Origin of the sequence: Acidovorax sp. Root219 (assembly GCF_001428665.1) — a bacterium.
Classification (GTDB): domain Bacteria; phylum Pseudomonadota; class Gammaproteobacteria; order Burkholderiales; family Burkholderiaceae_C; genus Acidovorax.
This window is the reverse complement of record NZ_LMIJ01000019.1, coordinates 56882-112047: the sequence shown is the minus strand read 5'-3', so window position 1 is coordinate 112047 and position 55166 is coordinate 56882. Positions and strand designations below refer to the sequence as shown.

At 67.8% G+C, this 55166-nt stretch carries 52 protein-coding genes (2 of these 52 running past the window's edge); 29 read left to right on the top strand and 23 right to left on the bottom strand.

Translation table 11 applies throughout. The features are described from left to right. Window positions 1-830, top strand: partial view of a glyoxylate/hydroxypyruvate reductase A gene (locus ASE28_RS19960; protein WP_057268180.1) — the 3' portion only. It extends 97 nt beyond the left edge of the window; only the last 830 of its 927 coding nucleotides appear in the window; its start codon lies beyond the left edge, outside the window; it ends in the stop codon at window positions 828-830. 77 nt (window positions 831-907) lie between these two features. On the opposite strand, the gene ASE28_RS19955 is transcribed toward ASE28_RS19960, so the two are convergent. Then, entirely contained in the window at window positions 908-1567 is a 660-nt protein-coding gene (locus tag ASE28_RS19955; protein ID WP_235516175.1) for a GDSL-type esterase/lipase family protein, read from the bottom strand. Further along, on the bottom strand, window positions 1564-2469 hold the full coding sequence (locus tag ASE28_RS19950) for an AEC family transporter (protein WP_057268179.1): 906 nt from the start codon (window positions 2467-2469) through the stop codon (window positions 1564-1566). The genes ASE28_RS19955 and ASE28_RS19950 overlap by 4 nt, the downstream gene beginning before the upstream one ends. A gap of 127 nt (window positions 2470-2596) precedes the next feature. Between ASE28_RS19950 and ASE28_RS19945 the strand changes: the two genes are divergently transcribed. The 3 genes from ASE28_RS19945 to ASE28_RS19935 all read left to right on the top strand — a co-directional run bounded on the left by ASE28_RS19945 (window position 2597) and on the right by ASE28_RS19935 (window position 5580). Further along, on the top strand, window positions 2597-3559 hold the full coding sequence (locus tag ASE28_RS19945; protein WP_057202228.1) for a tripartite tricarboxylate transporter substrate binding protein BugE: 963 nt from the start codon (window positions 2597-2599) through the stop codon (window positions 3557-3559). A 66-nt stretch (window positions 3560-3625) separates the two neighbouring features. Next, complete coding sequence (xerD, locus tag ASE28_RS19940) at window positions 3626-4525, top strand: site-specific tyrosine recombinase XerD (RefSeq protein WP_057202230.1); 900 nt, start codon at window positions 3626-3628, stop codon at window positions 4523-4525. 47 nt (window positions 4526-4572) lie between these two features. Next, entirely contained in the window at window positions 4573-5580 is a 1008-nt protein-coding gene (locus tag ASE28_RS19935; protein ID WP_057268178.1) for a tripartite tricarboxylate transporter substrate binding protein, read from the top strand. A 66-nt stretch (window positions 5581-5646) separates the two neighbouring features. Here the strand turns inward: ASE28_RS19935 and ASE28_RS19930 are convergent, their stop codons facing one another. The 3 genes from ASE28_RS19930 to ASE28_RS19920 form a co-directional block, all read right to left on the bottom strand. Further along, window positions 5647-6927, bottom strand: coding sequence for an EAL and HDOD domain-containing protein (locus ASE28_RS19930; RefSeq protein ID WP_057202232.1), 1281 nt, complete (start codon window positions 6925-6927; stop codon window positions 5647-5649). Window positions 6928-7029: 102 nt separating this feature from the next. After that, on the bottom strand, window positions 7030-8301 hold the full coding sequence (locus ASE28_RS19925; protein WP_057268177.1) for an EAL and HDOD domain-containing protein: 1272 nt from the start codon (window positions 8299-8301) through the stop codon (window positions 7030-7032). An 82-nt stretch (window positions 8302-8383) separates the two neighbouring features. Then, window positions 8384-9187: a ferritin-like domain-containing protein gene (locus tag ASE28_RS19920; RefSeq protein WP_057268176.1), complete on the bottom strand. Its 804-nt coding sequence runs from the start codon at window positions 9185-9187 to the stop codon at window positions 8384-8386. Between the two features lie 103 nt (window positions 9188-9290). On the opposite strand from ASE28_RS19920, the gene ASE28_RS19915 reads away from it, so the two are divergent. From ASE28_RS19915 to ASE28_RS19905, 3 genes are all read left to right on the top strand, one after another. Then, window positions 9291-9815: a gamma carbonic anhydrase family protein gene (locus ASE28_RS19915; protein WP_057268175.1), complete on the top strand. Its 525-nt coding sequence runs from the start codon at window positions 9291-9293 to the stop codon at window positions 9813-9815. Between the two features lie 151 nt (window positions 9816-9966). Next, window positions 9967-10959, top strand: coding sequence for an Hsp33 family molecular chaperone HslO (locus ASE28_RS19910; protein WP_057268174.1), 993 nt, complete (start codon window positions 9967-9969; stop codon window positions 10957-10959). Between the two features lie 128 nt (window positions 10960-11087). Continuing rightward, window positions 11088-11558, top strand: a complete 471-nt coding sequence (locus ASE28_RS19905) for a CZB domain-containing protein (protein ID WP_235516174.1) — start codon at window positions 11088-11090, stop codon at window positions 11556-11558. Here the strand turns inward: ASE28_RS19905 and ASE28_RS19900 are convergent. The 6 genes from ASE28_RS19900 to ASE28_RS19875 all read right to left on the bottom strand — a co-directional run bounded on the left by ASE28_RS19900 (window position 11518) and on the right by ASE28_RS19875 (window position 16723). Beyond that, window positions 11518-11994, bottom strand: a complete 477-nt coding sequence (locus tag ASE28_RS19900) for a hypothetical protein (RefSeq protein ID WP_157422058.1) — start codon at window positions 11992-11994, stop codon at window positions 11518-11520. The two genes, ASE28_RS19905 and ASE28_RS19900, sit on opposite strands and share 41 nt — an antisense overlap. 34 nt (window positions 11995-12028) lie before the next feature. Further along, window positions 12029-12307 carry a septum formation initiator family protein gene (locus tag ASE28_RS19895; RefSeq protein ID WP_057202245.1) on the bottom strand — a complete coding sequence of 93 codons (279 nt, stop codon included), beginning with the start codon at window positions 12305-12307 and terminating at the stop codon, window positions 12029-12031. Window positions 12308-12410: 103 nt separating this feature from the next. Continuing rightward, the gene (gene eno / locus ASE28_RS19890) at window positions 12411-13697 is read right to left on the bottom strand and encodes a phosphopyruvate hydratase (RefSeq protein WP_057268171.1); all 1287 of its coding nucleotides are present in this window, start codon (window positions 13695-13697) and stop codon (window positions 12411-12413) included. A 167-nt stretch (window positions 13698-13864) separates the two neighbouring features. Beyond that, the gene (locus ASE28_RS19885) at window positions 13865-14155 is read right to left on the bottom strand and encodes a DUF1330 domain-containing protein (RefSeq protein ID WP_007859228.1); all 291 of its coding nucleotides are present in this window, start codon (window positions 14153-14155) and stop codon (window positions 13865-13867) included. A gap of 3 nt (window positions 14156-14158) precedes the next feature. Continuing rightward, window positions 14159-15016: a 3-deoxy-8-phosphooctulonate synthase gene (gene kdsA / locus ASE28_RS19880; RefSeq protein WP_057202249.1), complete on the bottom strand. Its 858-nt coding sequence runs from the start codon at window positions 15014-15016 to the stop codon at window positions 14159-14161. A 36-nt stretch (window positions 15017-15052) separates the two neighbouring features. After that, a complete protein-coding gene (locus ASE28_RS19875; RefSeq protein ID WP_057202251.1) occupies window positions 15053-16723 on the bottom strand; it encodes a CTP synthase in 1671 nt (556 codons plus the stop codon). Between the two features lie 112 nt (window positions 16724-16835). Here ASE28_RS19875 and coaBC point away from each other — a divergent pair, with 112 nt between their 5' ends. The 4 genes from coaBC to ASE28_RS19855 all read left to right on the top strand — a co-directional run bounded on the left by coaBC (window position 16836) and on the right by ASE28_RS19855 (window position 19756). Continuing rightward, complete coding sequence (gene coaBC / locus ASE28_RS19870; RefSeq protein WP_057268170.1) at window positions 16836-18059, top strand: bifunctional phosphopantothenoylcysteine decarboxylase/phosphopantothenate--cysteine ligase CoaBC; 1224 nt, start codon at window positions 16836-16838, stop codon at window positions 18057-18059. Window positions 18060-18099: 40 nt separating this feature from the next. Then, window positions 18100-18606 (top strand): hypothetical protein, encoded by a 507-nt coding sequence (locus ASE28_RS19865; protein WP_057268169.1) that lies wholly within the window; start codon window positions 18100-18102, stop codon window positions 18604-18606. Continuing rightward, on the top strand, window positions 18603-19049 hold the full coding sequence (gene dut, locus ASE28_RS19860; protein ID WP_057268168.1) for a dUTP diphosphatase: 447 nt from the start codon (window positions 18603-18605) through the stop codon (window positions 19047-19049). The genes ASE28_RS19865 and dut overlap by 4 nt, the downstream gene beginning before the upstream one ends. 209 nt (window positions 19050-19258) lie before the next feature. Beyond that, a complete protein-coding gene (locus tag ASE28_RS19855) occupies window positions 19259-19756 on the top strand; it encodes a glycine zipper 2TM domain-containing protein (protein ID WP_057268167.1) in 498 nt (165 codons plus the stop codon). Between the two features lie 62 nt (window positions 19757-19818). On the opposite strand, the gene ASE28_RS19850 is transcribed toward ASE28_RS19855, so the two are convergent. After that, the gene (locus ASE28_RS19850; RefSeq protein ID WP_057268166.1) at window positions 19819-20343 is read right to left on the bottom strand and encodes a peptidylprolyl isomerase; all 525 of its coding nucleotides are present in this window, start codon (window positions 20341-20343) and stop codon (window positions 19819-19821) included. Between the two features lie 53 nt (window positions 20344-20396). On the opposite strand from ASE28_RS19850, the gene ASE28_RS19845 reads away from it, so the two are divergent. From ASE28_RS19845 to ASE28_RS31585, 3 genes are all read left to right on the top strand, one after another. Further along, entirely contained in the window at window positions 20397-21536 is a 1140-nt protein-coding gene (locus ASE28_RS19845) for a cupin domain-containing protein (RefSeq protein ID WP_057268165.1), read from the top strand. Between the two features lie 2 nt (window positions 21537-21538). Further along, on the top strand, window positions 21539-22066 hold the full coding sequence (locus ASE28_RS19840) for a hypothetical protein (RefSeq protein WP_057268164.1): 528 nt from the start codon (window positions 21539-21541) through the stop codon (window positions 22064-22066). Window positions 22067-22282: 216 nt separating this feature from the next. After that, entirely contained in the window at window positions 22283-22522 is a 240-nt protein-coding gene (locus tag ASE28_RS31585; protein WP_082604143.1) for a hypothetical protein, read from the top strand. 93 nt (window positions 22523-22615) lie between these two features. Here ASE28_RS31585 and ASE28_RS19835 read toward each other — a convergent pair whose 3' ends face one another. The 6 genes from ASE28_RS19835 to ASE28_RS19815 form a co-directional block, all read right to left on the bottom strand. After that, window positions 22616-23452: an MBL fold metallo-hydrolase gene (locus ASE28_RS19835; RefSeq protein WP_057268163.1), complete on the bottom strand. Its 837-nt coding sequence runs from the start codon at window positions 23450-23452 to the stop codon at window positions 22616-22618. 76 nt (window positions 23453-23528) lie between these two features. Beyond that, on the bottom strand, window positions 23529-24626 hold the full coding sequence (gene bamC / locus ASE28_RS19830; RefSeq protein ID WP_057268162.1) for an outer membrane protein assembly factor BamC: 1098 nt from the start codon (window positions 24624-24626) through the stop codon (window positions 23529-23531). A gap of 42 nt (window positions 24627-24668) precedes the next feature. Further along, window positions 24669-25565: a 4-hydroxy-tetrahydrodipicolinate synthase gene (dapA, locus tag ASE28_RS19825; protein WP_057268161.1), complete on the bottom strand. Its 897-nt coding sequence runs from the start codon at window positions 25563-25565 to the stop codon at window positions 24669-24671. Between the two features lie 32 nt (window positions 25566-25597). Then, complete coding sequence (locus ASE28_RS19820) at window positions 25598-26152, bottom strand: bifunctional 2-polyprenyl-6-hydroxyphenol methylase/3-demethylubiquinol 3-O-methyltransferase UbiG (protein WP_057268160.1); 555 nt, start codon at window positions 26150-26152, stop codon at window positions 25598-25600. Between the two features lie 5 nt (window positions 26153-26157). Beyond that, window positions 26158-26325: a hypothetical protein gene (locus ASE28_RS32200; protein WP_157412468.1), complete on the bottom strand. Its 168-nt coding sequence runs from the start codon at window positions 26323-26325 to the stop codon at window positions 26158-26160. Between the two features lie 30 nt (window positions 26326-26355). Beyond that, a complete protein-coding gene (locus ASE28_RS19815; RefSeq protein ID WP_057268159.1) occupies window positions 26356-27573 on the bottom strand; it encodes an MFS transporter in 1218 nt (405 codons plus the stop codon). 117 nt (window positions 27574-27690) lie between these two features. On the opposite strand from ASE28_RS19815, the gene ASE28_RS19810 reads away from it, so the two are divergent. From ASE28_RS19810 to ASE28_RS19795, 4 genes are all read left to right on the top strand, one after another. Next, window positions 27691-29673 (top strand): DNA topoisomerase IV subunit B, encoded by a 1983-nt coding sequence (locus ASE28_RS19810; protein WP_057202279.1) that lies wholly within the window; start codon window positions 27691-27693, stop codon window positions 29671-29673. Continuing rightward, window positions 29651-30490, top strand: coding sequence for a lytic transglycosylase domain-containing protein (locus tag ASE28_RS19805; RefSeq protein ID WP_057268158.1), 840 nt, complete (start codon window positions 29651-29653; stop codon window positions 30488-30490). Before ASE28_RS19810 ends, ASE28_RS19805 begins: the two co-directional genes overlap by 23 nt. Continuing rightward, a complete protein-coding gene (gene parC / locus ASE28_RS19800; RefSeq protein WP_057268157.1) occupies window positions 30487-32841 on the top strand; it encodes a DNA topoisomerase IV subunit A in 2355 nt (784 codons plus the stop codon). The genes ASE28_RS19805 and parC overlap by 4 nt, the downstream gene beginning before the upstream one ends. Window positions 32842-33049: 208 nt before the next feature. Continuing rightward, window positions 33050-34801, top strand: coding sequence for a methyl-accepting chemotaxis protein (locus ASE28_RS19795; protein ID WP_057268200.1), 1752 nt, complete (start codon window positions 33050-33052; stop codon window positions 34799-34801). 40 nt (window positions 34802-34841) lie between these two features. Here the strand turns inward: ASE28_RS19795 and ASE28_RS19790 are convergent, their stop codons facing one another. Next, a complete protein-coding gene (locus ASE28_RS19790) occupies window positions 34842-35300 on the bottom strand; it encodes a RidA family protein (protein ID WP_057202291.1) in 459 nt (152 codons plus the stop codon). Window positions 35301-35447: 147 nt separating this feature from the next. Between ASE28_RS19790 and ASE28_RS19785 the strand changes: the two genes are divergently transcribed. The 3 genes from ASE28_RS19785 (at window position 35448) to ASE28_RS19775 (ending at window position 40524) form a co-directional block, all read left to right on the top strand. Beyond that, a complete protein-coding gene (locus ASE28_RS19785) occupies window positions 35448-38015 on the top strand; it encodes a DNA internalization-related competence protein ComEC/Rec2 (protein WP_082608168.1) in 2568 nt (855 codons plus the stop codon). 92 nt (window positions 38016-38107) lie between these two features. Beyond that, the gene (locus ASE28_RS19780; RefSeq protein WP_007854621.1) at window positions 38108-39565 is read left to right on the top strand and encodes a circularly permuted type 2 ATP-grasp protein; all 1458 of its coding nucleotides are present in this window, start codon (window positions 38108-38110) and stop codon (window positions 39563-39565) included. Continuing rightward, complete coding sequence (locus ASE28_RS19775; protein ID WP_057202295.1) at window positions 39565-40524, top strand: alpha-E domain-containing protein; 960 nt, start codon at window positions 39565-39567, stop codon at window positions 40522-40524. Before ASE28_RS19780 ends, ASE28_RS19775 begins: the two co-directional genes overlap by 1 nt. Window positions 40525-40566: 42 nt before the next feature. On the opposite strand, the gene ASE28_RS19770 is transcribed toward ASE28_RS19775, so the two are convergent. Next, complete coding sequence (locus ASE28_RS19770) at window positions 40567-41499, bottom strand: LysR family transcriptional regulator (RefSeq protein WP_057268156.1); 933 nt, start codon at window positions 41497-41499, stop codon at window positions 40567-40569. 82 nt (window positions 41500-41581) lie between these two features. Here ASE28_RS19770 and ASE28_RS19765 point away from each other — a divergent pair, with 82 nt between their 5' ends. Further along, entirely contained in the window at window positions 41582-42505 is a 924-nt protein-coding gene (locus ASE28_RS19765; RefSeq protein WP_057268155.1) for a carbon-nitrogen hydrolase family protein, read from the top strand. Here ASE28_RS19765 and ASE28_RS19760 read toward each other — a convergent pair. Next, window positions 42502-43833, bottom strand: a complete 1332-nt coding sequence (locus ASE28_RS19760) for a PLP-dependent aminotransferase family protein (protein WP_057268154.1) — start codon at window positions 43831-43833, stop codon at window positions 42502-42504. The genes ASE28_RS19765 and ASE28_RS19760 overlap by 4 nt on opposite strands. A gap of 89 nt (window positions 43834-43922) precedes the next feature. On the opposite strand from ASE28_RS19760, the gene ASE28_RS19755 reads away from it, so the two are divergent. Next, window positions 43923-44540, top strand: a complete 618-nt coding sequence (locus ASE28_RS19755) for a DJ-1/PfpI family protein (protein WP_057268153.1) — start codon at window positions 43923-43925, stop codon at window positions 44538-44540. A gap of 2 nt (window positions 44541-44542) precedes the next feature. Here ASE28_RS19755 and ASE28_RS19750 read toward each other — a convergent pair whose 3' ends face one another. After that, window positions 44543-44845 carry a VF530 family DNA-binding protein gene (locus ASE28_RS19750; protein WP_057268152.1) on the bottom strand — a complete coding sequence of 101 codons (303 nt, stop codon included), beginning with the start codon at window positions 44843-44845 and terminating at the stop codon, window positions 44543-44545. A 45-nt stretch (window positions 44846-44890) separates the two neighbouring features. After that, on the bottom strand, window positions 44891-45808 hold the full coding sequence (locus tag ASE28_RS19745; protein WP_057268151.1) for a LysR family transcriptional regulator: 918 nt from the start codon (window positions 45806-45808) through the stop codon (window positions 44891-44893). Window positions 45809-45981: 173 nt separating this feature from the next. Here ASE28_RS19745 and ASE28_RS19740 point away from each other — a divergent pair, with 173 nt between their 5' ends. The 6 genes from ASE28_RS19740 to ASE28_RS19715 all read left to right on the top strand — a co-directional run. After that, window positions 45982-46863: an alpha/beta hydrolase gene (locus ASE28_RS19740; protein WP_235516173.1), complete on the top strand. Its 882-nt coding sequence runs from the start codon at window positions 45982-45984 to the stop codon at window positions 46861-46863. 439 nt (window positions 46864-47302) lie between these two features. Beyond that, on the top strand, window positions 47303-48544 hold the full coding sequence (locus ASE28_RS19735; protein ID WP_157422057.1) for an efflux RND transporter periplasmic adaptor subunit: 1242 nt from the start codon (window positions 47303-47305) through the stop codon (window positions 48542-48544). A 52-nt stretch (window positions 48545-48596) separates the two neighbouring features. Next, the gene (locus tag ASE28_RS19730; RefSeq protein ID WP_057268149.1) at window positions 48597-51830 is read left to right on the top strand and encodes an efflux RND transporter permease subunit; all 3234 of its coding nucleotides are present in this window, start codon (window positions 48597-48599) and stop codon (window positions 51828-51830) included. A gap of 19 nt (window positions 51831-51849) precedes the next feature. After that, entirely contained in the window at window positions 51850-53331 is a 1482-nt protein-coding gene (locus ASE28_RS19725; protein WP_057268148.1) for an efflux transporter outer membrane subunit, read from the top strand. A 153-nt stretch (window positions 53332-53484) separates the two neighbouring features. Then, window positions 53485-54921, top strand: coding sequence for an NAD-dependent succinate-semialdehyde dehydrogenase (locus ASE28_RS19720; RefSeq protein ID WP_057202313.1), 1437 nt, complete (start codon window positions 53485-53487; stop codon window positions 54919-54921). 174 nt (window positions 54922-55095) lie between these two features. Next, on the top strand, window positions 55096-55166 hold the start of the coding sequence (locus ASE28_RS19715) for a MarR family winged helix-turn-helix transcriptional regulator (RefSeq protein WP_057202316.1). It continues 451 nt past the right edge of the window; 71 of the gene's 522 nt are visible here — the first part of the coding sequence; the start codon lies at window positions 55096-55098; the stop codon falls past the right edge of the window.

Here is a 55166-nt window from a genome sequence, read left to right as displayed (position 1 = left end):
CCGACCCGCGCGCCCTGCAGGCCGAAGTCGCCGTCTGCTGGCAGGCCCCGCCTGGCCTCTACGCGCAAATGCCCAACCTGAAGCTCGTGCACAGCATTGCCGCCGGCGTGGACAACGTCGTGGCAGGGCAGGACCTGCGCGGCCTGCCGGTGTGCCGCGTGGTCGACCCCATGCTGGCCGAAGGCATGCTGCAGTTCGTGCTCTGGGGCGTGCTGTACTTCCACCGCAAGCTCGATGCGGCGCTGGCCAGCCAGCGCATCCGCGAATGGAAGCGCCCGCTGCAGACGCCGGCATCCACCTGCCGCATCGGCCTCATGGGCCTGGGTGAGCTCGGTGGCCTGATCGCCGCGCGCCTGCCCGTCCTGGGCTACACCGTGAGTGGCTGGGCGCGCACACCGCGCAAGGTGCCGGGCATCACCGTGTTCAGCGGCGAGGAGCAGTACGACGCTTTCCTCGCGCAGACCGATGTGCTGGTGTGTCTGCTGCCGCTGACCGAGCAGACGCGCGGCATCCTGGGCCGCCGCACCTTTGACGCGCTGCCCCGCGGCGCTGCACTCATCCACTGCGGTCGGGGCGAGCACCTGGTGGAGGGCGAGTTGCTGGCGGCGCTGGAGAGCGGGCAACTGCGCGGTGCGGTGCTGGATGTCTTCGAGCAGGAACCCCTGCCGCAGGACCACCCTCTGTGGTCGGCGCCCGGCGTGGTGGTCACGCCCCACATGGCCACCATGGCCACCTACGACGTGGTCGTGGGCCAGGTGGCGCGCAATATTGCGCAACTGCGTGCGGGCGCTGCGCTGTTCAACCAGGTAGACACCGCACGCGGTTACTGACCGGCTGGCCCGGGCTCTTGCGGGCGTGCAAGTCCGCCCTGGATGCAGGATCTGCTGGAGCGCAGGCACGCTCCTGGCTATCTTGCGAGCAGGCCGGTTTCCCTCAACCTGTCCACCAGCCCCTGGGTGAACAGTTCGTACCCGGCCGCATTGGCGTGGATCTGGTCCGAGCGCAGCTTGGCGTCGGCCAGCACACCCGACCATCCCTTGCGGTGCAGGGGGATCTTCAGTTCACTGGCGATCTCCTCGTACATCGCATGGTCGCTCAGTTGGCCCAGGGTGGCCATGACCGTGAATTCGGGCACGGCTACCAGCAATACCTGCGCACCGGCGGCGCGGGCCTGCTCGCAGATCTTGTACACGTTGGCGCGCGTGGCGCTGGCGCTCTGACGGCGCAGGAAGTCGTTGCCCCCGATGCTGACGATCACCAGCGCGGGCTGGTGCTTTTGCAGAAGCTCCGGCAGCCTTTGCAGGGCCTGGGCCGAGGTGTCGCCCGAGATGCCACCGTTGATGACCTTCCACCCCGTCAGGCGCTGCAGCACGGCGGGGTAGGCCGTGTCGGCAGAAGCGCCCACGCCAGAGGTTAGCGAGTCACCCAGCGCGAGCACGGTGGCCCCGGACGGGACGGCCTGCCCACGGCTTGGTTTGCGTCCACAAGCGGCCAGCGGTGCGATGCCGGCCGCCAGCAGGCCGGCCGCCAGCACGCGTCTGCGTGCCAGGGCGTGGAGGGCATTCACCGCAGGACACCCAGCGCAAATGGCAGGCTCACCACCCCGAGCAGGGTGGACAGCGTCACCAGCCCGGCCACGTAAGGGCCGTTGTAGCCCATGCGCGCGGCCAGCACGTAGCAGGTGCTGGCCGTGGGCAGGGCCGAGAAGGCCAGCAGCACGGTGGTCTGTACCGGGTTGAGCGCGAACAGGTGCGCCAGGCCGAAGGCGATCACGGGCAGCACCAGGTGGCGGATGGCCAGCACCGAGATGCTCAGCGCCTTGCCGCGCGTGAGCAGCCCGAACTGCATGCCCGCACCCGCCGCCATCAGGCCCAGGGCCAGCGAGGCGGCGCTGATGCGCGTGACGGTGGGCTCGATCCAGGCGGGGATCTGGAACCCGAGCAGGTTGGCCACCAGGCCCGAGAGCGTGGCCACGATCAGCGGGTTGCGCGCCAGCTCGCGCACGAAGCCGTGCTCGCCCTGCCGTGCCATGGGCCACACGGCGGCCACGTTGAACAGCGGCACGCACACGCCGATCAGCACGGCGATCATGAGCAGGCCCTGTGCGCCGGCCAGCCGCTCGGCAATCGCCAGGCCGATGAAGGAGTTGAAGCGGAACGCGATCTGCGCACTGGCCGCGTGGTCGCGCAGGTCCAGGCGCTTGCCCAGCCAGGGCCAGTGCGGCATGCTGTAGGCCAGCGCAATGCCGGCGATGCCGGTGAGCATGCCGGCGGCGATCAGTCCGGATGCGGCGCCGATGTCCACCGGGCTCTTGACGATGGACTGGAAGAGCAGCACCGGGAACAGCAGGTAGTACACCAGGCTCTCGACCGGCTGCCAAACGGCGCGGTTCAATGCGGTGAAGCGGCACACCAGATAACCGCACAGGATCAAGGAGAAATCGGGGAGCAGGAGCTGGGCGTAATTCACACTCCGAGAATACCCGAGACGCCGCACCGTCCACGGGTAAGCACCTATGTGAAATCCATAAGGCGCGGTGGTTGCCATTGCGCATACCATCATCGCTGTCTGTTACCCCCTCATGAAGGAGAAATCAATGCATCGTCGTCAATGGCTCGCGCTGACGCTGGTGGCTGCCGCAGGATCTGCCGCCGCCCAGGGATACCCCAACAAGGTCATCAAGCTGCAGGTGCCCTTTGCCCCCGGTGGCACCACCGACATCATTGCGCGCGTGATCGCCGACCCGCTGGGCCGTGCCCTGGGCCAGAGCGTGATCGTGGAGAACAAGGCCGGTGGCGGCGGCATCGTGGGTGCCAGCGAAACCGCCCGCTCGGCGCCTGATGGCTACACCCTGGGCATCGCCACTGTGTCCACCACGGCGGCCAACCCGGCCATCAACCCCAAGACGCCGTACAACCCGATCACGGACTTCACGCCCATCACCAATATCGCGGCCACGCCCAACATCATTGCGGTGAACCCGAGCTTTCCGGCCAAGGACTACAAGGCCTTCGTGGCCGAGCTCAAGAAGTCGCCGGGCAAGTACTCGTACTCGTCGTCGGGCACGGGCGGCATCGGCCACCTGCAGATGGAGCTGTACAAGAGCCTGTCGAACACCTTCGTGACGCACATCCCCTACCGGGGTGCGGGCCCGGCGCTGAACGACACGGTGGCCGGCCAGGTCCCGATGATCTTCGACAACCTGCCCTCGGCCTTGCCCTTCATCAAGGACAACCGCCTGGTGCCCATCGTCGTCGCGGCGCCCCAGCGTGTCGCCGCCCTGCCAAACGTGCCCACGTTCAAGGAACTGGGGCTGGAGCCCGTGAACCGCATGGCCTACTACGGCATCGTCGGTCCCAAGGGCCTGCCCAAGGAAGTGGTCGACAAGGTCAACGCCGCCGTGCGCAAGGCGCTGGAAGATCCGGCCGTGAAGAAGCGCATCGAGGAGACCGGCTCCATCGTGATCGGCAACACGCCCGAGCAGTTTGCCGAGCAGATCAAGGCCGAATTCGCGGTCTACAAGGACGTGGTGGTCAAGCAGAAGCTGACGCTGGAATAAACCAGGCGCGCCCACGCTGTACCCAAGCCGCCCACGGGCGGCTTTTTTACGTGCTATGGTTTTGGCATGCTCACCGCCAGCCTGAACGCGATCGATACCTTTGTGGACGCCCTGTGGCTGGAGGACGGCCTCTCGCGCAACACCCTGGCCGCCTACCGGCGCGACCTCACGCTGTATGCGCAGTGGCTGGCCGAGCACCATCCCGGGCTGGCCCTGGACGGCACGGCCGAGCAGCACCTGCAGGGCTACTTCGCGGCACGGCATGAAGAGACCCGCGCCACCTCGGCCAACCGGCGCCTGACAGTGCTCAGGCGCTACTTCCACTGGGCGCTGCGCGAGCGGCGCATCAGCGCCGACCCCACCGTGCGCTTGCAGGCGGCGCGCCAGCCTCTGCGCGTGCCCAAGACCCTGTCGCAGGCGCAGGTGGAGGCCCTGCTCACCGCGCCCGATCTGGGCAACCCCCTGGGCCTGCGCGACCGCACCATGCTGGAGCTGATGTACGCCAGCGGCCTGCGCGTGACCGAGCTGGTCACGCTCAAGACCTTCCAGCTCGGGCTCAATGAAGGCGTGCTGCGCGTCATGGGCAAGGGCAGCAAGGAGCGCCTGGTGCCTTTTGGCGAAGAGGCGCGCCAGTGGCTCGACCGCTACCTGGCCGAGGCGCGCGGCGCCATCCTCGCGGGCCAGCAGACGGACGACCTGTTCGTGACCCATCGCGGTGCCGGCATGACGCGCGTGATGTTCTGGATCATCGTGAAGAAATGGGCGGCCGTGGCCGGCATCACCACGCCGCTGTCGCCGCACACGCTGCGCCATGCCTTTGCCACCCACCTGCTCAACCACGGTGCCGACCTGCGCGTGGTGCAGTTGCTGCTCGGGCATGCCGATATTTCCACCACCACCATCTACACCCATGTGGCGCGCGAGCGGCTCAAGGCGCTGCATGCGCAGCACCATCCGCGTGGCTGATCGGGCCACAATCCCCCGAGATATTGAATCCAAAAAAAGGACTGAACATGGAATCCGACAACCATAGCGTGAACTCCAGCCGGCGCGCTGCGCTGGGAGGGTTGGCCAGCAGTGCCGCGCTGCTGCTGGCGCCTGCCTTGGCGCACGCCCAGGCGCCGACCTGGCCCACGCGGCCGGTGCGCATCGTGGTGGCCTACCCGGCCGGGGGCGTGAGCGATGTGGTGGCGCGGCTGCTGGCCGACAAGCTGGCAGGCCCGCTGGGCCAGCCGGTGGTGATCGAGAACAAGGCCGGGGCCAGCGGCAGCATCGGCCTGGATGCCGTGGCCAAGGCGACGGACGGGCACACCCTGGGCTTTGCGGCCATCAGCCCTCTGGCGCTGAATCCACACCTGGGCGCATCGCCCTTCGATCCGGCCAAGGACATCGTGCCGGTGGCCACCGTGATGTACTCGCCCGTGCTGCTGCTGGGCACGCCGGCCAGCAGCGCGCGCGATTTTCGCGACCTGCTGGCGCAGGCCAAGGCCAAACCGGGCGCCATCCGCTGGGCCACCTCGGGCCAGGCGTCGCTGGGCCACATCATGCTGGAGCAGGTCATGCACACCAGCGGCGTGCAGATGACGCATATCCCCTACAAGGGCGGCGGCCAGCAGATGAACGACGCGCTCAGCGGGCAGTTCGAGATCCTGTCCACCAACGCCGGGCCGGCCGTGCTGCAGCACATCAAGAGCGGCAAGCTCAAGGCCCTGGCCGTGGGCGCGCCTGACCGGCTCGACACCCTGCCCGACGTGCCCACCCTGGCAGAGCTGGGCCAGGGCGCGGCCAACCTGTCCTCGCTGTTCGGGGTGTTCGCACCGGCGGGCATGCCCGCAGCCGTGGTGGCCCGGCTCAATGCCGAGATCAACAAGGTGCTGGCCCTGCCCGAGGTGCGCGCCAAGCTCGACGCCTCCGACAACGTGCCCCTGGGCGGCACGGCGGCCGACTTCGGCAAGCGCATTGCCGCAGAGTCCGAGGCCAACCTGCGCATCATCCGCGCGGCGGGCATCAAGGGGCAGTAAGCTCCCGAAGAATGCAAAAGGGGAGCCACTGGCTCCCCTTTGTCGCATGGTGCGGTCGGTGCGCGATCAGTCTGCGTTGAGGCTTTCGGCCCAGGTCAGGGCCTGCAGGTGGGCCCAGTTGACCTGGCGGTTCGACAGGTGCAGGGCTTCGGCCGTGCGGGCAAACACCACTTCGTCGCCGCTTTCGCAGGCCTTGGTGAGCTCCAGGAACGGGGCGAACACACCGGTGTTGTGCAGCAGCGCGTCGGTCACGGCCTGGGGCAGTGCCACGGATTCCAGGGCCTTCTCAATCGGCACGTTGAGCATGGTGTCCAGCAGCGAGAACACGCCCACCACGAAGGCGTTGTCGCACTCTTCGGGCGGCAGCAGTTCGGTGGCCAGCAGCTCCATCAGGCGGCCGCGCACCACGGCGGTCTGGCCCACGGCCGGCGGCGAGCCGTCGGCGCGCGAGGTAGTCATGAGCAGCGCCGCCCAGCGGAACAGCTTTTTCAGGCCGAGGATCATCACCGCGTGCCGGAACGAGGTGATCTCGCACGACAGGCCGAAGCCCGAGGAGTTGATGAAGCGCAGCAGGTTGAAGGACAGCGTGGGGTCCTTCTTGAGCAGGTCCTCGATCTCGGAGGTGCTGGCCTGTTTGCGCACCAGGTTGATCAGCTGGATGATGGTGGCCTGCGAAGGCCGGATGGTGGTGGCCTTGACCAGCGAGGGCTTGGCGAACCAGAAACCCTGGAACAGCTTCACGCCCAGGTCGAGCATCATCTTGAACTGCTCGGGCGTCTCCACCTTTTCAGCCACCAGCGTGGCCTTGGCGTAGTTGCCGGCAAACTTGACCAGCGGGCCTGCCAACTCGGGCTTGAAGGCCTGCATGTCCAGCTTGATGTAGGCCGCCAGCGGCATCCAGCTGGCATAGGCCCGGCGCAGGGCATGCTGGTTGAACGCCAGGCGAAAGCCACGGGCGCGCAGCGACTCGAGCACGGGAACGCGGCCGTCGATCTCTTCCTGGGTGGCACTGTCGGGCAGCGGGGGCACTTCGAGCACCACCTTTTCGGGGTGGATCAGCTCCAGATGGCCGCCCGCCAGGCTGTCGTGCGTGCAGTTGATGAAGACGGTCTTCTTGCCCACCAGGGCCTCGGTGCCTGCGTACGACAGGGCGTTGAACAGCAGGGCGGCATCGCTGGCGGCGGTGTGCGAGGCGGTGGCGGTGGAGCGGTCGAACAGCTCGTAGCCATACACGGCGCGGTGCTGGTCCACGATGGGCTGGCGCGCAATGATGGCCAGATTGCTGTCTTCGACGTTCTCCTGGGTCGGATCGACTTCGGAGGCGGCTTGTTCAGGGGTGGTCGACATGGGCGCTTGGATAGGGATAGACAGAGAGGGCTACTGGATCGGATTCTAGACCCGCTGCAGTAATCCTTCTGTATGCATCTTGCACGTCTCTCGACCGCAGGGTCAATCCTCGGTCAATTGGTCGGCCCAGGCCAGGGCCTGCAGGTGGGCCAGGTTGATCTGCTGGCTGGACAGGTGCAAGGTGCCGGCGGCGCGGTCGAAAACGGCGTCGTCGCTGGATTCGCAGGCCTCGGCCAGGTTCAGCAGGTCACCGAGGAAGCCCTCGCGGCGCAGCAGGGCCGCAGCGGATGCCTCGGGCACGTTGAGCAGGCCGATGGCCGATTCCATGGGGATGGAGAGCATCACGTCCAGCAGGGAGAAGATGCCCACGACGAAGGCCTGGTCGGCCTCGTCGGGGGGCAGGGTCTCCAGCGCCAGCAGTTCCATCAGGCGCCCGCGCACCACGGCGGTCTGGCCCACGGACGAGGGCGCGCCGCTGGTGCGCGAGGCCGTGAGCAGCAGGGCTGCCCAGCGGAAGAGCTTTTTCAGGCCCATCAGCATCACCGCCTGGCGGAAGGAGGTTATCTCGCGGTTCATGCCGAACCCGGCCGAATTGATCAGGCGCATGAGGTTGAAGGCCAGGCCCGCATCCTTCTTGAGCACCTCTTCGATCTCGTCGGTGCTGGCCTGTTGGCGCACCAGGTTGATCAGCTGGATGATGCTGCTTTGGGCCGGCGTGAGCAGTTTCGCCTCGACCAGTGCCGGGCGGGCGAACCAGTAGCCCTGGAACAGCTGCACGCCCTGGGTGGAGACCGTGTCGTACTGCTGGGCGGTTTCCACCTTCTCGGCGATCAGTTCGGCCTGGGAGTGGCGCCCGGCATAGCTGATCAGCACCGCCAGCTGGTCGACCGCCAGCACCGACAGGTCGAGCTTGATGTAGTCGGCCAGCGGCAGCCAGGGGGCATAGGTCGATTGCAGCACCGTATGGTTGAACGCCAGGTGAAAGCCGCGTTCGCGCAGGCCGCTGAGGATGGGCAGGCGCGCAGCCACCTCATCGGTTGCGGCGTGGCCCAGGGGAGGTATCTCCAGCACCACCTTGTCCGGGTCCAGCAGCTCCAGGTGGCCGCCCGAGAGGCTTTCGTGCGTGCAGTTCACGAAGATCAGCTTCTTGCCCACGAGCTCTTCGGTGCCCGCATGCGAGAGGGCATTGAAGATCAGGATCACATCGCTGGCCGCCGTGTGGGCCGCTTCGGTGCGCGAGCGGTTGAACAGCTCGTAGCCGACCACGATCTGCTGGCCATTGACGATGGCCTGGCGCGCGATCATTGCCACGGAAGACTGGCCCGGGGCAGGCCGGGCAGGGTAGGTGGTTCCATGGGCAGGGTGGGTGGACATGGATCGTGGATGCGTTGGCTGTGCATGAAGGGAGGGGGGACGCGAGGCATTGTAGGGAAGTTCGGGTGTCCGAGCAGCCTGCTCAGCCCTGCTGGAGCCACAGGAGCTCGGTGTCGGTGAACCCGGCGGCACGGCGGGCGGCATCGTTGAACGGCGGCTTCAGGCGCGGCGCTTCATATTGGCGCGCCAGCACGCCGTAGTGCGCCTCGGGCTCCAGCCCCTGGCGCGTGCACAGCCAGCGGTACCAGTGGTTGCCGATGGCGACATGGCCCACCTCGTCGCGCAGGATGATCTCGAGGATGTCCACGGCGGCCAGCGCATCGGGCGAGCCAACCTGGCGCAGCTTGCGCTGGATCTGCGGGGTGGCATCCAGGCCGCGCGCCTCCATCGTGCGCGGTACCAGAGCCATGCGCGCCAGGACATCGTCCTGCGTCTTCTCGCACATGGTCCACTGGCCCTGGTGGGCCGGGAAGTCGCCATAGTCATGGCCGTGCGTGCGCAGGTGTTCGCGCAGCAGGTTGAAGTGGGTGGCCTCCTCGGCCGCCACGCGCAGCCAGTCCAGGTAGTAGGCGCCTGGCATGCCATCGAAGCGCCAGACGGCGTCGAGCGCCAGGTTGATGGCGTTGAACTCGATGTGGGCGATGGCGTGCAGCAAAATGGCCCGGCCTTCGGGCGTGGCGGGGGAGCGGCGGGCCAACTCGGTGTGCCGCAGCAACACCGGGCGCTCCGGGCGACCGGGCAGTGCGCCAGGGTCCGCAGGGCCTTCAGGGGCTTTGTCTGCTATTGAAAGCTGAGCGGCCTGCGCGTGCAGGCTCAGCGACTGCGCCGCTTTTTGTTCGGGGTCTGTAAGGCACAAGACCTGCAGTGCACGTTGGCGTAGCTCCATCCTTACAATTCTAGGCCCTGCCATCTGCAACGCCGCAAACGCTTTGTAACCATTGGCAGGCCCCGATGCGGGCAATATTTTCTTTCTGTCTGGAGTCTGCGGTATGGCGATTTACGAACTCGATGGTGCGATTCCCCAGGTGGCCGCTTCGGCCTGGGTGGCCGACAGCGCCCAGGTCATGGGCAACGTGGTGCTGGGCGAGGACGCGAGCGTCTGGTTCGGCACCGTGGTGCGTGGCGACACGGAAAGCATCACCATCGGCGCCGGCTCCAACATCCAGGATGCCAGCGTGCTGCACGCCGACATCGGCAAGCCGCTGGTGGTGGGCGAGCGCGTGACGGTGGGCCACCAGGTCATGCTGCACGGCTGCACCATCGGCGACGAATCGCTGATCGGCATCGGGGCCATCGTGCTCAATGGCGCCAAGATCGGCAAGCACTGCCTGGTGGGCGCCGGTGCCCTGGTGACCGAGGGCAAGGAGTTTCCCGATGGCTCCATGATCATCGGCAGCCCCGCGAAGGCGGTCCGCGAACTGAGCCCCGAGCAGATCGAGGGCTTGCGCCAGAGCGCGCAACACTACATCGACAATGCGCGCCGCTTTCACAGCGGTCTGCACCGGATCGGCTGATGCGGATTGGCCTTCAACCGTATAACGTCGTTGAGGACCCTTGCCGTGCTACAGCACTGTCTGCGGCTCCCCGCCTGGTTATCCGATTGAATGCCAATCCGCATGGGAGCACCTCTCCACCGATCCTTGTATTTACCTGGAACCCTGCTTAGTGTCTGAACTTCACAAATTCCTCTTCGATGGCCTGCCTGTGCGCGGCATGCTCGTGCGCCTGACTGACGCCTGGACCGACATCCTGGCCCGGCGTGCCGGCAACTCGGCCACGGGCGCCTACGCCGCCCCGGTCACCGAACTGCTCGGTGAGATGGCGGCGGCGGGCGTGCTGATGCAGTCGAACATCAAGTTCAATGGCGCGCTGGTCCTGCAGGTGTTCGGCGACGGGCCGGTGAAGCTGGCCGTGGCCGAGGTGCAGTCCGACCTCTCCCTGCGCGCCACCGCCACCGTCACCGGCGAGGTGCCGGCCGACGCCCGCCTGAGCCAGATGGTGAACGTGGGCGGCGGCGGGCGCTGCGCCATCACGCTCGACCCCAAGAACCGCCACCCCGGCCAGCAGCCCTACCAGGGCGTGGTGCCGCTGCACGGCGACCACCACGAAAAGCTCGACCGCCTGTCGGACGTGCTGCAGCACTACATGCTGCAGTCCGAGCAGCTCGACACCGTGCTGGTGCTGGGCGCCAACGACAAGGTGGCGGCGGGTCTCTTGATCCAGCGCATGCCCATCAAGGGCGAGGGCAATCTGGCCTCCGGTCTGTCGCACCGCGAGAACGAAGACCAGATCGGCCACAACGAAGACTACAACCGCATCGCCCACCTGGCCGCCAGCCTGACCCGCGAGGAACTGCTGAGCCTGGACGTGGACACCATTCTGCGCCGCCTGTTCTGGGAGGAGAAGCTGGTGCGCTTCGAGCCCCAGCAGGGCGAGACGGGCCCGCGCTTTGCGTGCACCTGCAGCCGCGAACGCGTGAGCGCCATGCTGCGCAACCTGGGCGCAGAGGAGGCCGAGAGCATCCTGGCCGAGCGCGGCGAGATCGAGGTGGGCTGCGAGTTCTGCGGCCAGCAGTACCGCTTCGATGCGGTGGATGCGGCGCAGATCTTCGTGGAGCCGGCCATCATCCAGCCGCCAGCGCCCACGGGCATGCAATAGGGGCGGTGGCCGCCGCACCGGGCTGGCCATCTGACCATCGTTGACAATCGCGGCCGGCACGTGCAGCGCGGCGGGTCTACCATCAAGGCCTGTTACAAAGGGCTGTCATGGGGTTTCTGAGTCGCGTCATGGGCATGGGTTCCCGCCACAGGGGAGTGCCGCCACTGGCGCTTTACGAAAGCTCGCTCGCGCAGGACTCCCGGCGTGCCGACACGGTGCTGGCCGTGCTCGACCTGGACGCCGCCATCAACGCCCACGAGCGCTGGAAAGAGCGGCTGATGGACTACCTCGAAGGCCGCTCCTCCAAGGGGCTGGACCCGGCCATGGTGCGCCGCACCGACCAGGACGCCCTGGGCCGCTGGCTGCACGGTGTGGGTGCCGAACTGCTGGGCGACCGCCCGGCCTTCACCCTGCTGGTGGCGCGCCACGAGTATTTCCACGAACAGGCCGCCACCATTGTCGAGCTGGCGCAGCAGGGCGAATGGCCGCGCGTGGTGCAGGTGCTCAATGGCGGCTACCGCCACGGCTCCAGCCAGGTGGTGTTGCTGCTCAAGGAGCTCAAGCGCAGCCTGGCGCAGGAGGCCGGGTCAGCGCAGTGAACAGCCGGTGCTCACACACCGGATCGCTGCATTTTTCGCACCCATAGGCGCGCAGACGGGCCGCGCGGGATTCGTTGGCCTGCACGGCATCGCTTTCAGGCATGCCCAGCACGGCGCCTAGTGCGCGCAAGGCGCTGGCCAGACGGGCCGGCCCTGTTCCATACACCACCCGGTAGGCAACGCCCGCCGCATCGAGCGCCGCGCGCAGCTGCGCGTCGGCCGCCTGCTGGGCGGGCTGCTGGTCTGGCGGGCAGGGCAGGTCCAGGCCCATCAGCAGTGCCATGGAGGCGGTCTGGTCCAGGGCGGAGAAGTCCGCCAGCACGACCAGCGTAACGGGTGTGGAGGAGGGCGTGGCGGCCAGGTGCGCCGCCAGGGCGTCGGCCAGATCCTGTGCGCCGGTGCCGGGCGCGCCCAGCAGCACGATCTTCAAAGGCACGGAATCGGTCTGTGAAAGGGAGAGCCTACGCCGCTCAGCGCGGCGTGAACTGCACGTAGATTTCGTTGGGCCGCACCATGCCCAGCTCGCTGCGCGCCTTTTCCTCGACCATGTCCAGGCCCTCCTTGAGGTCATGCACCTCGGAGGTCAGGCGCTCGTTGGCCTGCTGCGCCTGTGCGTTGGCGGCCTTTTGCACGTCGATCTGGCGCTGCATCTCGTTCACGCGCGGCAGGCTGCCGCGCCCCAGCCACAGCTGGGCGTGCACGGCTGCCAGCAGGGCCAGCAGCACAACGGGAACAAGGCGGTTGACCATGGCGCTTCAGCTTACCAGCCACGCACCATGGCCACCGCGCCGCCCCGTGGGGGGCGGGCGGCGCGCAACAGGGCAGGCGGCCGGGCCGGCATGCGGGCAGGGGTCAGCGCAGGTTGTAGAACGCAGCGCGGCCGGGGTAGTGGGCGATGTCGCCCAGGTCTTCCTCGATGCGCAGCAGCTGGTTGTACTTGGCGATACGGTCCGAGCGCGACAGCGAGCCGGTCTTGATCTGGCCGGCGTTGGTGCCCACGGCGATGTCGGCGATGGTGCTGTCTTCGGTTTCGCCCGAGCGGTGCGAGATCACGGCGGTGTAGCCGGCGCGCTTGGCCATCTCGATAGCGGCGAAGGTCTCGGTCAGCGTGCCGATCTGGTTGATCTTGATCAGGATCGAGTTGGCGATCTTCTTGTCGATGCCTTCCTTGAGGATCTTGGTGTTGGTGACGAACAGGTCGTCGCCCACCAGCTGCACGTTCTTGCCCAGGCGATCGGTCAGGATCTTCCAGCCATCCCAGTCGCCTTCGTGCATGCCGTCTTCGATGCTGATGATGGGGTACTTGTCGCACCACGATGCCAGCATGTCGGTCCATTGTGTGGCCGTGAGCTTCAGGCCACCTTCGCCTTCGAGCACGTAGTGGCCGTCCTTGTAGAACTCGCTGGCCGCGCAATCGAGGCCCAGGGCGATCTGCTCGCCCGCCGTGTAGCCGGCGGCTTCGATGGCCTGCAGGATCAGCACGATGGCCGCTTCATGGTTTTCGACGCTGGGGGCAAAGCCGCCTTCGTCGCCCACGGCGGTGCTGATACCCTTGTCGTGCAGTATCTTCTTCAGTGCGTGGAACACCTCGGCGCCCCAGCGCAGGGCTTCGCGGAAGGTGGGTGCGCCGACGGGGATGATCATGAACTCCTGCAGGTCCAGGCTGTTGTTGGCGTGTGCGCCGCCATTGATCACGTTCATCATGGGCACGGGCAGCTGCATGCTGCCCATGCCGCCCAGGTAGCGGTACAGCGGCAGGCCGGATTCTTCGGCGGCTGCACGGGCCACGGCCATCGAGACCGCCAGCATGGCGTTGGCGCCCAGGCGGCCCTTGTTGTCGGTGCCATCCAGGTCGATCAGCGTCTTGTCCAGGAAGGCCTGCTCGGAGGCATCCAGGCCCAGTACGGCTTCGGAGATCTCGGTGTTGATGTGCTCGACCGCCTTGAGCACGCCCTTGCCGAGGTAGCGGCTCTTGTCGCCGTCGCGCAGCTCGATGGCTTCGCGGCTGCCGGTGGAGGCGCCCGAAGGCACGGCCGCACGGCCCATCACGCCCGACTCCAGCAGCACGTCGCATTCGACGGTGGGGTTGCCGCGGCTGTCCAGCACTTCGCGGCCTACGATGTCAACAATGGCACTCATGATCTTCCTTGAGGGTTTTTGAAATTCATCCGGACGGGCAGGGAGGAGGGGCAAACCACCTGCGGTGCCTGGCGCCGCCGCGCGTCGGTCGCGATTCTATGCTACCGATTTGATAGTGTTCGGGGCAGATGCGGTACGTACCGGGTACGTATTGCGGCCTGCGGTGGCTATACGCCTTCTACGCAGACCATGCGCATGATGGCGGCGCCTTCGCGCGCCGCCTTGGCTTTCTGGTATTCGGGCGTGTCATAGAAAGCGCGGGCCGCTTCGAAGCTCGGAAACTTGAGGATCACGGTGCGGCCGGGGTTCCAGTCGCCTTCCAGCACTTCGACCTTGCCACCGCGCACGCAGACTTCGGCGCCATGGGCCTGCATGGCGATGGTGCTCCACTTGCGGTACTCCTCGTACTGTGTGGGGTTGGTGACGGTGACCGATGCGATGACGTAACCACTGCTCATGTCTCAGGCTCCAAAGTTGTTTTCGAGAAAACCGTTCTTCTTGGTGATGCCGTCCAGCGCCACCAGCGTCTCCAGCAGCGCCTTCATGTGCTTGAGCGGCACGGCGTTGGGCCCGTCGGACAGGGCGTTGGCCGGGTCCGGGTGGGTTTCCATGAACAGGCCGGCAACGCCCACGGCCACGGCCGCGCGTGCCAGCACCGGCACCATCTCGCGCTGGCCGCCGCTGCTGGTGCCGTTGCCGCCGGGCAGCTGCACCGAATGCGTGGCGTCGAACACCACCGGGGCGTTGGTCTCGCGCATGATGGACAGGCTGCGCATGTCCGACACCAGGTTGTTGTAGCCAAAGCTCGCGCCTCGCTCGCAGGCCATGAAGCTGTCCTCGGGCAGGCCGGCGTCCTTGGCGGCAGCGCGGGCCTTGTCGATCACGTTCTTCATGTCGTGCGGCGCAAGGAACTGGCCCTTCTTGATGTTCACCGGCTTGCCCGACTGCGCCACGGCACGGATGAAGTCGGTCTGGCGGCACAGGAAGGCCGGCGTCTGCAGCACGTCGACCACCTTGGCTGCCTCGGTGATGTCGTCCTCGGTGTGCACGTCGGTGAGCACCGGCACGCCCAGGTCCTTGCGGATCTTGGCCAGGATTTCCAGGCCCTTGTCGCGGCCCGGGCCGCGAAAGCTGGTGCCCGAAGACCGGTTGGCCTTGTCGAAGCTGCTCTTGAAGATGAACGGAATGCCCAGGGCGCCCGTGATCTCCTTGAGCTGCCCGGCCACGTCCATCTGCAGTTGCTCGGACTCGATCACGCAGGGGCCCGCGATGAGGAAGAAGCGGTGTGTGAGGCCGACATCAAAGCCGCAGAGTTTCATGGCAGGGTCTCTTCTTTTCTGGATGGGTTGTGCCGATCAGGCCGCCACGGCGGGCTGCTGCAGGCTCTTTTGGTGCTCCACCGCCGCCTTGATGAAGGCATTGAACAGCGGGTGGCCGTTCCAGGGGGTGGACTTGAACTCGGGGTGGAACTGCACGCCGATGAACCAGGGGTGCACGCTCTTGGGCAGCTCGACGATCTCGGTGAGCTGCTCGCGCTGCGTCAGTGCCGAGATCACCAGGCCCGCCTTGCGCAACTGGTCCAGGTAGTTCACGTTGGCTTCGTAGCGGTGGCGGTGGCGCTCGGTCACGATGTTGCCGTAGATCTCGTGCGCCAGCGTGCCGGCCGAAACGTCCGAGCTCTGCGCGCCCAGGCGCATGGTGCCGCCCAGGTCGGAGTTCTCGTCGCGCTGCTTGATGGTGCCGTCGGCGTCCTTCCACTCGGTGATCAGGGCGATCACGGGGTGCGGCGTGGCAGGCTCGAATTCGGTGCTGTTGGCGTCCTTGAGGCCGGCCACATGGCGCGCATACTCGATGGTGGCCACCTGCATGCCGAGGCAAATGCCCAGGTAGGGCACCTGCTGCTCGCGGGCAAAGCGGGCGGTGCTGATCTTGCCTTCCACCCCGCGTGCGCCAAAGCCGCCGGGCACCAGGATGGCGTCGTACTTGGCGAGCTTCTCGGCCGCGTCGGCGGCGTTGATGGTCTCGGAGTCCACGTGCTCGATCTTCACGCGCACGTGGTTCTTCATGCCGGCGTGGCGCAGCGCCTCGTTCACCGACTTGTAGCTGTCCGACAGGTCCACGTACTTGCCGACCATGGCGATGGTGACCTCGCCCTGTGGGTGCTCGGTTTCGTACACCAGTTGGTCCCAGCGCTTCAAGCTCGTGGGCGGCGTGTTCAGGCGCAGCTTGTCGCAGATCAGGCCATCAAGTCCCTGCTCGTGCAGCATGCGCGGCACCTTGTAGATGGTGTCCACGTCCCACATGCTGATCACGCCCCACTCGGGCACGTTGGTGAACAGCGAGATCTTGGCACGCTCGTCCTCGGGCATGCGGCGGTCGGCGCGGCACAGCAGCGCGTCGGGCTGGATACCGATCTTGCGCAGCTCCTGCACGGTGTGCTGGGTCGGCTTGGTCTTGAGCTCGCCGGCCGCGGCGATCCACGGCACATAGGTCAGGTGCACGAAGGCGGCGTTGTTGGGGCCGAGCTTCAGGCTCAGCTGGCGCACGGCTTCCAGGAAGGGCAGGGACTCGATGTCGCCCACGGTGCCGCCGACTTCCACGATGGCCACGTCCACGGCGTCATCGGTGCCGACGCCGGCGCCGCGCTTGATGTACTCCTGGATTTCATTGGTGACGTGCGGAATCACCTGCACGGTCTTGCCCAGGTAGTCGCCCCTGCGCTCCTTTTCCAGCACGCTCTGGTAGATGCGGCCGGTCGTGAAGTTGTTGGTCTTTTTCATGCGCGTTTCGATGAAACGCTCATAGTGACCCAGGTCGAGATCGGTTTCGGCGCCATCGTCCGTGACGAACACTTCGCCATGCTGGAACGGTGACATGGTGCCCGGATCCACGTTGATGTACGGGTCGAGCTTGATGAGGGTGACTTTGAGGCCCCGCGATTCGAGGATCGCGGCAAGGGAGGCTGAGGCGATTCCCTTGCCCAGGGAAGACACCACACCGCCGGTGACGAAGACAAATTTGGTCATGTCTTTTTTGGTGGTGGGAAATTGGGATTATAGATGGCCGCCCGGCACCGGGCCTGCCAAGGTCTTTCGCAACCATGCACCGGCAGGCTGGCCGTCTGCTAAATTCGCGCCCATGAATGAGCTTGCTGGCAAACACATTGTTCTGGGACTGAGCGGAGGCGTGGCTTGCTACAAGTCGGCCGATCTATGCCGCCAACTGATCAAGGAGGGCGCCACCGTGCAGGTGGTGATGACCGAGGCGGCCGGGCAGTTCATCACGCCGGTGACCATGCAGGCCCTGTCGGGGCGCCCCGTGTACGGCTCGCAGTGGGACGCGCGCGAGCCCAACAACATGCCCCACATCAACCTGAGCCGCGAGGCCGACGCCATCCTGATCGCGCCCTGCAGCGCCGATTTCATCGCCCGGCTCGTCGAGGGCCGCTCCGACGAGCTGCTCAGCCTGCTGTGCCTGGCGCGCCCCATGGACCGTGTGCCCCTGCTGCTGGCGCCCGCCATGAACCGCGAGATGTGGGCCCACCCCGCGACCCAGCGCAATCTGGCCCAAGTCGCGAAAGACGGCGCCCGGGTGCTCGGCGTGGGCAATGGCGACCAGGCCTGTGGCGAAACCGGCGACGGCCGCATGCTGGAGCCGCTGGAGCTGCTCGACGAATTGATCGCCTTTTTCACGCCCAAGCCCCTGGCCGGGCGCAAGGTGCTGATCACGGCGGGCCCGACCTTCGAGGCCATCGACCCGGTGCGCGGCATCACCAACCTGTCGAGCGGCAAGATGGGCTTTGCCATCGCCCGCGCCGCGCGCGAAGCGGGTGCAGAGGTGACCCTGGTGGCTGGGCCCGTGCACCTGCCCACGCCGCGTGGCGTGCAGCGGGTCAACGTGCAGTCGGCCCAGCAGATGCTGGCTGCGGTGATGGCGCTGGCGCCCACGTCCTCGGTGTTCATCGCCACGGCGGCCGTGGCCGACTGGCGCCCGGCCACGCAGGCCGATGAAAAGATCAAGAAGGACGGCTCGGGCCAGGCCCCGACGCTGGCCTTCGTCGAGAACCCCGACATCCTGGCCACCGTGGCCCGGTTGCCAGAGGCGCTGTCCGGCGAACTCTACTGCGTGGGTTTTGCAGCAGAGAGCCACGACCTGCTGGCCCATGCCACGGCCAAGCGCCTGCGCAAGAAAATTCCGCTGCTGGTGGGCAACATCGGCCCTGCCACCTTCGGCCAGGACGACAATGCCCTGCTGCTGGTGGATGAGCATGGCCACCGCGAACTGCCCCTGGCGTCCAAGCGCTCCCTGGCGCAGCGCCTGGTGGGCGAGGTGGCTGCACGGCTGCCCGCGCGGCGCGGCTGATGCTTTTTCGCCCATTTCTTGAGCCCTGCGGGGAGGCCCTATGACGATGCACTCGATCAAGCCCGAATGGGACACCCCGCCCAATGGCGACTTCGCCAGCTATGTGGAGCGGCTGAGCGCCTCCCAGGCGCTGCAGTCGGGGCGGGCGCAGGCGGCCCATTCCGCGCAGGTCACGCAGCAGCACCCGTTGCCCGGCGGCGTGGCCCCCGGCTCCGCGCAGGCGGCGGCACGCCAGGGCGGCGCCAGCCCCGCAGCGCTGGCCGTGGCCTTGCCGCCCGATCTGCTGAAAGTAGTGTCGCCCTTCCTCGGCATGGTGCGCATCGCCCGCACGCTGCTGGCCGTGGTCGCGGCGGTGCATGCGCTCACGCTCGTGATGGTGGGCCAGGGCTCGTGGTTTGGGTTGGCGGTGATGGCCGGCCTGTGGTGGTTCATGGGCATCGTGATCAATGCTGCCGCATCGGCAGGCACCGCAGTGGTGCCGCCAGCGGCCGTGAAGGAGCGCCAGCGGCAAGGGGCCCAGCAGCGCAAGACAGGAAACAAGAAGTGAAGATTGACGTCAAGATTCTCGATCCGCGCATGGCGGACCAGTTGCCCACCTACGCCACACCCGGCAGCGCGGGGCTCGACCTGCGGGCCTGCCTGGATGCGCCGCTCACCCTCGAACCCAATGCCTGGCAACTGGTGCCCACGGGCATATCCGTCTACCTCAAGGACCCTGGGTATGCCGCGCTGATCCTGCCGCGCTCGGGCCTGGGTCACAAGCATGGCATCGTGCTGGGCAACCTGGTGGGCCTGATCGACAGCGACTACCAGGGCCAGCTCATGGTGAGCGCCTGGAACCGCAGCAGCACGGCCTTCACGCTCGAGCCCATGGAGCGCCTGGCGCAACTGGTCATCGTGCCCGTGGTGCAGGCGCAGTTCAACGTGGTCACCGAGTTCACCGCGACGGAGCGCGGCGAAGGTGGTTACGGCTCGACCGGCAAGGCCTGACCCCACGCCTGCCATTTGTCATCTTCTGAACAAACGCTTGCGGGCGGCCTGGCCGGCTTCCTATCCTGTAGGTGATGGCTGACGCGGCCTCCCGCTGCCGGATGGCGCCGGGAACCCTTGGCCGGTGATTCAATCTCAGCATGGTCGGGCAAGGACCGCTGCGCTGGTGCAGTTGGTCGCCCGCCGAGATCCATCTTCAGGAGATTGCAATGAACAAGACGACCCGTATCGCCACGCTGACTGGCTCCCTCATCCTGATCGGGAGCCTGGCCGCTTGCGGTGCTCCCCCGCGTTCGCAGGAATACTACGCCGGCGGCGGCTACCAGACCCAGGCGCCGGTCTACTCGTCTGCCAACCCGGTTCCCACCGAGTTTGGCCGCGTGGCGAATATTGAGGTGATGCAGTCCCAGGGCCAGGGGCGCACCTCGGGCGCCGGTGCCATCATCGGCGCTGTGGTCGGCGGTGTGATCGGCAACTCGATCGGTGGCGGTTCGGGCCGCGCCGCAGCCACGGCCGTGGGCGTGCTCGGCGGTGCGGTGGCCGGCAATGCAGTCGAAGGGCGCAACAACAGCGGGTACACCCAGGCGTACCGGGTCTCCATCCAGCTGGATCATGGTGGCTACCGCGCCTATGACGTGCCATCGCCCGGCGACCTGCGCGTAGGCGATCGCGTGCGCCTGTTCGACGGCCAGATCTCGCGCATCTGATCCATCCGGCGACCGCTCGCGCTGCGAGCAACGAACGGGCCCTCTTGAGGGCCCGTGGTCGTTCAGTGCAGCAGGTCGTTCCCGGGTGCCTGGGGCTGAACGCGGAAGAACCCGGTTCCCGCACTACCCTGGCCGATTTCGTCTTCGGTGGCTTCGCGCACCGACTGCACCGTGAGCTGCAGGCGCAGCGCGATGCCCGCCAGCGGGTGGTTGCCATCCAGCACCACATGCTCGGGGTAGATCTCGGCCACCGTGTACAGCACGTCGCGCGGTGCGTCGGGATTGCAGCCCTCGGGCAGGGCGGTGCCATCGAAGGTCATGCCTTCCTCGATTTCCTGCGGGAACAGCGAGCGCGGCTCCAGGAACAGCAATTGGTCGTTGAAGTCGCCAAAAGCGTCCTCGGGCTCCAGGTGCAGCGCCACCGAGGCGCCTGCGCTGTGGCCCTGCAGGGCCTCTTCGATACGGGGCAGCAGATCATCGCCCCCCACCAGGAACTCCACCGGCTCGTCGAGCACGTCGAGTTCATCGCCAAGGGTGTCCTTCAGGATCCAGGTCAGGGCGACCACACATTGTTCGGTAATTTCCATAGGAGAATTGTCGCAGTTTGACCAACCGCCCTGCAAAGGGCCACACAGTACCCATGGACGCCCACCAACCCCTGACCCTTCTGGGCGGACTCACCCCTGCCCAGTTCATGCGCCGCCATTGGCAGAAAAAGCCGCTCCTGGTGCGCCAGGCGATCCCGGGCTTCGCGGCACCGGTGCAGCCTCGTGCACTGTTCGACCTGGCAGGCCAGGAGGGGGTGGAGTCGCGCCTGGTGCAGCAGGTCAAGGGCGTCTGGAAGCTTCGCCAGGGGCCGTTCACACGCCGCGCGCTGCCCTCGCTCAAGCAGCCCGACTGGACGCTGCTGGTGCAGGGCGTGGACTTGCACGACCAGGGCGTGCATGCGCTAATGCAGCAGTTCCGCTTCGTGCCCGAGGCGCGGCTGGACGACCTCATGATCAGCTACGCCAGCGATGGCGGCGGCGTGGGCCCGCACTTCGACAGCTATGACGTGTTCCTGCTGCAGGCCCATGGCCGGCGGCGCTGGCGCATCGGTCGCCAGAAGGACCTGGCGCTCAAGGAGGGCATACCGCTCAAGGTGTTGGCGCAGTTCGAGCCCGAGGATGAGTTCGTGCTCGAGCCCGGCGACATGCTCTACCTGCCGCCGCGCTATGCCCACGACGGCATAGCCGAGGGCGAGTGCATGACCTATTCCATCGGCTTTCGCGCGCCGGCACGGGCCGAGCTCGCCAACGAGCTGCTGGTGCGCCTGACCGAAGAGGCCGAGGAGGGCGATGCCCGCGTGCTCTACCGCGACCCGCGCCAGGAGGCGGTGGAGCAGCCCGCAGCCATTCCCGCCAGCCTGCAGGACTTCGCGCGCGAGGCGCTGGCCCGGGCCCTGGCCGAACCATTGGCGCTGGAGCGCGCCCTAGGCGAGTACCTGACCGAGCCCAAGCCCAATGTCTGGTTCGATCCCGACGAATCCGGCGCCATGATCGAGGGTGTGGTGCTGGATCGCCGCACCCGCATGATGTATGACGCGCAGCATGTGTTCATCAACGGCGAGAGCTACCGCGCCGCCGGCCGCGACGCCACGCTGATGCGGCGCCTGGCCGACCACCGGCGTCTGTCCGAGCGCGAGCTGGCGCGTGCCAGCGACGACGCGCTGGAGCTGATTTCGTCCTGGTGCGATGCAGGATGGGCCCATTCCGATACCGAGGACACCGAGGAGGACTGACCGTGACGCACGATCCCAGCAACCCACCGTCTGCCGCTGCGCCGGGCGAGCTGCCTTCGGGCCGCTTCGCCAGCCGCGAGACCTTTATCCAACTGGTGCGCGATGCGCTGGCCACGGCGGCGCGCGACGGCTGGGAGGAGATCGTGGTCAGCGATGCCCATTTCCATGACTGGCCCCTGGGCGAGCGGGCGGTGGTGGAGTCGCTGCAGGCCTGGGCGCGCACGGGCCGGCGCTTCACCATGCTGGCGCGCTCGTACGACGAGGTGATCCGCCGCCATGCGCGCTTCGTGCGCTGGCGCGGCACCTGGGACCACATCATCACCTGCCGGCGCAGCGCCTCGGCCGACCCGCTGGACATTCCCAGTGTGCTATGGTCGCCGCAATGGGTCATGCACCGGCTGGACCCGGAGCGCTGCGTGGGCGTGACGGGCCGCGAGCCCGAGCGCCGCGTGCTGGTGCGTGAAACACTCAATGAATGGCTGCACGGAAAAAGTGCCCCGGGCTTTCCTGCCTCCACGCTCGGGCTGTAGGACAAACGCCCGACTTGGTGTTTCCAGGCCTTGCACCATGTGAAGGCTCGGTAAACCTTGCATCCGTGTTAGTCAGTATTGACTAAATGCCAATATAATCGGCGGCTGCGCCGAAATGGTGCTACTCAAGTGCACTGTGCCAATGCGCAAAGGCTTTCTGGAGCCGGGCGCTGTGGCTTTTCAAGATTCTGTCTGTCCCAACTAGGAAAAATCGCAATGAAGAACTCTCTCGTTCTGGCCGCCCTGATCGCTGCTGCTGCCCTCGCCGCTTGTGGCAAGAAGGAAGAACCCGCTCCAGCACCAGCACCCGCACCCGTGGTGGTTCCAGCGCCTGCTGCTGATCCAGCACCTGCAGCTGCCGCTTCCGAAGCAGCTTCTGCCGCTTCGGACGCCGCTGCCGCTGCCAACGCAGCTGCCACGGCCGCTACCGCTGCTGCCAGCGCTGCTTCGAACTAAGCACGCCTGAACCCTGGCCGCGCCACGGCGCCGGCCTTTGGTTCGGAAGCCCTGCCCTCGTAAGAGAGCAGGGTTTTTTTTCGCCTGCGTTGCTCAGAACAGCGAGGTGGCCGGGGGTGGCGGCGACAGGTGGCCGCAGGGCACGGGCTGCTCTCCCACGGTGAGCCAGCCCGTCCCCTGGGCCTGGTCGGCCACCACGATGAGCTCCGGTGCCCATTGCAGCGCGCCCGCAAGCGCCAGCCGGGCCAGGTCGGGCGTGTTGTTGCGCGCGCTCAGGTGGGCGGCCACCACCCACTGCAGGCCATCGTGCCGCACGGCCTGCACGATGGCGGCGCTGGCGTGGTTGGCCAGGTGGCCATAGGCGCCGCCCACGCGGCGCTTGAGGAAGGCCGGGTAGGCCGAGGCCGCCAGCAGGTCGGGGTCGTGGTTGGCCTCGATGAACAGGGCGTGGCAGCCCTGCACCTGCTGCAGCACATGGGGTGTGGCGTGGCCCAGGTCGGTCAGCAGGGCCAGGTGCATGGCGCCATCGCTGCAGCGCAGCTGCAGGGGTTCGCGTGCATCGTGCGGCACGGTGAAGGGTTGGATGGACAGCGGGCCCAGTTCGATGGCCTGCATGTCGCAGGCCAGCTGCAGCAGCCCGTCGAAATCCGGCGCGCCGATGGCCATGTGCGTGCCCTGGCTCATCCACACCGGGATGCGGTGGCGCAGGGCCAGCAGGTGCGCGCAGCCGATATGGTCCGAATGCTCGTGGGTGATGAACACGCCGTCGATCTGCCCCAGCTGCAGGCCAGCCGCAGCCAGGCGGGTCTGCAGCTGGCGTATGCCCAGCCCGCAATCGACCAGCAGGCGGCGCGTGTGCAGGCCATCGCTGGCCTCCACGATGGTCGCATTGCCGGCACTGCCGCTGGCCAGGTTCTTCAAACGCAGCATGTGGAAATGAATTGCGCCTGGGCCCCACCCCGCAGGGTGGCGTCCAGGCGCATGCAGTCAGGGGTGTCGGTGTGGCTTACTTGAGCTCGTCTGCGATCACGCGCACGATGCGCTCGGCGTTGGCCGAGGCTTCGGGCGTGCCGCCTTCGTTGAGCACGGACACCGTGGTCGCTTCACCCTGGCTGCGCACGACGATGCGGTACTTGAGCGGCGGCACGGCGTCCGGCGAGCGGGTGAACAGCTTGCCGAAGAAGCCGGACTCCTTCTTGTCCGCATTGGGCGCCACATAGCGCACGAAGTACACGCCATCGTTGCGGTTGCGGTCTTCCACGGTGAAGCCGGTGCGGTCCAGCGCCACGCCGACACGGCGCCAGGCGCGGTCGAAGCCTTCCTTCATCTGCACCACGGGCACGTTGTTCACCGTGGCCACGGTGGCCGATTGCGCCACGGGCGCGGCTGCGGCGGCCACGACGGCCTTGGATTGCTCCTGGCTCACACCCAGCCTGACCATCAGGCGGCGCAGGAACTCGGTTTCCAGCTCGGGGTCGGCCGCGCGGGGCTGCCAGACGGTCTGGTCCTTGGTGGTGTTGCTGTAGACCTCGACCATGCCGCGGTGCGTGATGTAGACCTCGGTGCCGCCAGCGGCATTGCGCTCCAGGCGGGTGCGGAAGCGGTCGCGCTCACCCGTGGAGTACAGCGAATCGATGACCTTGCCCAGGGTGGAGCGGATCAGGTCCTGGGGCAGCTTGGCGCGGTTTTCGGCCCAGTCGGTTTCCATGATGCCCAGGTTGGCCTGGTCCAGGTCCAGCGTGAAGCCGTTCTCCAGCCAGAAGTCGCGCACGGGCTCCCACAGCTTGTCGGCGGGGCGGTCGATCACCAGCCAGCGCTTGTTGCCGTCGCGCTGGATGCGCACGTCGCCCAGTTGCGTGGCGGCCGCATTGGCCGTGCCCGAGGGTTGGGCGGCCTGGCTGGCCTGCATGGCAGCAGCCGAAACGGCGCCGCCCGGCACGTTGTAGCGGGAGTCGCGCGAGAGCTGGGTCAGGTCCGGGGGCACCTCCAGCGTGGAGCCCTTGGCGGCGCTCTTGTAGTCGATCTTGTCGCCTTCGAGGGCGGAGCAGGCAGACAGGGCCAGGGCGAGGGCCAGCAGGCCCACTCGGGTAGTAACAGCGTTCACGCGAATATCCTCGGAGTGTTCTTGGTACAGGCGCAGCCAGGGTTAAATCAGGCTGGCGGAGCGCAGTGCCGCCTCGACCACGGCTTCGTTGCCCTGGCTCAGCGGTGTCATGGGCAGGCGCAGTGTGCCACCGCACAGGCCCATGCGGGCCACGGCCCACTTCACGGGAATGGGGTTGGCTTCGACGAAGAGCTGCTTGTGCACGGGCATCAGCTGGAACTGGATTTCCATGGCGCGCTGCACGTTGCCGGCAATCGCCGCCACGCACAGCTCGTGCATCAGGCGCGGGGCCACGTTGGCCGTCACGCTCACGTTGCCGTGGCCGCCGCACAGCATCAGGGCCACGGCGGTCGGGTCATCGCCCGAGTAGATGCCGAAACCCTTGGGGGCTTCGCGGATCAGCCACTGTGCGCGCTCGATATTGCCCGTGGCCTCCTTGATGCCGATGATGCCGGGCACCTGGGCCAGGCGCAGCACGGTGTCGTGCTGCATGTCGGCCACGGAGCGGCCGGGCACGTTGTACAGAATGGTGGGCAGGTCGCCCACGGCCTCGGCGATGGCCTTGAAATGCTGGTACTGGCCCTCTTGCGTGGGCTTGTTGTAGTAGGGCACGACCTGCAGCTGCGTGTCGGCGCCCACCTTCTTGGCAAAGCGGGCCAGCTCGATGGCCTCGGCCGTGGAGTTGGCGCCGCAGCCGGCCATGATGGGCACGCGCTTGGCGGCCTGCTCCACCGACACGCGGATGATCTCGCAGTGCTCTTCAACGTTCACCGTGGGCGATTCGCCCGTGGTGCCCACAACGCCGATGCAATCGGTGCCTTCGGCGATGTGCCAGTCGATCAGTTTGCGCAGCGCGGCGTAGTCGACGCTACCGTCCTCATGCAAGGGGGTGACGAGGGCGACGATGCTGCCAGTGAGTGGCACTAAGGAAGATGTCATGTCCGCAGTGGTGAACGGGATAAAAGAGCATTCTAACTAGCCGCACTGGCCAGCAGATGTCTTGAGGGTGCCCCGGCGTCCGCAAGTTCCCTGATGGCCGTGATGCGCTGCACGAAACGCGCGGGTTCTTCGAGGAAGCCGTCCTCGTAGGCCACGGTGCGCAATCCGCTGCAGGCGGCCAGCAATTCGCCCGGCTGCAGCAGGAATTCGGGCCGCGCCGGGCGGCCCACCGTTTCGTTACCGTGTGCAAAGGTCTCGTAGACCAGTACGCCGCCCGGCGCGAGGCTGGCCACCAGCGTGGGAAACAGCGGGCGCCACAGGTAATTGGTGACCACCACGGCACCGAACTGGCGTCCGGCAAAGGGCCAGGGGCCGCTTTCGATGTCGGCGCACACCATCTCTCCGAGCGGGGCTCCTGCAGCCACGGCCTCGGGGGAGCGGTCCACCCCCACCACGGTGTGGCCCAGGCCGTGCAGCCAGCGCAGGTGGCGCCCGGCACCGCAGGCCACGTCGAGGACGGTGCTGCGGGGTGCTATCAGGGTCGACCAGCGGCGCACCCAGTCCGAGGGGTTGTCAGATCCGTGCATGCGCCCTAGAAGCAGTTCCACACCTGGTCGGCCAGCATCACCATGAACTCGGGCACGGTGTACATGGCAAACACGGCCAGGCACGCCAGGATGGCCACGGCCCAGGCCAGCACCCGCCACGCCAGCGGCAGGGCCGGGGTGCGGTGGGGGGCGTGTTCGGGGGCGGCTGGCATGGTGATCGGGTGCAAAGGTTCAGGCCGCCATCATGCCGGCACGGGGGCTGCGCGCTGGATAGGGCTTTCCTTGACCGGCAGGTTCACCAGGGCGGCGAACACCCCCAGGGCGATGGCGATGTACCAGACGATGTCGTAGCTGCCCGTGGCGTCGTACAGGTAGCCGCCCAGCCAGACGCCCAGGAAGCTGCCGATCTGGTGGCTGAAGAACACGAAGCCGCCGAGCATGGACAGGTGCTGCACGCCGAAGATCTGGGCAATGGTGGCATTGGTGGGCGGAATGGTGGACAGCCACAGCGTGCCCATGACGGCCGAGAAGATGTACACCGAGGCCGGCGACAGCGGCACCGCCAGGAACACCGCAATGGCAATCGCCCGCGCAAAGTAGATGAAGGCCAGGATGTAACGTTTTTGCAGGCGCTGGCCCAGGGTGCCGGCAATGTAGGTGCCGAACACGTTGAACAGGCCGATCAGCGCCAGCGCATAGCTGGCCACCTGGGGCGACAGGCCGTGGTCCTTGAGGTAGCTGGGCATGTGCACGCCGATGAACACCACCTGGAAGCCGCAGACGAAGTAGCCCGCCATCAGCAGCGAGAAGCTGGGGTAGCGAAAGGCCTCGAACAGTGCCTGGGCGACGGTCTGGTCGCGCTGGGGCGGGGCCGCGCCCTTGAAACCCGGTTCGCGCAGGCCGAAGGCCAGGGGCATGATGAGCAGCACCGCCAGCGACAGCGCCAGCAGCGCCTGCTGCCAGCCGAAGTTGGCGATGAGCCAGCCTTCCATGGGCACCATGAGGAACTGGCCGAAGGAGCCGGCCGCTGCCGCCACCCCCATCGCCCAGGAGCGTTTTTCGGGCGCGATCTGGCGGCCCAGCACGCCATAGATCACGGCATAGGTGGTGCCTGCCTGGGCTGCACCGATCAGTACCCCGGCCGTCAGCGCGAACAGCGTGGGCGTGGGCGACAGGGCCATGCCCGCCAGGCCGGCCGCATACAGGGCAGCGCCGGCCAGCAGCACGCGGAAGGCGCCGAAGCGGTCGGCTGCCATGCCGGCGAAGATGCCGATCAGGCCCCACGAGAGGTTCTGGATGGCGATGGCCAGGGCAAAGGACTGGCGCGTCCAGCCCATGTCCTGGGTGATGGGCAGCAGCCACAGGCCAAAGCCGTGGCGGATGCCCATGGACAGGGTCACGATGGCCGCGCCGCACGCGAGCACCTGGAACATGGACAGTTTCGGAGGATGCATAGACATGCGCAGAATGTAGCCAGATTGGCCACAATCTGCCCGCACACTGCCGAACAGTACAGTTGGGGGTGGTGGGGCTGTATTTTTATCCAGTCTTTGCTGCGCCGCACTACAATCCGCCGCATGTCTGCCAAACCGTCTTCCGTCTCCGCCAGCGAATATTCCGAAGGGTCGATCCGTGTGCTCAAGGGCCTGGAGCCCGTCAAGCAGCGCCCGGGCATGTACACCCGCACCGACAACCCCCTGCACATCATCCAGGAGGTGCTGGACAACGCCGCCGACGAAGCGCTGGCCGGGCATGGCAAGAAGATCAAGGTCACGCTGCACACCGACGGTTCGGTCAGCATTGAGGACGATGGGCGCGGCATCCCCTTCGGCATGCACCCCGAAGAGAACGCCCCGGTGATCGAACTGGTGTTCACCCGCCTGCATGCGGGCGGCAAGTTCGACAAGGGCAAGGGCGGCGCCTACAGCTTCTCGGGCGGCCTGCACGGTGTGGGCGTGAGCGTGACCAACGCGCTGGCCACCCGCCTGGAAGTGAGCAGCCACCGCGAAGGCAAGGTCGCGCGGCTGGTGTTTTCGGCCGGCGACGTGGTCGAGCCCCTGGTGACCCGCGCGCTGGAAGCCGGAGAGCGCAAGCAGGGCACCACCGTGCGCGCCTGGCCCGATGCCAAGTATTTCGAATCGAGCGCGCTGCCCATGGGCGAGCTCACGCACCTCTTGCGCAGCAAGGCGGTGCTGATGCCCGGCGTGTCCGTGACCCTGGTCAACGAGAAGACGCGCGATACCCAGACCTGGCAGTACAAGGGCGGCCTGCGCGACTACCTGATGCAGACGCTCAACGGCGAACCGGTGATCCCGCTGTTCGAGGGCGAAGGCTTTGCCGACCGCAACAACGAAAGCTTTGCCGAAGGCGAGGGCGCATCCTGGTGCGTGGCCTTCACCGAAGACGGCCAGCCCGTGCGCGAAAGCTACGTCAACCTGATCCCCACCAGCGCCGGCGGCACGCACGAAAGCGGCCTGCGCGACGGCCTGTTCAATGCCGTCAAGAGCTTCATCGAGCTGCACAGCCTGCTGCCCAAGGGCGTGAAGCTGCTTCCCGAAGACGTGTTTGCGCGCGCCAGCTATGTGCTCAGTGCCAAGGTGCTGGACCCGCAGTTCCAGGGCCAGATCAAGGAGCGCCTGAACTCGCGCGACGCCGTGCGCCTGGTCTCGGGCTTCGTGCGCCCGGCGCTGGAGCTGTGGCTCAACCAGCACGTCGATTACGGCAAGAAGTTGGCCGAACTGGCCATCAAGGCTGCGCAGACGCGCCAGAAGGCCGGCCAGAAGGTCGAAAAGCGCAAGGGCTCGGGCGTGGCCGTGCTGCCCGGCAAGCTCACCGACTGCGAAAGCCGCGACCTGGCCCACAACGAGGTCTTCCTGGTCGAGGGCGACTCGGCCGGCGGCAGCGCCAAGATGGGCCGCGACAAGGAAAGCCAGGCCGTGCTGCCGTTGCGCGGCAAGGTGCTCAACACCTGGGAGGTGGAGCGCGACCGACTGTTTGCCAACAACGAAATCCACGACATCTCGGTGGCCATCGGCGTGGACCCGCACGGCCCTAACGACACGCCCGACCTTACGGGCCTGCGCTACGGCAAGATCTGCATCCTGGCGGATGCCGACGTGGACGGCTCGCACATCCAGGTGCTGCTGCTCACGCTGTTCTTTCGCCACTTCCCCAAGCTCATCGACGCCGGCCATATCTATGTGGCGCGCCCCCCGCTGTTCCGGGTGGACGTGCCGGCCCGTGGCAAGAAGCCTGCCGCCAAGATGTATGCACTGGACGACGGCGAGCTCACCGCCATTCTCGACAAGTGCGCCAAGGACGGCGTGGCCCGCGAGAAGTGCCAGATCAGCCGCTTCAAGGGTCTGGGTGAGATGAATGCCTCGCAGCTGTGGGAGACCACCCTCAACCCCGATACCCGGCGCCTGCTGCCCGTGCAGCTGGGCAGCACGGACTTCGCCGCGACCGAGGGCCTGATCACCAAGCTCATGGGCAAGGGCGAGGCGGCCTCGCGGCGCGAGCTGATGGAGCTGCACGGCGATGCGGTCGAGATCGACATCTGACCGGCTGCGCCTGGCGTGCGCGGGCCTGCTGCTGTGCCTGGCGCACACGGCTGCCCACGCCGACCTCTGGGCCTTCGTCGATGCGCGCGGCGTGACCCACTTCGCGCCCGAGCAGGTGGATGCCAACTACCAGCTGTTCTTCAAGGGCAACGAATTCGACTCCACGCGCGACGCGCCCGGCGATGCGCCGGCCATGCCCTATGCCCTGCCGCCTGCGGGGGCGCGGCTGCTGGCCTTTTTCGACATTGCGCCGGACTACAAGCGTGTGAAGCACCACCTGCGTGCCGCTGCGGCCAAGCACGCCGTGGACTACGAGTTGCTGCAGGCGCTGATCGCGACCGAATCGGGCTTCGATGCCGATGCCGTGTCGCCCAAGGGGGCTGTGGGCCTCATGCAGGTGATGCCGGCCACGGCGACCCGCTTTGGCGTGAGAGCCGATGCCAAGCGCTCGGTCGAGAAGAAACTCGCCGACCCGGCGGTGAACGTGCCCACCGGCACCCGCTACCTGCGCCACCTGCTGGACCTGTTTCCCAACCGCCTGGACCTGGCGCTGGCCGCTTACAACGCGGGCGAAGGGGCGGTGCAGCGCGCGGGCAACCAGATCCCGGCCTACAAGGAAACGCAGAACTACGTGCGCACCGTGATGGGCCTGTACACCCAGCTCAAGCCGCCGGCACCCGTGCTGGCCCAGCGTGCCGTGCCCGGGCGCGTGCGCATGGAACTCTCGGGCGGCGCCCTGAACCGGGGCAACCTGCCGCCCGCCCGCGTGGCACAGACGCCCGCAATGACTGAACCTGAATCCAGCAAGAACGAATGAGCGACCAACCCACTCTCGATTTCCCGGCCTCCGACGACGGCGGCGATTCCCTGGGCCTGGCCAGCTACGCCCAGCGGGCCTACCTCGAATATGCGCTGTCGGTCGTCAAGGGCCGTGCCCTGCCGGACGTGTGCGATGGCCTCAAACCCGTGCAGCGGCGCATCCTGTACTCCATGGACCGCATGGGCCTGGGGTACAGCGGCCCGACGCGCAACACGGCGGCCAAGCCGGTCAAGAGCGCCCGCGTGGTGGGCGACGTGCTGGGCCGCTTCCATCCGCATGGCGACCAGTCGGCCTACGATGCGCTGGTGCGCATGGCGCAGGATTTTGCCCAGCGCTACCCGCTGATCGATGGCCAGGGCAACTTCGGCAGCCGCGATGGCGACGGCGCTGCGGCCATGCGCTACACCGAGGCGCGCCTGTCGCGCATCACCAGCCTGCTGCTCGACGAGATCGACGAGGGTACGGTCGATTTCATGCCCAACTACGACGGCAGCACCGAGGAGCCGCGCCAGTTGCCCGCGCGCCTGCCGTTCGCGCTGCTCAACGGTGCCAGCGGCATTGCCGTGGGCCTGGCCACCGAGATCCCGAGCCACAACCTGCGCGAGATCGCCGACGCCTGCGTGGCGCTGATCAAGACGCCTTCGCTCTCGGCAGAGGACCTGCTGGCCCTGGTGCCCGGCCCCGACTACCCCGGTGGCGGGCAGATCATCAGCGCTGCCTCCGACATCGCCGACGCCTACCGCACGGGCCGCGGCAGCCTGAAGGTGCGCGCGCGCTGGAAGATCGAGGACATGGCGCGCGGCCAGTGGCAACTGGTGGTCAACGAGCTGCCGCCGGGCGTGAGCTCGCAGAAAGTGCTCGAAGAGATCGAGGAGATCACCAATCCCAAGGTCAAGGCCGGCAAAAAGGCGCTGAGCCTGGAGCAGACGCAGCTCAAGGCCAGCATGCTGGCCGTGCTGGACGTGGTGCGCGACGAGTCGAGCAAGGACGCGCCGGTGCGCCTGGTGTTCGAGCCCAAGACCGGCAAGACCCCGCAGCAGGAGCTGATCACTGCGCTCCTGGCCCACACCAGCCTGGAGACTTCGTCGCCGATCAACCTGACCATGATCGGCCTGGATGGCCGGCCGGTGCAGAAGTCGCTGCGCCTGATGCTGGAGGAGTGGATCTCCTTTCGCCAGAGCACCATCACCCGCCGCACGCAGCACCGCCTGGGCAAGGTGCTGGACCGCATCCACATCCTCGAAGGGCGGCAGATCGTGCTGCTCAACATCGACGAGGTGATCGCCATCATCCGCCAGGCAGAGGACCCCAAGGCCGCGCTGATCGAGCGTTTTGCGCTGTCGGACCGGCAGGCCGAAGACATCCTGGAAATCCGCCTGCGCCAACTGGCGCGGCTCGAAGCCATCAAGATCGAGCAGGAGCTCAAGGAGCTGCGCGAAAGCCAGGGCAAGCTTGAAGACATCCTGAACAACCCCGGCTCGCTGCGCCGCCTGATGGTCAAGGAAATCGAGGCCGATGCCAAGACCTTTGCCGATGACCGCCGCACGCTGATCCAGGCCGAGAAAAAGGCCGTGGCCGAGGTCAAGGTGGTGGATGAGCCGGTGACCGTGGTGGTTTCGCAAAAGGGCTGGGTGCGCGCGCGCACCGGCCATGGCCACGAGGCAGGGAGCTTCGCCTTCAAGGCCGGCGACGGGCTGTACCGCACCTTCGAGTGCCGCACGGTCGACATCTTGCTGGCCTTTGGCAGCAATGGCCGGGTGTACTCGGTGCCGGTGTCGGTGCTGCCGGGGGCTCGCGGTGACGGCCAGCCCGTGACCACGCTGGTCGAGCTCGAATCGGGCACGCAGCTCCTGCACTACTTTGCCGGCCCTGCCAGCGCCAGCCTGCTGCTGTCCAACTCGGGGGGCTATGGTTTCCTGGCCTCGGTGGAGAACATGGTCTCGCGCCAGAAGGGCGGCAAGGCCTTCCTTACGCTGGGCGAGGGCGAAACCGTGTGCCCACCCTCGCATGCGGCGGGCAGCACCGGCGGCCAGCCGCTGGTGTCGGCCACGCATGTGGCCTGCGCCTCGGCTGGCGGGCGCATCCTGACTTTCGAGATCAGCGAACTCAAGACCATGGCCAATGGCGGGCGCGGCCTGATGCTGATCGACCTGGAGCCCAAGGACACGCTGGCCGGCGCTGCGGCCTACACGCGCAGCATCCGCATCGAAGGCATGGGCCGGGGCGGCAAGGAGCGCGAGGAAACGCTGGAGATCCGCTCGCTCAACAATGCCCGGGCCGCGCGCGGGCGCAAGGGCAAGGCGGCGGACCTGGGCTTCAAGCCCGCGTCGGTGACCCGCGTCGAATAGCGGTCACCCCCCGACTGCCAGGAAGCCACCCACCCGGGTGGCTTCTTTTTTGGTGCATGGCAACACTCCACGGGTTGCTACGGATTGGACGAAAGCCTGGAACGGGCGCACCATATGTAAAGAAGTGTCTGCAATGGCGCCAGGCGCGGGTTTTGCCCCGGTGGTGGCGGGCAGGCCCTGAAAAAATCGACAACGACAGGAGACCATGATGTTCCAACGCATCCGCATTGCCCAGAAACTGTGGCTCGCCGTCATCTTCATTGTGGTCATGCTGGCCGGCGTGGTGGGTTTTTCGGCCTACCGTTCGGCCAAGGTGCAGGCCGAGGCCGATGAAGTTGCCAGTGAAATGCAGACCCGTGTCGGCGCTGCGATCCGCTGGGCCGGCCTCACGGAGACCAATGCGGCCCGCACGCAGGCGCTCATCGTGAGCAGCGATGCGGCGGTGGAGGCCGAATTCAAGGACGTGATCACCGCCACCTCGGCGCAGATCACCGAGGTGCAGAAGTCGCTCGAAGCCATGGCGCTGTCCGACGCGGACAAGGCGCAGATGGCCAAGATCGCCGACGCCCGCAAAACCATGATCGACTTGCGCGGCAAGGCCCGCCAGCTCAAGACCGATGGCAAGGCGGAGGAAGCCGTGACCCTGGTCAAGCAGACCTACAACCCGGCGGTGGCGGCCTACCTCACCACCTTGCGCGACTTTGTGGAGCTGCAGCAAAAGACCGCCCAGACCCGGCTGGCCGAGATGGCGGCCTCGCGTATGCTCACGGTGAAGATCGCCGCCGTGGCAGTGAGCGCCTTGCTGCTGGCCATCATCGCCGGGGCCTACTACCTGATCGGCCATATCCAGCGGCCCCTGGCGCAGGCCAATGACCTCGCGGCCAAGATCGCTGCCGGCGATTTGAGCGAGCAGGGTTCGGTCACGCGCGGCGACGAGTTCGGCGACCTGCTGCGCTCGCAGTATGCGATGAGCGATTCGCTCGGGCGCATGGTGCACCAGGTGCGCCAGAGCACCGACAGCATCGCCATTGCCAGCGCCGAGATCGCCACCGGCAACCACGACCTGTCGGCACGCACCGAGCAGACGTCGAGCAACCTGCAGGAAACGGCGGCGGCGATGGAGCAGTTCACCAGCACCATCGCGCAGAGCGCGACCAGCGCCCGCCAGGCCAGCACCCTGGCCGCCAGCGCCACGGGCGTGGCCGAGCGCGGTGGCTCGGTGGTGACCCAGGTGGTCTCCACCATGGAAGACATCAACCACAGCAGCAAGAAGATCTCGGACATCATCGGCACCATCGATGGCATTGCCTTTCAGACCAACATCCTGGCGCTGAATGCGGCAGTGGAGGCGGCCCGTGCCGGCGAGCAGGGCCGGGGCTTTGCCGTGGTGGCCAGCGAGGTGCGCAGCCTCGCCCAGCGCAGCGCCGAGGCGGCCAAGGAGATCAAGGCGCTGATCAGCGCCTCGGTGGAAAAGGTGGAAACCGGCAGCCGCCTGGTGGCCGATGCAGGCAGCACCATGACCGACATCGTGCGCTCGGTGCAGAGCGTGACCGACATGATCGGCGAGATCACCTCCGCATCGTCCGAGCAGAGCCTGGGCATCAACCAGGTCAACCAGGCGGTGGGCAACCTCGATCAGATGACGCAGCAGAATGCCGCCTTGGTGGAAGAGAGCGCCGCCGCAGCCCAGAGCCTGCGCGAGCAGGCCGAGCACCTGGCGCAGGTGGTCTCGGTGTTCAAGGTCAACGGGGCCGCCTATGGCGGCGTGGCGCCGCCGATGCGTGCGGCGCACAAGCCCGCAGCGCCGGCCAAGCCCGCAGCCGCAGCAAAGTCCACCGCTCCCCGCATCACCCAGGCGGCCAGCAAGCCGGCGACGAAGGCCGCTGCGCCAGCCAAGGCGGCGCCGGCACGCTCACCAGCCCTGGCCCAGGGGGCCGAGGAGGACTGGGAGTCGTTCTGACCAGGTGGTCCTTATCGGTCGGGCCTGGTCGGCAGGTGCTTCAGGCCAGCTCTGCGATCAGCTCGATTTCGACGCAGGCACCCATGGGGATCTGCGCCACACCGAAGGCGCTGCGTGCGTGCACACCCTTGTCGCCGAACACCTGGCCGAACAGCTCGCTCGCGCCATTCGTCACCAGGTGCTGCTCGGTGAAGTCGCCGGTCGAGTTCACCAGGCTCATCACCTTCACGATGCGCTTGATGCGGTTCAGGTCGCCGCCGGTGGCCGCATGCAGCGTGCCCAACAGGTCCACGGCCACGGCGCGTGCGGCGGTCTTGCCTTCTTCGGTGCTGATGTTCTTGCCGAACTGCGCGGCCCATGGCTTGCCGTCCTTGCGCGCAATATGGCCGGAGAGGAACACCAGGTTGCCGGTCTGCACGTAGGGCACGTAGGCGGCCGCAGGCACTGACACCGGTGGCAGGGTGATGTTCAGTTCGGAAAGCTTGTCGTAAACGCTCATGGTCGTTGTCCTTCGGTGGAGGTGGTGGTTGACATTGGCCTGGGGCGGCGCGCGGCGCCGGGCCGGGCCAGGGCAGCACGTGAGTGTTACATACCCGCGCGGCGTGCCTGGCGAAGGCCTGCTGTCTTCGCGGTTTAGCATCTGCGCATGCCGGAGCTGCACGCCACTGTGATAGCTGCAACCGCCACGGGTACTCCGGTGGCGGTTGCGCGCAGCCATGCGCCGGCCCTGTGGCGCCTGCCCGCTTTGCTGGCGGGCAGCCTGGTGGGCGCGGCGCTGCAGCTGCAGCAGCCGGTGCTGTGGCATTGGCACGGCTATGCGCTCGTGCTGGCGTGTGCGGTCGTGCTGTGGGGCTTGTCGGGCCTGCTGGTGCGGTCCGGCGGCGCCCGCCGCTGGCTGTGCCAAGTGCTCGTGGCCTGTGCGGGCGCCGCGTTGCTGTTTGCCACCACCGGCCTGCGCGCCACGGTCTACCTGCAGGGCGCGCTGGACCCGGCGCTGGAGGGGCAGAACATCCGTGTCATCGGCACCATCGCCGCCATGCCCCAGGTCAATGAGGCGGGGGTGCGCCTGCGCCTGGATGTGGAATCGGCCTGGCTGCCCGGTGAGGGTGCGGGGGCCGCACGCAAGCCTGTTCAGCTGCCCGAGCGCATGGACGTTTCCTGGTACGGCGGCTTCTTCTTCGGCGCCACCAGCGCGACCACCACCGTCAGGCCGCTGGAGCCACAGCGCCGGCCCCCGGCCCTGCATGCGGGCGAGCGCTGGGAAATGACCATCCGCCCGCGCGCGCCGCATGGCCTGAGCAACCCGCACGGCTTCGACTACGAGCTCTGGACCTGGGAGCAGGGCGTGCAGGCGACAGGCACGGTGCGAACGGGCCCCAAGGACCTGGCGCCCGTGCGGCTGGCCAGCACCTGGCAGTACCCGGTGGAGCAGGCGCGCCAGTCCGTGCGCGATGCCATCCTGGCGCGGCTGGCCCCGGGGCTGGACCCCGACGACCCTGGCCGCGCACGCATGGCCGGCGTGGTGGCTGCCCTGGTCACGGGCGACCAGCGTGCCATCGACCGGGCCGATTGGGATGTGTTCCGCGCGACCGGCGTGGCGCATCTGATGAGTATTTCTGGGCTCCACATCACGCTCTTCGCCTGGCTCGCGGCGCTGTTGGTGGGTGCCCTGTGGCGCCGCTCGCTGCGCCTGTGCCTGGCGGTGCCGGCGCCCACAGCTGCGCTGGTGGCCGGGGTGCTGCTGGCGGCGGCCTATGCCCTTTTCAGCGGCTGGGGCGTGCCGGCGCAGCGCACGGTGACCATGCTGGCCACGGTGGCCCTGCTGCAGCTCTCGGGCCGCCGCTGGCCCTGGCCCCAGGTGTGGCTGCTGGCCTGCGCGGCCGTGGTCTGGGTGGACCCGTGGGCGCTGTACCAGGCGGGCTTCTGGCTCAGCTTCGTGGCGGTGGCCGTGCTGTTCGCCACCGACACGCGTGCCGTGGGCGGCGCGCGCCCCAAGGGTCGGGCGCGTGTGCTGGCGCTGCTGCGCGAGCAGTGGGTGGTCACGCTGGCACTCACGCCGCTGTCCCTGCTGCTGTTCGGCCAGGTGTCGCTGGTCGGCTTCGTGGCCAACCTGGTGGCGATCCCGTGGGTCACGCTCGTCGTCACGCCGCTGGCGCTGGGCGGGGTGCTCTGCGTGCCCTTGTGGAATCTGGCGCTGTGGAGCCTGCAGCCCCTGTCCGCCCTGTTGCAGTGGCTGGCGACCTGGCCGATGGCGGTGCTGTACCTGCCCGTGGCGCCGCTGTGGGCCGGCGCGGCGGCCCTGGCCGGTGGCGTGCTGCTGGCCATGCGCCTGCCGTGGCGGCTGCGCCTGCTGGCCCTGCCATTGGTGCTGCCGGTGCTGTGGTGGCAGCCCGGTCGGCCCGCGCCGGGCCAGTTTGAGCTGCTGGCCGCCGACATAGGCCAGGGCAATGCCGTGCTGGTGCGCACGGCCAGCCACACCCTGCTGTACGACGCAGGCCCGCGCTTCAGCCTGGAGAGCGACGCCGGCCACCGCGTGCTGGTGCCGCTGCTGCGTGCCCTGGGTGAGCGGGTGGACGTGCTCATGCTCAGCCACCGCGATGCCGACCACACGGGCGGTGCCGCCGCCGTGCTGGCACAGCAGCCCGGTGCTCGGCTCACCGGCTCCATCGAGGCCGGGCACGAGCTGCAGGCCCTGCGCCCCGCCACGCCCTGCCTGGCGGGCCAGCGCTGGGAGTGGGATGGCGTGGCCTTCGAGGTGCTGCACCCCGCGCCCGGGGATGCCGGCGCGGCCGTGCGCGCCAACCACATCAGCTGCGTGCTGCGCATCGTGGCGGCCGGGGAGCAGGCCGCCGTGGCGCTGCTGGCGGGCGACATCGAGACCGGGCAGGAGCAGGCCCTGGTGGCGCGTGGCGTGCCGCTCAAGGCCGATGTGCTGCTGGTGCCGCACCACGGCAGCAAGACCTCGTCCACCGGCGGCTTCCTGGATGCCGTGGCGCCTCGCACCGCTTTGGTGCAGGCCGGCTACCGCAACCGTTTTGGCCATCCGGCGCCCGATGTGCTGGCGCGCTACCAGGAGCGAGGCATCACCGTGGTGGAGTCGGCGCGCTGCGGGGCAGCCACCTGGTCATCGGCCTGGCCCGATGGCGTGGCCTGCCAGCGCGAATCCGGCCAGCGGTATTGGCAGCACAGCATGGTGCCAGCTTTGCCGCGCTGAGTCTTGAGGGCCGGTGATGGCACAGTGCCTTGGTAGGCCGATTCGGGAAACTGGGCGCACAACTTGCTATCCTGCAAGCAGGAGGCCAGTTCATGCAGAAATTTGATGAGATGTACGCCATGCTGCCTTTTGACGGCAGCGACGTGCGAGAACACTACAAGCGCTACGCGCAATGGCTGTCCAGGCAGCCGGTGGACGTGATGCAGGCCCGCCGGGCCGAGGCGGAGATGATCTTCCGCCGCGTGGGGATCACCTTTGCCGTCTATGGCGCCAAGGACGAGGACGGCGCCGGCAACGAGCGCCTCATCCCCTTCGACCTGATACCCCGCATCATCCCCTCGCACGAGTGGGCCAGCATGCAGCAGGGGCTGGTGCAGCGGGTCACGGCGCTCAACCGCTTCATCCACGACGTCTACCACGGGCAGGACATCATCCGCGCCGGCATTGTGCCGGCCGACCTGGTGCTCAACAACGCCCAGTACCGCCCTGAGATGGCGGGTGTGCAGGTGCCACAGAACATCTACGCGCACATTGCCGGCATCGACATCGTGCGCGCCCCCAACGCCCAGGGCGAGGGCGAGTACTACGTGCTCGAGGACAACCTGCGCGTGCCCAGCGGCGTGAGCTACATGCTGGAAAACCGCAAGATGATGATGCGGCTGTTCCCCGACCTGTTCAGCATGCACAAGGTGGCGCCTGTGGCCCACTACCCCGACATGCTGCTCGAAACCCTGCGCGCCAGCGCCCCTGCCACGGCCGACGAGCCCACGGTGGTGGTGCTCACGCCGGGCATGCACAACAGCGCCTACTTCGAGCATGCCTTCCTCGCCCAGCAGATGGGGGTGGAGCTGGTCGAAGGCCAGGACCTGGTGGTCAAGGACCGCTTCGTCTACATGCGCACCACGCGCGGCCTGCAGCGTGTGGACGTGATCTACCGCCGCGTGGACGACGACTTCCTCGACCCGCAGGTGTTCCGCCGCACCTCCACGCTGGGCTGCGCGGGCCTGATGGAGGCCTACCGCGCGGGCAACGTGGGCATCTGCAACGCAGTGGGCACGGGCGTGGCCGACGACAAGTCGGTCTACCCCTATGTGCCCGAGATGATCCGCTTCTACCTGGGCCAGGAGCCCATCCTGAAGAACGTGCCCACCTGGATGTGCCGCAAGCAGGACGACCTGCAGTACGTGCTGGACCACCTGCACGAGCTGGTGGTCAAGGAAGTGCACGGCGCGGGCGGCTACGGCATGCTCATCGGCCCGGCCGCCACCAAGGCCGAGATCGAGGACTTTCGCCGTGCGCTGCTGGCCAATCCGGCCGGCTACATCGGCCAGCCCACGCTCAGCCTGTCGAGCTGCCCCACCTATGTGGAAAGCGGCATCGCCCCTCGCCACATCGACCTGCGCCCCTTCGTGCTCAGCGGGCGCGAGGTGCAGATGGTCGCCGGCGGCCTGACCCGCGTGGCCCTGCAGGAGGGCTCGCTGGTCGTCAACTCATCACAAGGCGGGGGCACCAAGGACACCTGGGTTCTCGGAGAAGGAGGGACCCCATAATGCTCAGCCGTACCGCCGACCACCTGTTCTGGATGTCCCGCTACACCGAGCGGGCAGAGAACACCGCCCGCATGTTGAATGTGAGCTACGAGACCTCGCTCTTGCCCCAGTCTGCTGCCGTGGCGCAGGAGGGCTGGGAGGGCCTCTTGTCCATCAGCGAGCTGATCCCTGCCTACACCGCCAAGCATGGCGAAGTGACGCCCGAGCGCGTGCTGCACTTCATGGTGCGCGATGGCGAGAACCCCTCGTCCATCGTCTCCTGCCTGCGCGCTGCGCGCGAGAACGCGCGTGCCGTGCGCGGCGCGCTGACCACCGAGATCTGGGAAACCCAGAACCAGACCTGGCTGGAGCTGCAGCGCCTGCTCAAGGGCGATGCCTACGAGCGTGATCCGGGCCAGTTCTTCGAATGGGTCAAGTACCGCTCGCACCTGTCGCGCGGCGTGACGCTGGGCACCATGCTGCAGGACGAGGCCTTCCACTTCCTGCGCATGGGCACCTTCCTCGAGCGCTCGGACAACACCGCGCGCCTGCTGGACGTGAAGTTCCATGCGGTGAAGAAGGACTTCTTCGGCCGCGCCAGCGAGCGCAACCAGGAGAACGACTTCTACCACTGGAGCGCCATCCTGCGCAGCGTCTCGGCCTTCGAGGTCTACCGCAAGGTCTACCGCGACGTGATCACGCCGGGCCGCGTGGCGGACCTGCTGATCCTGCGCCGCGACATGCCGCGCTCGCTGCACGCCAGCATGCGCGAGGTGGTGGACAACCTGGCCGTGCTGGCCAACGACCATTCGTCCGAGACCCAGCGCCGCGCCGGCCGCCTGCTGGCCGACCTGCAGTACGGCCGCATCGACGAGATCCTGTCGACCGGGTTGCACGCCTTCCTCACGCAGTTCCTGGACCGCGTGAACGACCTGGGTGGCGGCATCAGCCGCAACTTTCTGGTCGCCAACGGGGACTGAGGCCCTGGCCCCGCATCTGCCGCACGGCGGATGCGGGTGCCGTCATTCTGCCGAGGGTGTGGGCATGCGCCCCCATTGCCCGGCCACCACCGACCGCACCTGTGCCACGGCCGAGTCGCGCAGCCCATCGGTGCGCCAGCCCAGCTCCACTGCATGGCGCGGCATTGCCACGGGGCAGGGCAGTACGGTCAGGCCGGCAAGGCGTGCCATCGCATGGGCTGCATGCACGGGCACCGTGGCCACGGCCTGGGTGCCCTTGAGCAGGTAGGGCAGGGCGGCGAAGTGCGTGGTCGATGCCACCACACGCCGCTTGTGGCCCAGGGCGGCCAGCACCTCGTCCACCACGCCGATGAAGCCGCCCGATGAAATGAGGATGTGGTCGCGCGCCACGTAGTCCTCTACCGTCAGGCGCAGCGGCGCCTTGCGCCGGCCGGTGGGTGCGTCGACCACGCAGGCATAGCCGCCTTCTCCAAGCGACTGGTGGCTGAGCCAGCGCGTGGCAAAACCTCCCGCCGTGATGGCCAGGTCGACTTCACGCGCCATCAGCATCTCGGCCACGATGTGGCTGTGTGTCTGGCGAAAGGCCAGGCGCAGGCCCGGCGCATGCTGCGCCAGCAGCTGCACCAGCCACGGACCCATGGCGATCTCGAAATCGTCCGACAGGCCCAGCACCACCGAGCGGCCCTGGTAGCGCGCTGCGGGCGAGGTGCCCAGGGCCAGGCTCTCGCGGCATTTGTTGAGTGCCTCGCCGATCACGGGCTTGAGCTCCTGCGCGCGCAGCGTGGGCGCCAGGCCCCGCCCCGTGCGCGTGAACAGCGGGTCGCCGTAGACCTTGCGCAGCCGGCCCAGCGCCGCACTCACGGCGGACTGCGTGAGCGACAGGCGCAGTGCGGCGCGGGTGGCGCCACCCTCTTCGTACAGCGCCTCGAACACGCGCAGCACGTTCAGGTCGAACCCGATATCAATCTTGTTCATATCAATCAGCAATGGAGAGGCATTGATTCATCTTAGGGCTTTGGCAACACTGCGCTTGTCTTCCATCCACCGGACCCACACCATGGCTGTTTCCACCGTCGCCGCCCTGCAAATAGGATCGTCCCCCGAGGGCACCGCCCAGACCCTGGCCAACGTGCTCGCCTTCGAGGGCGAGATCAAGGCCGCGGGGGCCCGCCTCGTCGTCATGCCCGAGGCGCTGCTGGGCGGCTACCCCAAGGGCGAGATCTTCGGCACGCGCCTGGGCTACCGCCTGCCCGAGGGGCGCGAGGCCTATGCGCGCTACCACGCCAGCGCCATCGATGTGCCCGGGCCCGAGACCGAAGCCCTGGCCGGCCTGGCGCAGCGCACGGGGGCCACCCTGGTGCTTGGCGTGATCGAGCGCGCAGGCAGCACGCTGTACTGCACGGCACTGTACTTCGACCCCGAAAAGGGCCTGGTGGCCAAGCACCGCAAGCTCATGCCCACGGGCACCGAGCGCCTGATCTGGGGGCAGGGCGACGGCTCCACCCTGCCGGTGGTGGAGTCGGCCGCCGGCCGCGTGGGTGGCGTGATCTGCTGGGAGAACCACATGCCCCTGCTGCGCACTGCGATGTATGCGCAGGGCGTGCAGATCTGGTGCGCGCCCACGGTGGACGAGCGCGATATCTGGCAATGCTCCATGCGCCACATCGCGCACGAAGGGCGCTGCTTTGTCATCAGCGCCTGCCAGGTGCAGCCCTCGCCGCGCGAGCTGGGCGTGGATGCCCCCGGCTGGGACGCTGACCGCCCGCTGATCCGCGGCAACAGCGTCATCGTGGGGCCGCTGGGCGATGTGCTGGCCGGCCCGCTGCAGGGCAAGACGGGCTTGCTCACCGCGCAGATCGACACGGCCGAACTGGTGCGGGCGCGCTACGACTTCGATGTGGTGGGCCACTACGCACGGCCCGATATCTTCAGCCTGCACGTGGACCGGCGCGCACGCCAGACGGTGGCCTTTACCGACTAGGAGGAGTCCTGCTCCACGGCCTGCCGCACCAGCGCCAGGGCGTGGGGCAGGTCCTCCAGCGCCACCGAGCCCAAGGCCACGCGCAGCGCCTGGGGCACGTGGGTCGTGGTGGCAAAGCCTTCGGCAGTGGAGACGGTCACGCCGCGCTGCAGCAGCGTGGCCGCGATGCGGTCGGCACGCTGGTCATCGCCGAGCGGCAGCCAGACGAAGTAGGAGCGCGGGTGGCGCACCATCGGCAGGCCGCGCAGCGCGCTGGTCACCAGGGCCTGGCGCTGCGCAGTGTCGGCGCGCTTTTCGGCCTCCAGCCGGGCCACGGTGCCGTCCTCGATCCAGGCGCAGGCAATCGCCGTGAGCACGCCGGCCGTGTTCCACGAGGTGGCGCGGATGGCGCGCTCCAGCGGTGCGATCAGCGCGGGCGCTGCTGCGACAAAGCCGAAGCGCAGGCCGGTGGCCACGTTTTTGGACAGGCTGGACACGTACACCGTGCGCTCCGGCGCGAGCGCGGCGATGGGCACCAGCGCGTCGACTGCCAGGTAGGCGTAGGGTGCGTCCTCGATCACCAGCAGGTCGTGCTGGCGGGCGATCATGGCCAGCCGCCCCCGTGCGCGCGCTGGCATCACGCAGCCCAGCGGGTTGTGCAAGGTGGGCATGGTGTAGATGGCGCGCACGGGCCGTGCGTGGCACAGGCGCTGCAGGGCATCGAGGTCGGTGCCTTCGGAGCCCACGGGCACGGGGGCCAGGTCCAGCCGCAGGCGCTCGGCCAGCACGCGAAAGCCGGGGTAGGTGAGGGCGTCCACGGCCACGACGTCGCCGGGGTTGAGCAGGCCCAGCGCCGCAATGGCCATGCCGTGCTGCGCGCCGTTGACGATGAGCACCTGCTCGCCGCTGACCTTGAGCAGCCTCGACTCCAGGTGCCGCGCCACGATAGCGCGCTCGTGCAGGCGCCCGCCATAGGGCTGGTAGTGCAGCAGCGACTCCAGGTCGCCCGAGGCCGCGAGCTGGCGCAGCGCCTCGCGCAACTGCTCGGTCTGCCCGGGCACGCTGGGGTTGTTGAACGACAGGTCGATGGAGCTGGCCTGCGGCGCAGTGAGGTCGGCCCCCGGCCGCGGGTACGAGGGGTCGCGCACGAAGGTGCCGCGCCCGGTTTCGCCCACCACCAGGCCGATGGCCTCCAGCTCCGCGTACACCCGGCTGGCCGTGCCCAGCGCGAGGCCGTGCCTGGTGGCCAGTTCTCGGTGCGTGGGCAGCCGGGTGGCAGGCCGCAGCCGGCCGGCGCGGATGTCGGCCGCGAGCGCATCGACCACCTGCTTGTACCGAACCACACCCATGGCATCCCAATGTATCTATGACAATTTTTTGATTGTACTAAGTGCTTTGCCTACGATGGCGGCTCCATCCCCCTCCAACGGAACCCCCCATGCGCATTGCCCTGCTCGCCTTTGACGGCTTCAATGAACTCGACTCCCTGATCGCCCTGGGCATCCTCAACCGGGTCAAGCGCCCCGGCTGGGAGGTGGCGCTGGTCTGCCCCGAGGCCCGCGTGCGCTCCATGAACGGCATCGTGGTCGAGCCGCACCATGCCTCGCTGGCCTGGGCGCAGGGCGCCGATGCGGTACTGGTCGGCAGCGGCATCCAAACCCGCGAGGTGGTGGAAGACGCGGCGCTGATGGGAGAGATGCAGTTCGACCCCAGCCGCCAACTGCTGGGCGCCCAGTGTTCGGGCGCGCTGGTGCTGGCAAAACTCGGGCTGCTCGATGGCGTACCCGCCTGCACCGACCTGACCACCAAGCCCTGGGTGCAGGCGGCGGGCGTTACGGTGCTCGACCAGCCACTGTTTGCCAGGGGCAACGTCGCCACGGCCGGGGGCTGCCTGGCATCGTCGTACCTGGCCGGCTGGGTGATTGCCCGCCTGGCGGGCGTGGACGAGGCGGCGGCTGCCCTGCATTACTTCGCCCCGGTGGGCGAGAAGGAAGAGTACGTGGCCCGCGCCATGGGCCATATCGAACGCTATCTGCCGGTGGCAGAGCCGGCCTGACCTTATTCCTTGGTATTGCGCCGGTAGTCGCGCAGCATGTACAGGTACAGGCTTTCGACCTTCTCGCGCGCCCAGGGCGTCTTGCGCAGGAACTTGAGGCTCGAGGCCACGCTGGGGTCGCTCTGGAAGCAGCGCACAGGGATGCGCTGCCCCAGTTCGTCCCAGCCGAAGTAATCGACCAGGGCCGTCACCATGGCCTCCAGCGTCACGCCGTGCAGCGGGTTGCGCGGCTGGGCGGGTTTGTCGGGCGTGGCTTCTGGCGGGGTCCCTGGTTCGGGCGTCGGGGTGTCGGGGGCGTCGCTCATGTCCCAAGCATACCTTGGGGGATGGCGCGCAGCGGCTCCGGGGAGTCAGGTCGTGCGCTGCAGGTGGGAGTTGCGTTGGACCAATTCGGCCGTCCAGTCCACGAAGGCACGCACCTTGGCGCTCAGGTGGCGGTTGGGCGGGTAGACCACGTAGATCGGCAGGAGCGCCTGCGTCCATTCGGGCAGCAGGCGCACCAGCGTGCCGTTCTCGAAGTGGCGCGTGGCCTGGAAGCTGGTGATCTGCCCGATGCCCAGGCCCGACACCACCGCCGTCACATAGGCATTGGTCTCGTTCACGCTGACCTGGTAGGGGCCGGTGATGTCCACGGACTCCTCGCCCTTGCGGAACTCCAGCGGGTAGTGGCGCCCGCTCTGGGGCGAGAAATAGACCACGATGGAGTGTTTCTCCTCGATCTCCAGCGGGTGCGTGGGCGTGCCGTGGCGCTCCAGGTACTCGGGCGAGGCCACGGTGATGAATTCCAGGTTGCCAATGCGCCGCGCCACCAGCGACTGGTCGGTCAGCTCGCCCCCGCGGATCACGCAGTCCACGTTGTCGCTGATCAGGTCCACCATGCGGTCGCTCACGCCCAGGTCCACCTGGATGTCGGGGTAGCGCGCATGGAACTCGGCCAGGTTGGGCAGGATGAGCAGTTGTGCCATCGAGGTGCCCACGTCGATGCGCAGGCGTCCGCGCGGGTTGGAGCGGGCGTTGGTCATGCTCGCCTCGATGTCATCGAGGTCGGTGAGCAGGCGAATGGTGCGCTCGTAGTAGGCAGCGCCGTCGGCGGTCACGGTGACGCGGCGCGTGGTGCGGTTGAGCAGCTTCACGCGCAGGCGCTCCTCCAGCGCCTGCACATGCTTGGTGACCGTGGCCTTGGGCAGCGAAAGCGAATCCGCTGCCCTGGTGAACGTGCCGGCCTCCACCACCCGCACGAATATGCGCATGGCCTGTATCTGGTCCATGGGCTCTCCTTGTACTTTGTACTTGCACCCACCAGTGGGTGCAGGGCAATTCTCACACGCGGCCTGCGCTCGATTGTTGAGCTTTTGGAAACAGTGCAGTGGTGTTTGGCCTGTTTATCCGAAAGCGGCAAGGTACTACATTTCATCCATCGTCAATCCAATGGGTCCATGCCATGCAGCCCGATCGTCCGTCCCCCACATCGTCGCCCACCCGTGCCGGAGCCTCCTCCAAGGCCCCTGGCGCCGCAGTGGGCGCCCCCCAGCGCAGCGATGCCACCATTGAGGTGGCCAAGGGCGAAGAGGTGGCGGTGCGCGTCTACGGCCGCAAGCAGCCCGGCAAGCCTTCGCCGCTGGTGGTTCACTTCCACGGCGGCGCGTTCACCACGGGTGACCTGGATACCGGCTGCACCGTGGCCGACCTGCTCGAACGCGCCGGCGCCGTGGTGGTGTCGGTGGCTTACCCGCTCACACCTTTCCCCCAGCCCGTCAACACCGGCTACGGTGTGCTGCAGTGGGCGTTTCGCAACCGCGTCAAGCTCGGCGGCCAGGGCGCGCAGATCTACCTGGCCGGCGAAGAGGCCGGTGGCAACCTGGCCGCAGCCGTCTCGGTGATGGCGCGCGACCAGTCGCACCCGCCGCTGGCCGGGCAGATTTTGCTGTCGCCCATGCTCGACCCCTGTGTCGGCACCGCGTCGGTGCGCGAAGCCACGGGCGATGCCACCGGCTGCAAGTGGACCGAGGGCTGGCGCAACTTCTTGCGCTGCCCGCGCGATGCCGAGCACCCCTATGCTGTGCCTGCCACTGCGCACCGCCTGGCCGGCCTGCCGTCCACGCTGGTGATGGTGGGCGACACCGACCCCATGCACGACGAGGCGCTGGCTTATGCCGCGCGCCTGGAGTCCGCCGGCCTGCTGGTGCGGCGCCATGTGTTTCCCAAAGCCGGTGAGATGCCCGAAGCCCTGGAGTCGGGGCTGCGCGAATGCCCCTGCGCCGAAGGCGCGCTGGTGCAGATCCGGCAGTTTTTCGAGGACACCCGATGTCCGGCCCCCACCTGAGACCCCAGGGTTTGTAGGATGTGGTTGACCTCAACTTAAGTTGAGGTTCGATACTCCCGCCACCCACAACAACCGAGCAAGGTTCACCCCGTAATTTCCGGCCATTGGTGCCGGCGGGGAGAGGCTTTGCCTGTGACTGGCCAAGAGCTGGTGCAAGTGCCGTCTGCGAGCGGTACGGGCCGGCTGTTGCCCGCGCTTTTTGACGATCTGTTTTGCCCATATCAACGACACGGAGGAATTGCCCATGAACACCATCCACCTGCAGGCGGCTGCACCCGGGAGCACTGCCACTGCCGACGCCCAGGCCGCCACCGCACGCCGCCGGTGTTGACCTTGCCACCGTGTCAGTGCCCAGACTTCCTCCGCATCCATTCCACCCGATCTTGAAAACCGCAACGGGGCGTGTTCCACGAGAACTGTCCCGCCACTGAAAGTCACCATGAACTTCCATCTTCCCTTCCCCAAGCGCCCCCTGGGCCTGGCCACGCTGGCCACCGCTGTCACCGCCGTGGTGGCTTCGTCCGTGCTGGTGTTCCAGTCTCCTTCCGCCCAGGCGACTGACGGCGCAGCGCAGCCCCAGGCCGTGCCCGTGTCGGTGGCCGCCGTGCTGCAGCAGGACATCGCCCTGTGGGACGAGTTCTCGGGCCGGCTCGAAGCCGTGCAGCGCGTGGACATCCGCCCGCGCGTCTCGGGCGCAGTGCAGGCCGTGCACTTCCGTGAAGGCTCGCTGGTCAAGCAGGGCGACCTGCTGATCACCGTCGACCCGGCCCCCTATGCCGCCGAGGTGGACCGTGCTGACGCCCAGGTCGCCGCAGCGCAGGCCCGCGTTTCCTACACCCGCAGCGAAATGGAGCGCGCCACGCGCCTGCTGCAGGAAAGCGCCATCGCCCAGCGTGAGCACGACGAACGCCAGAACGCCCAGCGCGAGGCCGATGCCAACCTGCGTGCCGCCCAGGCGGCTCTGCAGGCCGCGCGCCTGAACCTCGGCTACACCCAGGTGCGGGCCCCCGTAGCGGGCCGGGTGGGCCGCATCGAAGTCACCGTGGGCAACCTGGTGGCCTCGGGCGCTGGCGCGCCGGTGCTGACCACGCTGGTCTCGGTGAGCCCGATCTACGCGAGCTTCGACTCCGACGAGCAGATCGTGGTGAAGGCGCTGCAGGACCTCAAGTCCGGCAGCAGCGCGCGCACCCTGATCGAACGCATCCCCGTGCAGATGGGCACCGGCACCTCGGGCGGCACGCCGCACGTGGGCAAGCTGCAGCTCATCGACAACCAGGTCGATGCCAAGAGCGGCACGGTGCGCGTGCGCGCCGTGTTCGACAACGCCGACGGTGAACTCATCCCCGGCCAGTTCGCGCGCATCCGCATGGGCCAGTCGCGCAGCTCGCAGGCCATCCTGATCAACGAGCGCGCCGTGGGCACCGACCAGAGCAAGAAGTTCGTGCTGGTGGTGGGCGAGGGCAACAAGGCCGAGTACCGCGAAATCACGCTGGGCGCGCCCGTCGAAGGTCTGCGCGTGGTCACCTCGGGCCTGAAGGCCGGCGAGACCATCATCGTCAACGGCCTGCAGCGCGTGCGCCCCGGCGCCGTCGTCGCCCCGCAATCCGTCCCCATGACCGCCAAGGCCGAGATCCCTGCAGACCGCAAGGAAGCCCGCGCCGCCAAGTCGCCCGCCGCATGAAGAAGACACACCAGCGCACACGTGAACACCACGCCATGCTGAAAGACCTGCCATGAATCTATCCCGCTTCTTCATCGACCGCCCCATCTTCGCCGGGGTGCTGTCGGTGCTCATCTTCCTCGGGGGGCTGATCGCGCTGCGCAGCCTGCCGATCTCCGAATACCCTGAAGTGGCCCCGCCCTCGGTGGTGGTGCGCGCCCAGTACCCCGGTGCCAACCCCAAGGTCATCGCCGAAACCGTGGCCACGCCGCTGGAGGAATCCATCAACGGTGTGGAAGGCATGCTCTACATGGGCAGCCAGGCCACGACCGACGGCGTGATGACGCTGACCGTGACCTTCGCCCTGGGCACCGACCCCGACAAGGCCCAGCAACTGGTGCAGAACCGCGTGTCGCAGGCCGAGCCGCGCCTGCCCGAGGAAGTGCGCCGCCTGGGCGTCACCACGGTCAAGAGCGCGCCCGACCTGACCATGGTCGTGCACATGGTTTCGCCCAACGGCCGCTATGACATCGACTACCTGCGCAACTACGCCGTGCTCAACGTCAAGGACCGCCTCGCGCGGATCCAGGGCGTGGGCCAGGTGCAGATCTTCGGCGGTGGTGACTACTCCATGCGCGTCTGGCTCGACCCGCAGAAGGTCGCGCAGCGCGGCCTCTCGGCCAGCGACGTGGTGGCCTCCATCCGTGGCCAGAACGTGCAGGCCGCTGCCGGCGTGGTCGGCGCATCGCCCGGCCTGCCCGGCGTGGACCTGCAACTGTCCATCAACGCCCAGGGCCGCCTGCAGACCGAAGACGACTTCGGCGACATCATTGTCAAGACCGGCGCCGACGGCGCGGTGACGCGCCTGCGTGACATCGCCCGCCTGGAGCTGGGCGCGGCCGACTATTCGCTGCGCTCGCTGCTCAACAACGACCCTGCCGTGGGCATGGGCGTGTTCCAGGCGCCGGGCTCCAATGCCCTGGACATCTCGGCCAACGTGCGCAAGACCATGGACGAGCTGCAAAAGAACATGCCCGAGGGCGTGGAGTTCCGCATCGCCTACGACCCGACGCAGTTCGTGCGCGCATCGATCAAGTCCGTGATCCAGACCCTGCTCGAAGCCATTGCGCTGGTGGTGGTGGTGGTGATCCTGTTCCTGCAGACCTGGCGCGCCTCCATCATCCCGCTGCTGGCCGTGCCGGTGTCGGTGGTGGGCACGTTTGCCGTGCTGCACCTGCTGGGCTTTTCGATCAACGCGCTGAGCCTGTTCGGCCTGGTGCTGGCCATCGGCATCGTGGTGGACGACGCCATCGTGGTGGTGGAGAACGTGGAGCGCAACATCGAGGCCGGCCTGACCCCGCGCGAGGCGACCTACCGCGCCATGCGCGAAGTCTCCGGCCCCATCATCGCCATCGCGCTGGTGCTGGTGGCGGTGTTCGTGCCGCTGGCCTTCATCAGCGGCCTCACGGGCCAGTTCTACCGCCAGTTTGCGGTCACCATTGCCATCTCCACGGTGATCTCGGCCATCAACTCGCTGACCCTTTCGCCCGCGCTCAGCGCGCTGCTGCTCAAGGGCCACAACGAGCCCAAGGACGCACTCACGCGCGGCATGGACAAGGTGCTGGGCGGCGTGTTCCGCGGCTTCAACCGCGTGTTCCACCGCGGCTCCGAAGCCTACAGCGGCGGCGTCAAGCGCGTGATCGGCCGCAAGGCGCTGATGCTGGTGATCTACCTGGCGCTTGTGGGCGTGACCTTCGGCCTGTTCAAGGCCGTGCCCAGCGGTTTTGTGCCCGGCCAGGACAAGCAGTACCTGATCGGCTTTGCCCAGTTGCCCGACGGTGCCACGCTGGACCGCACCGAGGACGTGATCCGCCGCATGGGCGACATCATGAAGAAGAACCCCAACGTGGAAGACGCCATCGCCTTCCCCGGCCTGTCGATCAACGGCTTCACCAACAGCTCCAACTCCGGCATCGTGTTCGCCACGCTCAAGCCCTTTGCCGAGCGCACCCGTGCCGACCAGAGCGGCGGCGCGGTGGCGGGCCAGTTGAACCAGTCGTTCGGTGCCATCCAGGAAGCCTTCATTGCCATGTTCCCGCCGCCACCGGTGGCGGGCCTGGGTACCACGGGCGGCTTCAAGCTGCAGATCGAAGACCGTGCATCGCTGGGCTACGAAGCCATGGACGGCGCCGTGAAGGCCTTCATGGCCAAGGCCTACCAGACCCCCGAGCTGGCCGGCCTGTTCACGAGTTGGCAGGTCAACGTGCCGCAGCTGTACGCGAACATCGACCGCACCAAGGCGCGCCAGCTCGGCGTGCCCGTGACGGACATCTTCGAGACGCTGCAGATCTATCTGGGCAGCCTGTACGCGAACGACTTCAACCAGTTCGGCCGCACCTACAGCGTGCGCGTTCAGGCCGATGCGGCCTTCCGTGCCCGCAGCGACGACGTGGGCCTGCTCAAGGTGCGCTCCACCACGGGCGAGATGGTGCCTTTGTCGGCGCTGATGAAGCTCGAGCCGAGCTTCGGCCCCGAGCGTGCCATGCGCTACAACGGCTTCCTGGCCGCCGACGTGAATGGCCAGCCCGGTCCCGGCTTCTCGTCGGGCCAGGCGCAGGATGCCATCGAGCGCATTGCCGCCGAAACGCTGCCCAAGGGCATCGGCTTCGAGTGGACCGAGCTGACCTACCAGGAAATCCTGGCCGGCAATTCCGCCCTGCTGGTGTTCCCCATCGCCATCCTGCTGGTGTTCCTGGTGCTGGCCGCGCAGTACGAAAGCCTGACCCTGCCGATCGCCATCATCCTGATCGTGCCCATGGGCCTGCTGGCCGCGATGACCGGCGTGTGGCTCAGCAAGGGCGACAACAACGTGTTCACCCAGATCGGGCTCATCGTGCTGGTGGGGCTATCGGCGAAGAACGCGATCCTGATCGTGGAGTTCGCCCGCGAGCTGGAGTTTGCCGGGCGCACGCCCGTGCAGGCCGCCATCGAGGCCAGCCGCCTGCGGCTGCGCCCCATCCTGATGACCTCGCTGGCCTTCGTGATGGGCGTGCTGCCCCTGGTGCTGTCCACCGGTGCCGGCGCCGAGATGCGCAGCGCCATGGGCGTGGCGGTGTTCGCCGGGATGATCGGGGTGACGGCCTTCGGCCTGTTCCTCACGCCCGTGTTCTACGTGGTGCTGCGCCGCCTGGCGGGCAACCGCCCCCTGCAGCAGCACGGCAGCCATGTCGCGCCGCTGACGGATGCCTCCGGCCCTGGCGCCGTGGCCCACCCCATATTGGCTGCACCGCGCGGCCATGACGAATGAGCGCAAAGGAGCCTTTGCAATGAATGCGACTACGATTTTTTCCGACCCTTCCCTGACCGTGCGGCGCGCCGCGCGCCTGGCGCCGCTGGTCGCGGCCCTGGTGCTGGCCGGCTGCATGGGCACACCCATCGCGCCGCAGCCCGAGCATGCCGGTGTGGCCGTGCCCGCCAGCTTCAGCGTGGCCGATGGCGCGCCGGCCTGGACCACCGCCGCCCCTGCCGAGGCGCAGCCGCGCGGTGAGTGGTGGCTGGGCTTCCAGGACCCGGTGCTCAGCAGCCTGGTCGAGCGCGCAGCCAGCGGCAACACCAGCATCCAGGAGGCCGCGGCCCGCCTGGCCGAGGCGCGCTCGCTGCTGCGCTCGGCCGATGCGGCCCGGGCTCCCCAGGTGGGTGCCTCGGCCGGCGCCAGCCGCCAGGCCGGTGCGGGCACCACGGGCAGCACGCAGGCGTCCACGCTGACTACGGCCGGCCTCAACGTCTCGTACGAGCTCGACCTGTTCGGGCGCCTGTCCAAGGCCAGCGATGCGGCGCGCCTGGATGCCCAGTCCCGCGATGCGCTGCTGCAGAGCACGCGCCTCATGGTGCAGGCCGATGTGGCGCAGACCTACCTGCAACTGCGCTCGGTGCAGGCCGAGCAACTGCTGCTGCAGGGCAGCCTGTCGGCCTACCGCGACACGCTGCGCCTGACGCAGCGGCGCTTTCAGGCCGGTGACGTGGCCGAGCTCGACGTGGCGCGCGTGCAGACCGAAGTGGCGGCCACCGAGTCCGAGGCCCTGGCCCTGGAGCGCCAGCAGGCGCTGCTGTCCAACGCCCTGGCGGTGCTGGTGGGGGATGTGGCCACCGGCTTTGCCGTGGCACCGGCCGCCAGCGATGCGGCCCTGCCCGTGATCCCGGCCGGCGTGCCCGGCACGGTGCTGGCGCGCCGGCCCGACGTGTCGGCCGCCCAGGCCTCGGTGCTGGCGGCGCAGGCACGCGTGGGCGTGGCCGAGGCGGCCTGGTTCCCGGCCATCACGCTCACCGGCAATGCCGGCCAGGCCTCGCCCGAGCTCGGTGACCTGTTCAAGTGGTCGGCCCGCTCCTGGGGCATCGGTGCGCTGTTGTCGCTGCCGATCTTCGACGGTGGCCAACGCAAGGCGCAGGAAGAAGGCGCCCGCGCCCGGCTGGAGGCCGCCATGGCTGCCCACCGTGGCCAGGTGCTGGTGGCCTTTCGCGAAGTGGAGGACCAGCTGAGCGCACTGCGCCTGCTGGCCGGCCAGTCCGAGGCGCAAAGCCGTGCCGTGCAATCGGCCGTGCGCGCCACGCAGCTGTCGGACTCGCGCTACCGCAACGGCCTGGTGAGCCAGCTCGAACTGCTGGACGCGCGCCGCAGCGAGTTGCGCAACCGCCGCCAGGCCCTGCAGGTGCGCACCGCGCAGTACACGGCCACCGTGGGCCTGATCCGCGCGCTGGGCGGCGGCTGGGGCGATGGCAAGGGCGCAGCCCTGGCGCAGGCACCCGCCTGAGCGGTCGTTGTCGCGGGCGGGCTTGACAGGGGCTTTCCGGGGTGCCCGCCCCGGCCTGCTGCAAGGGGCCTATAGTGCCGGGTGCCGCCGCTCGACCGATGGGTTGGTTTTGCGGCCATCCCCCTCACTTCCCTTGCACGCAGGAGCATCCGCATGAGTTATCCCGATACCCGCCTCTTCATCGCCGGCCAGTGGCAGGACGCCGCCGATGGCAAGACCATCGCCGTACACAACCCCGCCACCGGCAAGGAAATCGGCCGTGTGGCCCATGCCGGCAAGGCCGACCTGGACCGTGCACTCGAAGCCGCCCAGAAGGGCTTCGAGGCCTGGCGCGACATCCCTGCGGCAGACCGCGCCAAGACCATGCGCCGCGCTGCCGTGCTGATGCGCGAGCGCGTGGACGCGATCGCCGCCATCATGGTGCAGGAGCAGGGCAAGCCCCTGGCCGAAGCCAAGGTGGAAACCATGGCGTCTGCCGACATCATCGAATGGTTCGCCGACGAATCCATGCGCGTCTACGGCCGCATCGTGCCCTCGCGCAACCTCAAGGCCCAGCAACTGGTCATCAAGGACCCCGTGGGCCCCGTGGCGGCGTTCACGCCCTGGAACTTCCCGATCAACCAGGTGGTGCGCAAGCTCGCAGCCGCGCTGTCGGCCGGTTGCTCCATCCTCGTCAAGGCGCCTGAAGAGACCCCGGCCAGCCCGGCCGAGCTGATCCGTGCCTTCGCCGATGCCGGCGTGCCCGCCGGCACCGTGGGCCTGGTCTATGGCGACCCGGCCGAGATCTCCAACTACCTGATCCCGCACCCCATCATCCGCAAGGTCACCTTCACCGGCTCCACGCCCGTGGGCAAGCAGCTCGCGGCCCTGGCCGGCAAGCACATGAAGCGCGTGACCATGGAGCTCGGTGGCCACGCCCCCGTGATCGTGGCCGAGGACGCCGACGTGGCCCTGGCCATCAAGGCCGCCGGTGGCGCCAAGTTCCGCAATGCGGGCCAGGTCTGCATATCGCCCACGCGCTTTTTGGTGCATGAAAGCATCCGCGCCGAGTTCGTGGCCGCGCTCACCAGCCATGCCCAGGGCCTGAAGGTCGGCGACGGCATGGTCCAGGGCACGCAGATGGGCCCGCTGGCCAACCCGCGCCGCATCACCGCCATGGCCGACCTGCTGGCCGACGCCGTGCAGCAGGGCGCCCAACTGTCCGCCGGCGGCGAGCGCATCGGCAGCGAAGGAAATTTCTTCCAGCCCACCGTGCTCGACAACGTGCCGCTGTCGGCCCGCATCTTCAACGAAGAGCCCTTCGGCCCCGTGGCTGCCGTGCGCGGTTTCGAGAAGATCGAGGACGCGATTGCCGAAGCCAACCGCCTGCCCTTCGGCCTGGCCGGCTATGCCTTCACGCGCTCGCTCAAGAACGCGCATCTGCTGTCCCAGCGCCTGGAAGTGGGCATGCTGTGGATCAACCAGGCCGCGGCGCCAGCGGCCGAGCTGCCCTTCGGCGGCTTGAAGGACTCGGGCTATGGCTCCGAAGGCGGCTCCGAAGCCGTCGAGGCGCACCTGAACACGCGCCTGGTCTCGATCATGAACGTTTGAGCCTGTTCCCTCGTTCCCCGGACTGCACAAGCCGTGCGGACCGGGCGGATGGGGACCGCCATTCGCGTTGGCAGCCGGGCGAAGGCCCGGTTGCCTGTCTACCTGCCGGATTGCACGAAGCTTGACACCGGTTCGGTAAATACATATCATGATATATATCTAAAGATTAATACCATGGTCCACGACACTGTCAAGGAACTCGGATTCCTCACGCTCGGCACCCGCTTTCGGCGCATCGGCGAATC

What these genes read in the sequence shown, in the direction of transcription:
- xerD (WP_057202230.1), top strand. Translation starts at nt 3,626, where the DNA reads ATGCTCACCGCCAGCCTGAACGCGATCGATACCTTTGTGGACGCCCTG.
- ASE28_RS19725 (WP_057268148.1), top strand. Translation starts at nt 51,850, where the DNA reads ATGAATGCGACTACGATTTTTTCCGACCCTTCCCTGACCGTGCGGCGC.
- ASE28_RS19785 (WP_082608168.1), top strand. Translation starts at nt 35,448, where the DNA reads ATGCCGGAGCTGCACGCCACTGTGATAGCTGCAACCGCCACGGGTACT.
- dapA (WP_057268161.1), bottom strand. Translation starts at nt 25,565, where the DNA reads ATGACATCTTCCTTAGTGCCACTCACTGGCAGCATCGTCGCCCTCGTC.
- ASE28_RS19865 (WP_057268169.1), top strand. Translation starts at nt 18,100, where the DNA reads ATGACGATGCACTCGATCAAGCCCGAATGGGACACCCCGCCCAATGGC.
- ASE28_RS19790 (WP_057202291.1), bottom strand. Translation starts at nt 35,300, where the DNA reads ATGAGCGTTTACGACAAGCTTTCCGAACTGAACATCACCCTGCCACCG.
- eno (WP_057268171.1), bottom strand. Translation starts at nt 13,697, where the DNA reads ATGAGTGCCATTGTTGACATCGTAGGCCGCGAAGTGCTGGACAGCCGC.
- ASE28_RS19745 (WP_057268151.1), bottom strand. Translation starts at nt 45,808, where the DNA reads ATGGACCAGATACAGGCCATGCGCATATTCGTGCGGGTGGTGGAGGCC.
- ASE28_RS19720 (WP_057202313.1), top strand. Translation starts at nt 53,485, where the DNA reads ATGAGTTATCCCGATACCCGCCTCTTCATCGCCGGCCAGTGGCAGGAC.
- ASE28_RS19765 (WP_057268155.1), top strand. Translation starts at nt 41,582, where the DNA reads ATGGCTGTTTCCACCGTCGCCGCCCTGCAAATAGGATCGTCCCCCGAG.
- ASE28_RS19920 (WP_057268176.1), bottom strand. Translation starts at nt 9,187, where the DNA reads ATGGAGCTACGCCAACGTGCACTGCAGGTCTTGTGCCTTACAGACCCC.
- ASE28_RS19835 (WP_057268163.1), bottom strand. Translation starts at nt 23,452, where the DNA reads ATGCTGCGTTTGAAGAACCTGGCCAGCGGCAGTGCCGGCAATGCGACC.
- ASE28_RS19935 (WP_057268178.1), top strand. Translation starts at nt 4,573, where the DNA reads ATGGAATCCGACAACCATAGCGTGAACTCCAGCCGGCGCGCTGCGCTG.
- ASE28_RS19930 (WP_057202232.1), bottom strand. Translation starts at nt 6,927, where the DNA reads ATGTCGACCACCCCTGAACAAGCCGCCTCCGAAGTCGATCCGACCCAG.
- ASE28_RS31585 (WP_082604143.1), top strand. Translation starts at nt 22,283, where the DNA reads ATGAAGAACTCTCTCGTTCTGGCCGCCCTGATCGCTGCTGCTGCCCTC.
- ASE28_RS19770 (WP_057268156.1), bottom strand. Translation starts at nt 41,499, where the DNA reads ATGAACAAGATTGATATCGGGTTCGACCTGAACGTGCTGCGCGTGTTC.
- ASE28_RS19915 (WP_057268175.1), top strand. Translation starts at nt 9,291, where the DNA reads ATGGCGATTTACGAACTCGATGGTGCGATTCCCCAGGTGGCCGCTTCG.
- ASE28_RS19820 (WP_057268160.1), bottom strand. Translation starts at nt 26,152, where the DNA reads ATGCACGGATCTGACAACCCCTCGGACTGGGTGCGCCGCTGGTCGACC.
- ASE28_RS19905 (WP_235516174.1), top strand. Translation starts at nt 11,088, where the DNA reads ATGGGCATGGGTTCCCGCCACAGGGGAGTGCCGCCACTGGCGCTTTAC.
- ASE28_RS19810 (WP_057202279.1), top strand. Translation starts at nt 27,691, where the DNA reads ATGTCTGCCAAACCGTCTTCCGTCTCCGCCAGCGAATATTCCGAAGGG.
- ASE28_RS19740 (WP_235516173.1), top strand. Translation starts at nt 45,982, where the DNA reads ATGCAGCCCGATCGTCCGTCCCCCACATCGTCGCCCACCCGTGCCGGA.
- kdsA (WP_057202249.1), bottom strand. Translation starts at nt 15,016, where the DNA reads ATGAAACTCTGCGGCTTTGATGTCGGCCTCACACACCGCTTCTTCCTC.
- ASE28_RS19855 (WP_057268167.1), top strand. Translation starts at nt 19,259, where the DNA reads ATGAACAAGACGACCCGTATCGCCACGCTGACTGGCTCCCTCATCCTG.
- ASE28_RS19730 (WP_057268149.1), top strand. Translation starts at nt 48,597, where the DNA reads ATGAATCTATCCCGCTTCTTCATCGACCGCCCCATCTTCGCCGGGGTG.
- ASE28_RS19805 (WP_057268158.1), top strand. Translation starts at nt 29,651, where the DNA reads ATGCGGTCGAGATCGACATCTGACCGGCTGCGCCTGGCGTGCGCGGGC.
- ASE28_RS19875 (WP_057202251.1), bottom strand. Translation starts at nt 16,723, where the DNA reads ATGACCAAATTTGTCTTCGTCACCGGCGGTGTGGTGTCTTCCCTGGGC.
- ASE28_RS32200 (WP_157412468.1), bottom strand. Translation starts at nt 26,325, where the DNA reads ATGCCAGCCGCCCCCGAACACGCCCCCCACCGCACCCCGGCCCTGCCG.
- ASE28_RS19845 (WP_057268165.1), top strand. Translation starts at nt 20,397, where the DNA reads ATGGACGCCCACCAACCCCTGACCCTTCTGGGCGGACTCACCCCTGCC.
- coaBC (WP_057268170.1), top strand. Translation starts at nt 16,836, where the DNA reads ATGAATGAGCTTGCTGGCAAACACATTGTTCTGGGACTGAGCGGAGGC.
- ASE28_RS19885 (WP_007859228.1), bottom strand. Translation starts at nt 14,155, where the DNA reads ATGAGCAGTGGTTACGTCATCGCATCGGTCACCGTCACCAACCCCACA.
- ASE28_RS19850 (WP_057268166.1), bottom strand. Translation starts at nt 20,343, where the DNA reads ATGGAAATTACCGAACAATGTGTGGTCGCCCTGACCTGGATCCTGAAG.
- ASE28_RS19750 (WP_057268152.1), bottom strand. Translation starts at nt 44,845, where the DNA reads ATGAGCGACGCCCCCGACACCCCGACGCCCGAACCAGGGACCCCGCCA.
- ASE28_RS19775 (WP_057202295.1), top strand. Translation starts at nt 39,565, where the DNA reads ATGCTCAGCCGTACCGCCGACCACCTGTTCTGGATGTCCCGCTACACC.
- parC (WP_057268157.1), top strand. Translation starts at nt 30,487, where the DNA reads ATGAGCGACCAACCCACTCTCGATTTCCCGGCCTCCGACGACGGCGGC.
- ASE28_RS19895 (WP_057202245.1), bottom strand. Translation starts at nt 12,307, where the DNA reads ATGGTCAACCGCCTTGTTCCCGTTGTGCTGCTGGCCCTGCTGGCAGCC.
- ASE28_RS19795 (WP_057268200.1), top strand. Translation starts at nt 33,050, where the DNA reads ATGTTCCAACGCATCCGCATTGCCCAGAAACTGTGGCTCGCCGTCATC.
- ASE28_RS19815 (WP_057268159.1), bottom strand. Translation starts at nt 27,573, where the DNA reads ATGTCTATGCATCCTCCGAAACTGTCCATGTTCCAGGTGCTCGCGTGC.
- ASE28_RS19780 (WP_007854621.1), top strand. Translation starts at nt 38,108, where the DNA reads ATGCAGAAATTTGATGAGATGTACGCCATGCTGCCTTTTGACGGCAGC.
- ASE28_RS19755 (WP_057268153.1), top strand. Translation starts at nt 43,923, where the DNA reads ATGCGCATTGCCCTGCTCGCCTTTGACGGCTTCAATGAACTCGACTCC.
- ASE28_RS19945 (WP_057202228.1), top strand. Translation starts at nt 2,597, where the DNA reads ATGCATCGTCGTCAATGGCTCGCGCTGACGCTGGTGGCTGCCGCAGGA.
- ASE28_RS19760 (WP_057268154.1), bottom strand. Translation starts at nt 43,833, where the DNA reads ATGGGTGTGGTTCGGTACAAGCAGGTGGTCGATGCGCTCGCGGCCGAC.
- ASE28_RS19925 (WP_057268177.1), bottom strand. Translation starts at nt 8,301, where the DNA reads ATGTCCACCCACCCTGCCCATGGAACCACCTACCCTGCCCGGCCTGCC.
- ASE28_RS19735 (WP_157422057.1), top strand. Translation starts at nt 47,303, where the DNA reads ATGAACTTCCATCTTCCCTTCCCCAAGCGCCCCCTGGGCCTGGCCACG.